Below are 57,671 nucleotides of genomic sequence, written 5' to 3' on the forward strand. Positions count from 1 at the left end.
TTTAAACACCGCATTCTAATCAGTTTTAAAGTGACACAAAAAAGCAACTTCACCATTTCTGATGAAGCTGCCTAAGTAACTATTTATTCGACTAAATTTTAGCCATCCACACAATTTGACGTAGAGCCAAAATTCTGTTTGGTTTTTTTTATTAAAATTTTTTCGAAAAACTTAACTTCCCATTAAAAAGTCTAAAATGTCCCAACCACCTGTTGTTTCACCTTTATACAACTCGGTAAAACCACAACGGGTACAACTCACGGTAATAAATTTTTTATTTTGAACATCAAAAATTTTCGCAAAGTTCCCACCAGTTGCTTGAAATTGATCGGATGTAAAACTTTGGTTACCACACTTATCACAAACATATTGAATTTTATCCATTTAACTCACTCCTCATCTCTTCTACTCCTTTAGTATACGAAATAAGTGAGACTTAAATCATCTGTCTAAAGACTGATTTTTTACATTTTTTTATTTTTACGCATGTCTAAGACTACGGCACTAATAATAATCAATCCTTGAATGATTTGTTGAATATAAGCATCAATCCCTAAGAGTGTGAAACCATTCGTTAAAGTCCCTAAAATCAAAGCACCAATCACAACACCCCAAACGGTGCCAATTCCGCCACCGTGACTAGTCCCACCAATTGTGGCTGCAGCAATTGCCGTTGTTTCGTACATCGTCCCAGCAGCAGGTTGAATCGAGCCACCTGTTCGGCCAATATAAATTAAAGAAGACAAACCAGCTAAAACCCCTGAAATCACATAAACTAAGACTAAGTTCCGCTTCACTTTAATTCCAGAAATTTCCGCAGCTTCAATATTACCACCAATGGCGTAAACACTTTTCCCAAAGGACGTGTTATTCATCAAGACCCACATCACAATAATGACACCTACATAAATCAAGACTGGCACTGGCAACACACCGAAAATCCGACTACCTAGAAAATTGATTTGGGGATTAATGTTACTCACTGGTTTCCCTTGAGCAACCATCAACGCCCCACCCCGGACAGCAATTTGCGAGCCTAAAGTAGCGATAAAAGGTGGCACTTGAAAATAAGCAATTAAACTACCATTAATTAGGCCGATTAGCCCACCAATAATTAATGCTAACAAAATAGTTACAATTAGAGGGGCCTGACCAACACTAGGAAAAACTTTATCAATTGCCTGACTCGTTTGACTAACTGTTCCAATCATAATTCCCGAAAAAGCTAGCGTTGAGCCGACAGATAAATCAATCCCTTTTGAGACTAAGACGATAAATAAACCTAAGGCTAAAATACCGTAAATTGACGTTTGAGTGAGTAAGTTTAAAATGTTATTTAAAGTTAAAAAGTTACGGTTCAAGAGACTTAGTAAACTAAACATGCCAATTAAGACGACAACTATCAAATAATTTTTCAAAAAACTTTTTGGCAGGGGATTATTAATTAAGTATTTTTTCATTACGCACATCTCTCTTTTCCGTAGTTGCCATAGGTGAATCTGTTAACGTGCCACTAGCATAAGCCATAATTGTTTCTTGGCTTAAATCAACATTGTCTAAAATCGCCGTAATCCGGCCTTCCCTCATCATCACCACCCGATCACTCATGCCGAGGATTTCAGGTAACTCTGAAGAGACCATTATAATACTTTTACCCCCTTCAGCCATCTTTGAAATATGGCGATGAATTTCCGACTTAGCTCCAACATCAATCCCCCGAGTTGGTTCATCTAAAATTAAAATTTCCGGGGTCGTCAACAGCCATTTAGCAATTAAAACCTTTTGTTGATTGCCGCCACTAAGATTGCGAATCGCCACCGCCGTCGAAGGGGTTTTAATCTTTAGTTGCTTAACATAGGCTGCTGCTTGGGTTTTGAGAACATGATTACTAATTAAACCAAGACTGTTGCTGAAATCTCCGATGGCGCTAGCGACAATGTTATAACTCACTGGTAACATTGGAAAAATCCCAGTCTTGCGTCGGTCTTCTGTTAAAAAAGCCAAGCCTTTAGCAACTGCTTCCGCACTACTTTTAATTTTAACTTCCCGACCATTCAGCTCAACTTGACCACTAGTTAGCTTACGAACACCAAAAAGAGCTTCCATGACTTCAGAACGACCTGAACCGACTAAGCCAGCAAAACCAAGAATCTCACCGGCTCTTAAGTCAAAGGAGATGTCATGAAAATCACGACCATTAGAAAAATCTTTGACAGCTAACTTAACTTCGCCAATTTCAGCAGCGACTTTCGGAAATAACTGCTTAATTTCCCGACCAACCATCAATTGAATTAGTTCCCTCTCCGTTGTTTCTGAGACTGGCTTTTGGGCGATAAACTTCCCATCACGGAGCACGGTTAACTGGTCGCAAATCGTTCGAATCTCACCAAGTTTGTGAGAGATATAAATCACACTCCGTTTATCAGCCTTCAACTGAGCAATCAGTTTAAATAATTGGCTAATTTCTTTTGATGTTAAGGAGGAGGTTGGTTCATCCATAATAATCAACTTCGTATCATAAGACAGAGCCTTCGCAATTTCAATCATTTGCATGTTGGCTAACGTTAAGTTTTTCATTAACTTCCGGGGGTCAATGGTTAAATCAATTCGTTGTAAAAGCTCTGTCGTCATCTGGGCCATCTGCTGGTGATCGATTAAACCGAGTTTGTTTTTAGGTTCTCGTCCGAGCCAAATATTTTCCATGACGCTTTTCTCCCTGACTGGACTTAACTCTTGATGAATCATGGCGATCCCTAGTTTCAACGCATCAGCAATCTGATAGTTGGCTAACTCCTTGCCAGCAAACCAAATCTTACCTGTCGTCGGTTTTTCCATGCCAATCAAACACTTCATTAAGGTTGATTTACCTGCGCCATTTTCACCGACTAAGGCATGAACCTCGCCTTCTTTAACTGTTAAATTCACCTGATCTAAGGCTTGCACCCCTGGAAAGGCTTTTGACAGTCCTTGAACTTTTAATAAAGTCGTTTCTTCCCTCATTCATCTATTCCTTTTCCCTTAAACTAGACCTTATCTTACTTAAATTCTGCCACATTATCACTAGTCACTAGTTTGAACGGTACATAAGTTACTGGTTCATCGGTGTTCTCATCATTCAGCAGGCGTCCGAGAATTTCCGCTGAGCCACCTCCTTGACCAACAGCATCTTGAAAAATAGTCCCAGCTAACTCGCCAGCTTCAATCGCTTCAATAGCATCAGGAATCGCATCAATCCCCATAATAATCAAATCACTACGGTTACTATTCTTAGCTGCTTGCACAGCTCCTAAAGCCATCTCATCATTATTAGCAATGATGCCTTTTAACTCATCGCCGTAAGTTGATAGCCAATTCTCAGCAATTCCTAAAGCTTGATCTCGTTGCCACTCTGCTGACTCTTTATTTAAGACTTCCATCTCTGGAAAATCTTTAGCTAACGTTTCTTCAACTCCTTCTGTTCGCTTAACCGCCCCTTCATTACCAAGGATTCCCATTAAAACCGCAATCTTACCTTCACCAGCTAGTTGCTCGCCTACAAATTCCATCTGCATGATTCCCGCCGTGATCTCTTCGGAGCCAACGTAATAAACCCCTTCAGGCATCTCTTCTTCTTGACCAGCAAAAGGGTTACGATTGACATAGACTAAGGGAATATTAGCCGTTTGGGCAGCTTCGGTGATCGGCGCCATAGCACTCGTATCCACAGGGACAACGATTAACCCTTTAACGCCATTTTGAATTAAAGTATTAACTTGGTCTTGTTGGGTAATTAAATCTTCTTTCGCATTTTCAACTCGTAAGGTGTAGTCATTGCTTTCAACTTCAGCCCTAGCAGCTTCTAGTATATATGTCTGAAAAGTGTCATTTAAATTATTAATCGCATAACCAATCTCAACTGCTTCGTCATCACTTGAATTGACCGTTTGCTGACAACCTGCAAAAATCAGCCCGGCTAGAACAACTACCATCAGTTTTAATGCGTATTTCATTTAATCGTTTCCTCCTATTTTTAACAATCCAGCGAACGAGGGGTTGCACACTTCAAAAGTAAGCCTTTACATTAATAATTAAAACATCTAAAACTTACTAGTAGCTCAAGTATCAAAACATTTGCTAATAAAAATGAGTAACTCGGTAAACTCTTGGTTATATTTTAGTTGGATTGAGAGCACTAGTCAAGTTATTTTAATCAGCTTTTTTTGCAAAAAGCTGCTTGATATTCACTTCACAATTTTTTCAAAGAAAGAAGTTGACAATCTTTTATCCTTGTTTACAATTAAAGAAAAAGGAGGTTTCCGATGTCTACTAAAAGTAAAGTCTTACAAATACTACTAGCTAACCAAGGAGAGCCCATCTCTGGCGAAAAAATGGCGACAACTTTAAATTTATCCCGGACAGCCATTTGGAAAGGGATCAATGAATTAAAAAAAGAAGGTCATAATATCCGTAGCACCACCAATCGGGGCTATGATTATTTACCTTCTGACGTTCTCTCTCGTGAAGAAATTGACTTGATGCTGGCTGGGGAAACACCACCACTGACAATTTTAATTGAAGAAGAACTAGCCTCAACGAATCAAACGTTAAAAAAAATGGCGATTGACGGTCAAGCAACTAATACACTTTTGTTAACTAATAAACAAACAGCCACCCGGGGCCGGTTTGGTCGCCCCTATTTTGTCGCTGATAACAATCAAGGCATCTATTTAAGTTTACTCTTACACACAAATCAGCCTTTTGCCGAAATTGCCCAATATACATTAATTACGGCTGTGGCAATGGCTCGAGCCATCGAAGAGTTTCAAGGAACCACTGTCGAAATTAAATGGGTCAATGACCTTTATATGAACGGCAAAAAGGTAGCTGGTATTTTATCTGAAGCAATTACTGACTTTGAGACCCAAACCATTAGTTCGGTAATTATCGGCGTTGGAGTTAACTTTGCGATTCCTCAAGCAGACTTCCCTAGGGAGCTCCAAGAACGGGCAACTTCCGTTTTTCCAACTGGCCTGACCGACTTAAGTCGTAACCAATTGATTGCTAGTTTTCTCCGGCATTTTTACCAACTCCTTGATGGTGCAGATAATCCTTACATTGATGACTACCGTCAACGTTCCTTTGTCTTAGGTAAAGAAGTCACCTTCACTTATAATCGCCAAGCTTATCAAGGCTTAGCAACTGATATTACGACAACCGGTGAATTAGTCGTAACCCTCCCTGATGGCAAGAAGATGACCTTATCTTCTGGGGAAATCAGTCTAACAAGTTACTAAAACAAAGAGAGACTAACTCGCAAGGTGCTGCGCGTTAGTCTCTCTTTTATTTTGTTAATAGTAAACTTAAAAGTAAGCCGATGATTTGTGCTGTGTTAAAAATCACTAAGTTTTTTAAAGATATTGCAAATGTGCGACTTTTAACTTGTTCTTGATTAAAAACACTTAAATTTTTATGAACTAAAGGCAGCGTCCCAAAGACAATTAACATACTCCAATGATAGACATTGAACAAGACTCCTATCAAACTAACTGCGTAACACCCATACATTAAACTATTAAATAGTTTTACGCCGTTTGCTTTACCAATATAAAAAGGTAATGTGTAACGATGATTGGCAATGTCTTCTTCTAAATCACATAAATTATTGGCTAACATAATATTCGCAATCGTAAAGACCATTGGTAAAGAGGCCCAGCCAATTGCTAGCAATAATTTCAAATCGCCATAGATCATGAACTGCCAATTTTGAATATCTAAAAATAGAAACTTTAAGTCGTAGGCATTGACGTAGATTGTCATCATAAAGATTCCTAACCCCATAGTCACGCCACTGAAGATTTCACCTAAAGGCATCCGCGATAAAGGCACTGGCCCAAAAGTATAAAAGACACCAATAAAGCAGCACAGACCGCCCATAATTAACATTAACCAACCAGTCTTATAGACTAATAAACCACCAATCACAGCTGATAGGCCTAACATGGTGAAAATCAATTGTGAGACTTGAGCCTCTGCTAAGCCCGCTTGACCAACGATATTTGTTTCATACTTATATGTGTCATTTTTAGCTTTTTTATAATCCATAAAATTATTAATCGCTGTCGTTGTCATATCAAACAGTAACATCCCGACAAAAAAGATCAAGGTGTTTCCTAAGTTAAAGGCCTTAAAATAGACCATTGAAAACAAGACACCGATTAAGAAGGGAAAGAGGCTGGCTAATTTAGTTTGGATTTCTACTAATTTTAAAAAGACACTAATTGTCATTTTTCCTGTCATTTTTATCACCTATTATTTTAATTTTGTTATGTCACCAATCTTATAGTGAGACTCTTCATTTAACTTAAAGACTTTCTCAACACCACTACTTAAATAAATTTGATCATCTAAAGTAACAAAAATGGCATCAACATCTTTCAAGGTATTAATATAGTCCATACCTTCTTTGACACCTTTAGCAAAAATTGCTGTCGATAAGCCATCACCATCGATCGACTCTTTAGAAATAATCGTGACACCAGCAATTTCATTATCAAAAGGATAACCAGTCTTTGGATTAAATAAATGATGGAAAACTTCCCCATCAACTTCTAAGTTCCGCTCATAAATCCCTGATGTTACTAAGGATTGATTACTCGCTGGCACTGAACCAACAATCGTATTACGGGCTTGGTTCGGGTCTTGGATCCCTACAGTCCAGTCGCTACTCGCTTTACGGGGACTGTGTCCTAAAACATAAACATTGCCACCTAAATCAACAATCGCTGTCGTCACGTTGTTTGCTTTAAATACTTTGACGACTTCATCGGTAATGTAACCTTTCGCAATCGCGCCTAAATCTAAAGACATGCCTTTCTCTTTCAAAAAGACTGTTTGAGCTGCATCGTCTAAGATAACATTTTCATGTTTGACTAACTTTAAGGCTTGATCAATTTCTGTTTGGGCTGGTTTACGAGCATCATCAAAGCCAATATGCCACAACTTCGTAATCGGTCCAATCGCCAAATCAAAGCCTTCCTCTTCTGCCACACTGTAATCATAAGCTTTCTTAATTAAAGGATACACATCATCAGAAACTTTCACTGGTTTGATACCAGCTTGTTGATTGATTTCTTCAACTTCCGCTCCAGCAGTTGTGTCTTCTTCATTCGTCGTAATTTTATTTGCTAGTTCTTTGACTCGTGCAAAGCCTTTATCTAAGACATCTTCTTTACCGTCGTCAAAAATCTGCATTTTAACATAAGTTCCCATTAAAAATTGCTGCTCACTGTATGCTTCTTTATTTATAATTGCTTCAGGTTCTTTCTTACTACAACCTGCTAAACTAATAGCGATAATTAAACTAATTCCTAGGATTACCTTGCTCTTATTTTTCATTTCACAAGCTCACTTTCTTAAGTCTTCTCTTATTTTACAACGTTTTATGTAATAATACAAAGGCGCTAAGGAGTGAAGACCATCATGAAATAATAAATAAAGGATACAAACCACTGATACATCAGCGTTCATATCCCTTGAAAATGATATACTTTATAAGTCTAATATGAGTTCACCTAATTTTTTAAGTCCATTGCTTTCGCTTCAAATATTCATAAATAGGTAAACCTAAAAACATGATGATTACACCAAATATTGCCATTTTAGCGCCACTTATTAAAGTACTCCCTACAACATATGTTGCCCCAACAATTCCTATAATTGGTACAACTGGATAGAACGGTACTTTGTAATCACTTTGTTCACTTAGTTCTTTACGTTTGGTCCTTAAAACAAAAATTCCTGACATACCGATGATTAAGAACATCCACGTTACGAACACTGATAAATCGGTTAGAGTGTTGTATGATCCGGAAAAAATATAGAAAATGGATAAAACAGTAATAAATATTAACGAATTTATCGGTGTATCGCCTTTATCTGCAACCTTACCGAAAAACTTAGGAAGAGGAATCATTTTTTCTTGAGCCATAGCATAAGGAAGTCGACCCGAACTCATTAAAAATCCTGATAGTGAGCCCACAATTGAAACTAAAATTCCCACTGAAATTATTTTCGACCCAATATTACCAAACAAAATGACTGCAGCATCAGACACGACTTTATCAGACTGAATAATTTCTTCAACTGACATTGCATTAAGAACACCAATATTAACACCTAAATATGCAACTGTAATAATCATAATTCCGAAAAATATTGCTTTCGGATAGTCTTTTTTAGGATTTTTTAATTCCCCAGATAAGTTTGATACTGCAATCCAGCCTTCGTATCCGAATAAGACACCTAATAAAGCCGCACTAAATCCGGTGCCAATGTTAACATCAGCTGATGGCATAAAAGGAGTAAATGAATGTTGATCTCCCATTAGCATACCAAAGATAGCAATAAATATGATTGGCATGAGCTTACCAATTGTAAAAACCGTATTAAATTTTGTGGCAAATTTTGTAGAAGCAATATTGATTGCCATAATCAATATCATATAACCAGCTGCTAAAAATTTCTGTTGCATACTTGTTAATGGAATAAACGTTGTTGTTTGTGTTGCCAAAATTACAGCCAGAGCTGCCGAGAGACCCGGATAATAAACAAGGATTTGCACCCACCCAAACAGAAACGCCATCCGATCGCCAAACAGCTCCTTAATATAAACATAAAGGCCACCTGTTTTAGGTATGGCTGAGCCAATTTCAGCTAATGTTAATGAACCAGCCAGAGTCAAAGCCCCCCCGATTACCCAAATTAATAAAGCAAATCCTGGTGCTTGAATTGCTGCTAACACAGCCGTTGGCTTATAAAATACGCCACTCCCAATAACGATACCCACAACTAGCAAAGTCGCTTCCACAACCCCAATAGTCTTTTTTAAAGAACCTTTTCTATCTTGTACGTGACTTTTTTCCATTACACCTCCCTCCTTCAATTAATTTTGATCTTAAGTTCCGCTAAATAATTGCTAACGTATTCTTCTTTTGAGCGAGTTTCTAAAGCTAGGTAGCTAATATCTTCTTGCGTAGCATAGGTTGCTCCTACATGTTCAACAGCCTTACGAATATAGCTTTTTCTCATTCGGTCAAGATCAGCATGTCTAACTTCAATATTACTAGGATGTTCAGGTAAAATAATTGTTTCTCCCGGGATTTCGTCGTTTGGATTACCAAATTTTACGGAAATACCATTCTCAATAGCAAAGCTTAGTTGTGGTTGCGGCGATTTTCCGGCACCAGTGTATTCCGTTTCTTGAACCACAATAATTTGATCCTCATCCATTGTTTGTGCTAAAGCGAACGCAGCAGTCAAAGATGTATTACCTGCTGGCCCTCGTTCTAAGCCTTCTAATTGAGCAAGTGCTTCTGTTATATAAAAGACCTCTCCTTGCTTAACTAATAAATAATCATCCATATAGCGTAACGGCCGTGCAGCACTTCTAGGAACATCTGAATGATCAGGGTCCGTTGCATAAGGCATACCAAAGCCTGTGTGCCCTGTTGTAAATGATTTCTTATTAAAACTACTATCAGATGCCATAGACAAACCTGATAAATCAACGCTCGCCCCAAAAATTTTAGTTGATGCTCCGACTGACAGTGCACCACGAGCTGTCCCTGTCAGATTACCACCACCGGCATTAGTTGCAATGATAACATCTGGTTCTTTGCCTTCTTTTGCTCTCATTTCTTCAATAATTTCGGTCCCCAATGTTTCAACTCCAGCAATACCGTAATTGGAATAAAGAGAGGCGTTAAAATAATTTGTTTCTTCTAAAATTTTTAAATAGACATAAAACAATTCAGGGCCAACTGTTAATTGTAAAACTTCTGCCCCGTAAGATTCACATTTTCGTTGTTTTTCTAAAATTTCTGGCTGCCCAATTTTTTTTGAGTCAAAGCACTCTTGAACAATAATACAAGGTAAATTCAACATAGCCGCTTGTGAAGCAACTGCTGCTCCGTAATTACCACTTGTAGCAGCCATAATGCCTTTGTAACCCATTTTTTTTGCCATATATGCTGAAATCGATGCACGACGATCTTTAAAACTGCCAGAAGGATTACATTGTTCATCCTTAACAAAAATTCGAGCACCTTTGCCAGCTGGTGCCGTTTTACGCGCAAGTGCTGTAATATTTTTCAACTCTAACAACGGGGTATTCCCTACACCAGTCCCAAGTTGAATTTCTTTGATTTCTTCAATTGATAAGTTAACATCCGCCATCAACCCTTCATAATCAAATGCGATATTACCAGATTCATACTTTGAATAATCCATTGCTAGTGCATCTTTCATAATTTCATTGTCTCTATCCATAACTGACCGATAATCATTTTTTTTCATCTTAGTCGTTTCCTCTCATAATTTTTCGTAAACTTAGTCCTACTTCTAACAGCTCTGGTAAATATGTATGACCAAACCCATAATTATATGTCGGATTAACTTCGACTAAAGTTCCCTTAACTAATCGGTTGGTCACTGTTTCAATTGTTACTGTCTCGCCGACTTGACCGACCTCTGTCAAAAAGCCCTTAAGCCAGCATTCTAATGGCACCTCTTTAGTATCTTGTGGTATTTTTCCAGTTCTTTCCTCTGGTTGAAGTTCAATCCAGTGAATTTGGACATAACTTCCGATTTCAATTTGCATAGTCATCTCTACATACTCCTTTCTATGTTACCTTTCTATTAAGCAAGATTAATGCCAACTTTTAAATAGCGATACAATGCCCTTTGTCAAAAAAATCTACAACAAAAAAGAAATATATTTCCTAATTGAGAAATATATTTCCTGGTCTTAATATTTAATTGCTAAGTCTTTGACTAAATTCAATAAGTGCCGCCTAGTTATTCCTAAATGAGTAGACACTTTGGTTAAATCGCCATTATACGTCTCTAAAAGCTTGATTATATACTTTTTTTCAACTTCTTGCCTTAAGGTCTTTAACGTATATTCAGTTGTTGAAACGCTCAATTCTGAATTAGTTTCTTGTAAACTAAAATCAAAGGAAGGTAAGTCCTTTTCTGATAATTTATCGCTCTCACTTAGCACAACTAAACGCTCGACAACATTCCGTAATTCACGAATATTTCCTGGGAAATCATACGTATTAAAAAATAATGTGACCTGATTATCCGCACCAGTAATTTGCTTATTATACTTGTGTTTAAAATGGTTAACAAAGTGGTCAACAAACATCGAGATGTCTTCCCGTCTGCGCCTTAATGGCGGTATCTCAATTGAAATAGCATTCAATCTATAGTACAAATCTTCTCGAAAATGTTTATTTTTAATTTCATTTGATAAATCTTTATTTGTTGCAGAAACTAGGCGATTATTTAATTTAATTGGGATTTTACTACCTACTCGTTCTATTACTTGTGTTTCAAGTACTCTCAATAATTTCACTTGCGTTTCTAAGTCAATTTCTCCAATTTCATCTAAAAAAAGAGTGCCATTATCAGCATACTCAAAACGGCCAATATAAGTATCGTCTGCCCCAGTAAATGCCCCTTTTTCATAACCGAATAATTCAGATTCTAACAAATTTTTAGACAATGATGAACAGTTTACGGAAACGTACCGTTTATTGGAACGCTGGCTGTGATCATGGATATACCTAGCAAATATTTCTTTACCGACACCCGATTCACCAGAAAGTAAAACAGTAATGTCAGTTTGTGATATTTTATCTAAAGTCTTAAATATTTCTTGAATAGTTCGATTATTCGAGCGCAATAATGGCCCCTCGGTTAATAACGATTGATCTTTTTTTATCGCCTTCAAGTCACTTAGTTTCTCTAGTTCTCTAATCAACTCATCTGGATCAGAACCTTTAGCAAAGTAGCTAAAGGCGCCTTCTTTAATCGCTTCGACTGCTGTAGCATAAGACCCATATCCGGTAATTAAAATAAATTCAATGGCTGGATAATGGCGATGAACCATTTTCAATAAATCCAATCCGCTTTTTTCACCCATTATCAAATCAGAAACAATTACATCAACTTGCCTTTGACTTAGCTTATCGATTGCTTGTTCGACCGAACTAGCACATATTGTTTGATACCCTTCCCGCTTTAATATCAAACTCAAAACTGTTTGGTATTCTTCTTCATCATCAACAATTAGGACTGATAGTTTTTTATTGATCATCGTTCTCTCCTTTAAAACTTGATAATAAATGTTGTTCCTTTATCTACAAATGAATTTACCGTGATATATCCTCCGAGACGTTGAACCTGCTCATAAACGATATACAACCCTAGTCCCGTTCCATTTTCACTTAATTTGGTTGTGAAGAAAGGATTGAAAACAGATGATAAAATATCAGGCGGTATCCCAATCCCCGTATCGATGATACTTAACTCAATTACTTCTTCGTGCCTTCTACAATTAATTGTTAAGTCTCCACCCCTAGGCATTGCATCAATAGCGTTGGAAATTAAGTTAATCAAGATATGTTTCATACTTTCTTTTTTTGACAAAATCATAAAGTCGCCTTTATTGATAATTTCACAATTGATTTTCTGGTTAACTAGTCGTTTTTCTTCCAGTTTTAATAACTCTTTGATTAATTCTGAGAGATTAAATTCGCGCTCATCGTCATTAGTAAGCTTAGAGAAATTTAATAGATTATCAATAATTTCTTTAGCTCGTTCAGTTGATTTCTCAATACCACTTAAATAGTCATAAGCTAATTGGTTTTCTTGTGGGATAATACTATCGTCTTTTAGTAAATAAGTATACGACCTAATTAGACCTAATGGATTTTTAACTTCATGAGCAATCCCTCCAGCTAATTCTCCAACAGCCGCCATTTTGTTAATCTGTAATAGTTGCTGTTCATTAAACTTTTGAAAAGTAATGTCTTTCATTGAAATAATGAGTTTTTTTTCTTGCGGCCAATTTTGGTGCATCGGGAAGCAAGATACGATAAATATTTGATCGTCAAATCTGATTTCAGACTCTTGCTTATTACCTGTCTCTAAAACATATTCAAACATTCCTTTAATTTGATGAAAAAAATTTAAGGAATCTACTTCACAAATTAATTTTCCGAGTAACTCTTTCTTTTCTAACTCAATAAATTCGGCAAAAAAATCATTAATTTTAATAATCTGATAGTTCTGATTAATAATTACTTTCATTTCTGGAATACTTTCAAAGATATGCTCCAAATCTTCGTTCGTTTCACTTAATTTCTTTGTTTTACTTTCAACTTCTTTGGCTAACAAACGGTAACCAATAATAAAAATTAGTGCAATCAACGCAATCAGCTCAGCTAAAATAAAAAATTTGAAACTAGTACTGTTTAAACCTGTTTTCAATTTCATTGGTGAAGCCATGCCCATCCATTTCGTCCGAATTTTATCTACTTCTTGTTTCTTTTGTAATTTTAAAATAGCTTTGTTTACAACCTTAAGCAATTGTTTATTTTTTTTTGCTGTTCCTAAGACAACATTATTCTCATACATTACCCAACTACTTTGAACTAAATTCGGTAGGTTGCCTTTTTCTTTCAAATAATAATTAATGACTGGCTCATCCCCAATTGCAACATCAGCCTCTCCAGAAGATACTTTAGTTAAGGCATCTAATATATCTTCACTAGAGACAATCTCAATTCTACTTTCAATATCTTTTAAATAATCTAACGCGTAATCCCCGCGAGGTATTGCTATTCTTAGACCAATTAAATCTTTTTTATTCGATATCTTTACAATATTTTGGGAGTGGGCAATGGATCCTCTTAATTTATAAATCGGAATTGAAAATACTAATTCATTTTCTCGACTTTCACTAATAAACATATCGGCTAAATCGGTTTCATTTTTTTTTAATTTTTCAATCGCCTCTTCCCACCGATACGGGACAAAGCGAATTTCTTTACTTAACTGAATCGATAACGAACTGAGGTAGTCAATGACAACCCCTTTATATTGTTGATCATTTTGATCCACATAACGTAATGGCGGAGAACTTTGATCCGCGGCATACAGAATTGTAGGCCTTTCTTTAATCCATTCACTTTCAGTATTTGTATAAGGCAATGAATAGATAATATAATCCTTTAAATTAATACCATACTCATCTTTCACAAGATAATTTGCGTAGATAGCAGTTATCACAATAATAAAGATAGTATAAAAAAATAATGTTTTTTTCATCCTATCTCCTTTCATTATCAGTTAGTTTGAACAAATAGTAACATAAAAAAATGGAAAATGAAAACATCCCAAGAGGCCGAGACATTAGTCCGTGCCCCCTTTTTAATTGATTAAAATAAAATCAGGTCGCCCCTCTGTTATGATTTAAGTCCCACACTAGAAGAAATGCTTTTAACGTTATAAAAAAACGCTTCCCTATAAATAAGGTATCATTTATATCTATTTATACAGAATAATTGACGTTAAAAATACACATATAAAGACATTAAAAATAATATCAGACGAGTTTAAAGCATTTCAAAAAATGCACATCAAAAGATTTCCGACTAACAGCTTGATAAAAATTAAACAAAGTAAAAAGAAGACGTTTCTGAAAAACACCAGAAACATCTTCTTATAATATTAACTTATCAGTCCTCTTTGACAAAGACTAAATAATAGTCTTTGTCAGTTTCAGAGTGTTTTTAATTATTTCATAACAATGTTGTCGACTTCAATTTTAGCAGTGTCGCCTTTTTCAGCAGCATTGATTAATTGTTCAGCATACATTTGGAAGGCATGAGTTGAATGAGTTGCACCGGTAACGACTTCAACTTCAGCTGGTTGGCCTTCAGCCTCAACTAATGCTTTGTTTAAAGCAGGGATAAATTCTGATGGGCCAGTACCTGATTTGTCTTTCATCATGTCATCATATTCTTTGTCTTCAGTTTTAGATTTGCCGTCTTCGTTCACGTTGTCATATTTAGATTCAGTGACTTTTTTGTCTTTAACTACGATTGTGAATGTTGTACGGTAACCATTAGAATAGTTTTTCTCTTCTAATGTATACTCACCATCTTTTAATTCTGCGCCATTATCGATTTCGATTTTATCTGTTTTACCAGCTTGTGCTGCTTGAATTAATTGTTGTGCGTAGTTTTTGAATGAATCTGTTGAATGAGTAGCACCTGTAACAACTTCAACGCCATCAGCAGTTTGAGCAGCAACTAGCGCTTCATTTAAAGCAGGGATAAAGTCAGCTGGACCTACACCGGCTTTTTCTTTCATCATTTCTTGATACTCTTTGTCATCAGCTTTAGACTTGCCGTCTTTATTGATGTTGTCGTATTTAGATTCAGCAATTTTACCATCTTTAACGGTAATTGAGAACACCGCACGGTAGTCGTTGTTTTCATTTTTTTCTTCTAATTCATATGTACCGTCTTGTAAATCTGCGCCGGCAACTTTTTCTGCAGGAGCTTCTTCTTCAGTAGCAGAAGATTTCTCTGTTGTTTGTTCTGTTGATGATTCTTTTGGTGTGTCTTCAGCTTTTTTATCTGGTGCACAAGCTGCTAATACTAATGTTGATAAGGCTAATACCGCAAAACCTGTTAAAAATTTTTGTGATTTCATTTTTATTCCACCTTTTCTTTATTTACTTCACCCTCAAAATTAAGTTGATTGTGAAATGTTTTACATAATTATCTTATCGCATTCTCAGGTTTAATGCAATAAGTTTTTGCGTTTTCGTTCATTTTTCACACATTTCTTCCTATTTGTTATTCAAATACTAAGCTTTTTATGATAATCTTAAATATAGTTAGACATCTATCCCATTTGGTTATATAATTAGATAGATTGTGTAATTATTTTCAAAGCAATTATTCATTATTACTACTGTATAAAGGAGAGATTAAGAACTATGGCTAAAACAAGAATTGTCGTCGTAGGAGCTGGGTATGCTGGCGTTTGTGGGACTAAATATATTTCAAAGAAACTTAAAAAGAACACAGATGTTGAAATTACCTTAATTGATCGTCATTCATATCAAACAATGATGACCGAATTACACGAAGTTGCTGGTGGGCGTGTTGAAGAAACTGCCATCCAATATGATTTACAACGTTTATTCTGTCGCAGAAAAAACGTCACTTTAGTTACTGATAATGTTACAAACATTGATAAAGAAAACAAAGTGGTGATTACTGAAAATGGCGAATACCCATTTGATTACGTTATGCTAGGAATGGGTGGCGAGCCCAATGACTTTGGTACTCCTGGTGTTAAAGAAAATGGCTTTACTTTATGGTCAATGGAAGATGCGATTAAATTACGTGAGCATATTCAATTAACTGTTAAAAAAGCTGCCTTAGAACCAGATGCTGAAATTCGCAAAGCAATGTTAACTTTCGTTGTCTGTGGTTCAGGGTTCACTGGTATTGAAATGGTCGGCGAATTAATTGACTGGAAAGCTCGTTTAGCAAAAGACAACAAAATCACTGCTGAAGAAATTTCATTATTAGTCGTTGAAGCTGCACCAACGATCTTAAACATGTTGGACCGTAATGACGCTGGTAAAGCTGAACGCTTTATGGTTAAACAAGGAATTCAAATTCTGAAAAATTCAGCGATTGTTGAAGTTGGCGCTGATGCAATCACTTTAAAAAATGGTGATACAATTCCAACTCATACCTTAATCTGGACTGCTGGTGTTCAAGCCAACAGCGATGCGAAAGCTTTTGAAATGGAAGCGGCTCGTGCTAACCGCCTAGTTGCTAACGAATACATGCAAGCGAAAGGTTATGAAGACAAAGGGGTTTACGTTGTCGGAGACTTAGTTTATTACGAAGAATTCGAAAACACACCAACACCACAAATCGTGCAAGCGGCTGAAGGTACTGGTCACTGTGCTGCGAAAAACATCGTGGCTGAAGTCAACAAAACTGAAATGCATAAATACAAAGGGAACTACCAAGGATTTATGGTTTCAATCGGCTCTAAATACGGTGTGGCTTGTCTCTTTGAAAAAATTCATCTAAGTGGTTTCATGGCCATTTTAATGAAACATATGATTAACTTAAAATACTTCCTGGACATTCGCTCAGGTTACTACGCTTTCCAATACATGATGCACGAGTTCTTCCATATTAAGGACGAACGTAACGTTGCTCGTGGTCACTCATCTCGTTACGGCAATATTTTATGGTCAGTACCATTACGTGTCTTCTACGGTTTAGTTTGGTTAGTTGAATCAATGAAAAAAGTGGTCGGAACTGGCGATTACTTAAAACCATCAACTTGGTTTGGTGAAGGCTCTTGGTTTAGTGATACAATTGTTTTCCCTTTCCCATGGTTACAAGACGCTGCGACAACCGGTGCTTCAGAAGCTGTTGATGGCTCTGCTGAAGTCGTTGAAACCGTTGCTCACTTCGGTTTAAGTTATGGTTATGGTGAAGAACCAATGATGGTCTTTGACCACATGCCAAAATGGTTTGCTTCAGTAATGGAATTTATGATGCCTACACCAGAAGTAGCCCTATTCTTCCAAAAATTCATGACAATTTTTGAAATTTTAATTGCTCTAGCTTTAATTGCTGGACTATTCACATGGTTAGCAAGTGCCTCAACTATCGCTTTAGTCGCTGCATTCTGTCTATCAGGTATGTTCTACTGGGTTAACATCTGGTTCATCCCCGTTGCCTTTGCACTAATGAACGGCTCTGGCCGTGCTGTTGGTTTAGACAAATGGGCGGTGCCATGGATCCACAGAACTTTAGGTAAATGGTGGTACGGTGATACGAAATCAAGATATGGGCAAAGCAAATAAGCTACCCTTACTAATAAAGTTCTAGGGGCTGCCCTAGAACTTTATTTTTAATTACGCTATACTTAGCTAATCAACAGGGAGGCTGAAATGAATAAAAATAAAACATATATTTATATTTCACTCTTAGTGGCCCAGGGAGTTGTCATCGGTTTATTAGAACGAATGATTCCTTTCCCCTTCGCCTTTGCTCCTGGAGCGAAATTAGGCTTAGCTAATTTAATTACAATTATTGCCATCTTCACTATGTCTAAGAGAGAAAGCTTCTTTCTTGTTTGTTTACGATTATTATTAACAACTTTCCTCGGTGGGACGGTTTCAACTTTGTTATACAGTGCTTCTGGCGCTTTTCTGAGCTATGCTGGCATGCTGTTAATCAAAGGCCTAGGTCCTAAACGAGTTAGTGTCATCGGGATTAGTGCTGCTGGTGGTTTTTTACATAACGTCGGTCAATTAGTGACTGCTAGTTGGATTTCTGGTTCTTGGAACGTCATGCTCTACTTACCAGTCTTATCTTTTATCGGCATCTTAGCTGGTATTGCCGTGGGGATTGCTGCTAATTACTTACTAGAGCACGTAAGTACCTTGAATCGTTTTCAAAAAGACTACCAAGCCTCATCTTAATTAACACAAATCAACAGTTATCAACCTAAGGAGTTTACCATGAAAATTCACAAATTATGGCAAGATTACCCTGATTTGGCAAAAGAGTTAGCCGCTACATTAAAAATGATGGAAGGCTCTATCAAATTATCAAACAAAGCCGTTGAACAAGCGATCTTAACGATGATTTATTCTGGCGGAAAGTTATTACGTCCAGCTTATTTACTCCTTTTTTCACAGTTCGGCAAAGAAACTGATCGGGAAAAAATGATTGCTTTAGCTGCTGCCATGGAAACCTTACATACAGCGACTTTAATTCACGATGATATTATTGACGAAGCAGACCTCAGACGAAATCATCCTACCGTTCAAAGTCAATTCGGGAAAGATGTGGCTGTCTATGCTGGCGACTATTTGTTCGTTAGTTGTTTTAAACTCTTAGCTAACCACGCTTCTTCTCTGAAGAGTATTCAACTCAATGCTAACAGTATGGAAAAAGTCTTAGCTGGGGAATTAGGGCAAATGGACAACCGTTACGATACAACTATGAGCATCAATGCTTACTTAGATAATATTTCTGGAAAAACTGCGGAATTGTTTGCCTTAAGCTGTTTTGTCGGTGCTTATGAAAGTGGTTGTTCGCAATTATTTGCTAATAAATGTAAGAAAATCGGTAACTATATTGGCATTACTTTTCAAATTATCGATGATATTTTAGATTACTCTGAAGCAACTGCCAGTATTGGCAAACCAGTCCTAGAAGACGTCAAGCAAGGGGTTTACAGCTTACCCTTACTCTACGCCTTAAAAAACAATCCCCAAGCCTTGTTGCCTCTGCTAAACAAGAGAGAAGGGATGACAACAGCTGATACTGCCGAAATTTATCAACTGGTTCAAGAAAATGGTGGGATTGAAGAAGCTCGCAAACTAGCTGCCTCATACACAGCTAAAGCGTTAAAAGAAATTACTAAGTTGCCTGATAATGAACAGGAGACTAAAAAAGTCATTTATGACGTGACTAGTTTATTGTTAAAACGGACTTATTAATCGAAAAAAAGACTGCTTTCCATGTTACTTTTTGGAAAGTTAGTCTTTTTTTGTTATTTATATTTCCTGTTATTTTAAAACATATTCTTCAATAATCCCTGCTACCCCATCTTCATCATTGGACAGACCAATCACATCAGCCACAGCTTTTAAAGCTGGCACGGCGTTGCCCATGGCCACACCAATTCCGGCAGTCACAACCATTGGCAAGTCGTTTTCATTGTCACCAATTGCCATCGTTTCTTCTTGTTTAATCCCTAAATGATCGGCTAGCTCTAGTAAGGCTTTGCCTTTATTAGCTTCAATGTTTAGAATTTCATAATAGAATTCAGCACTTTTAGCTGTTGTATACTTTTCTTTAAACCAGTCAGGAATTTTCGTAATCGCTTCATCTAAAAGGACTGGTTCGTCAATCATCATCATTTTAATAATTTCCATGTCTGGTGTCATTTGATCGATTGAACGATAATACAAAGGCATGCCTGTCAGTCCAACTTCATGAATCGTATAAGGACTAATTAGATGATTGGCCGTATAAATATTTTCTTGATCAATAGTATGAATTGGCACTCCGACTTGGCGAGCCATCGCTTCGATTTCAATAAAGTTCTCATAAGTTAAGCCGTGGGAAGCAATGATTGCTTTCGTATCGCTCGCTTGAACTAAGGAACCGTTATAAGTAATTACGTAGTCCCCAGCTTCTTCTAAGTTTAAAGCTTTAAGTGATTCGACAACACCTGGATAAGGGCGACCAGTTGCTAGAACGATCTTAATCCCTTGGGCTTTCGCTTCTGCGATTGTGGCCTTCGTTTTTGCGGTTAATTCTTTATTTGAATTAAGTAATGTGCCATCGATATCAATGGCGACTAGTTTAATAGACATTAGTGACAAGCTCCTTTAATTTAAGTAATTTAGTTGAATTGTGAATCATCAATCCCTGATAAATAAGTATCAATCGACGCCATCACTGAAGTCAGTGCCCCTTTTTCAAAAGGTGATTGTAACTTAGCTAACGCAACGATCTCTAAGAAACTCTTCGTGCCGCCAACCTGACAAATCGCTAAATAATCTGACCATGCTTGGGGATCTTTTTCTAAATGGTCTCTTTGCCAAAATTGGAAGGCGCAGACTTGGGCTAACGTATAATCAATATAGTAAAACGGCGATGAAAAGATATGGCCTTGGCGGTACCAGTAAGTTCTTTGAGCTAAGAAGTCATCTTCACTGTAATCTCGTTCCGGACAATACATCCCTTCTAATTCTCGCCAAACATTATTTCGTTCCGCTGGGGTCATGTCTGGTCGTTCATAAACCACATGTTGGAAATGATCGACTAGGACGCCATAAGGTAAAAATTGCACAGCTCCTGACAGATGTGAAAAATGATACTTACTTGCTTGTTCCTCAAAGAATAAATGCATCCACGGCCACGTAAAGAACTCCATACTCATAGAATGGATCTCACAGCTCTCGTAAGTTGGAAAGACACAATCTGGTTGCTTAATCCAACGTGATTGATAAACTTGGAAGGCATGGCCGGCTTCATGAGTTAAGACATCAATATCCGCTGACGTCCCATTAAAGTTGGCGAAAATAAACGGGGCTTGCTCTTTCGGCAAATAGTCACAGTAGCCACCACTTTGTTTACCTGGTTTGCTAAGTAAGTCTAATAACTCTGACTCTACCATATCTGTCATAAATTTGCCGGTTTCTGGTGATAGTTCTTGGTACATAGCTAAGCCTTTTTCGACAATTTCCTCAGGCGTCCCTTTTGGTATGGCATTGCCGCTTAAATATTCTAAAGGTAAATCATAATTTTTAAGGGTCTTTAAGCCTAAACGCTGACTTTGACGTTGGTATAATTTTTGAGTAATTGGTACTACATGTTTCAGAATTTCTTCCCGATACACTTCCACCATTTCACGGTTATAATCAAACCGGTTCATGAAACGATAGGCCATTTCAACATAGTCTTTGAAACCTAATGTTTGGGCAATCTTCGTTCTAACTTTGACTAATTGGTCAAAGACGTGATCAATCCTTCCAGCATTTTCAGCAAAGAACGCACTGCTGACGCTACTGGCTCCTTTACGAACTTCTCGTTCAGTGCTTTGACGGTAAGGGCCTAATTGGGCTAACGTTAACTCTTTGCCATCAAAGGCGACTTGGGCACTAGCGATTAATTGGTCGTATTCTGAGACTAATTTATTTTCAGTTTGTAATAGTTCAATGACTTCACTAGAGAACGTTGCTAACTTGTTTTCCGCTAGCATGAAAAACGTCGTCGGAAAGACAGTTTTTAATTGTTCAATATGAGGCGATGATAAAATCACTTGGTAATATTCGGTAATTAATTCTTCGTATAAGGGCCCAAATTCATTCCAATACTCATCTTCCTCTTTATAAAACGGATCCCGAGTATCGATCGTGTGGCGAATCATGGCTAATTCTTGCATCGAAGTTAGATCACTGTGTAATTGAAATAAAGCTTCCCCTCGTTCATTGACAGTCTCAGCTGTACCAGCCTCAAACTCACTTATTTTTTCGGCAAATTCTTTTTTAGTTGTTGCGTAATCTGGTCTAACATATGAATAGTCTGAAAATTTCATGAGATTCCTACTTTCGAAAAATATTTATTGAAACCATTATATCACGCTTTCAGAAGTTACTTAAAACTTTCTGATAATTTACCGAATTAACTATAAAAACAACTTCCTACTATATATAGGCAGACTTCATGGTTGTAATTCCCAGCAATCCTAGTTATAATGCTAGAAGGTCTATCTATGTATAGAAAATTAAATAAGAGGAATTGAGGAACACTATGATTACTGTATCAAATGTTAGTTTGCAACTACCAGATCGTAAATTATTCGAAGACGTTAACATCAAATTCATCCCCGGCAACTGTTATGGCTTAATCGGTGCTAATGGCGCTGGTAAATCAACTTTCTTAAAAGTTTTAGAAGGATCAATTGAAGCCTCAACCGGTTCTGTGACTTTAGGTCCAGACGAACGGATGGCAACCCTTAAACAAAACCACTTTGACTATGATGATATTACTGCTCTAGCAACTGTCATGATGGGTCACAAACGTCTCTATGAAGTCATGCAAGAAAAAGACGCCATTTACATGAAAGAAGATTTCTCTGATGCTGACGGCTTAAAAGCCGCTGAATTAGAAGGGGAATTTGCTGAATTGAATGGTTGGGAAGCTGAACCAGAAGCTGCGCAATTACTCCAAGGATTAAACATTCCTGATGAGTTACACGACTTAAAAATGGCTGAACTATCAGCTGGTGAAAAAGTTAAAGTATTATTAGCCCAAGCTCTTTTCGGTAAGCCTGATGTCTTACTTTTAGATGAGCCAACCAATGGTTTAGACACGAAGTCAATTGCTTGGTTAGAAGAGTTTTTAATTAACTTTGATAACACTGTTATTGTTGTTTCCCATGACCGTCACTTCTTAAATAAAGTTTGTACTCACATGGCTGATTTAGACTTTGGTAAAATCACGTTATTCGTTGGAAACTACGATTTCTGGTTAGAGTCTAGTCAATTAGCTTCAAAATTACAAGCGGATCAAAACACGAAAAAAGAAGAAAAAGTCAAAGAATTACAAGACTTTATCGCTCGTTTCAGTGCGAATGCTTCAAAATCTAAACAAGCAACGTCTCGTAAAAAAATGTTAGAAAAAATCACTATTGACGACATTCAACCTTCTTCACGTCGCTATCCTTTCGTAGGCTTTAGCCCAGAACGTGAAATCGGTAATGATTTATTACAAGTTGAAAATATTTCAAAAACCATTGATGGTAAAAAAGTCTTAGATAATATTTCATTCACTTTAAATAAAGACGACAAAGTTGCTTTCATTGGTAACAATGATATCGTAACAACGGTTTTATTCAAAATTATTATGGGTGAAATGGAAGCTGATTCCGGTGAAGTCAAATGGGGCGTAACAACGTCACAAGCTTACTTACCAAAAGATAACTCTGCCGAGTTTGAAGGAAATCAACAACCAATCGTTGACTGGTTACGTCAATACGCAGGCAAAGAAGAAGACGACAATACGTTCTTACGTAGTTTCCTAGGTCGGATGTTGTTCTCAGGTGAAGACGTTATGAAACCTGTCAATGTCTTATCTGGTGGTGAAAAAGTTCGTTGTATGTTATCTAAAATGATGCTCTCAAAAGCTAACGTTTTAGTTTTAGACGACCCAACAAATCACTTAGACTTAGAGTCAATCACAGCACTTAATGATGGTCTAATCGGCTTTAAAGGCTCTCTGTTGTTCGCTTCACATGACCACCAGTTTATTCAAACAATTGCTAACCGCATCATTGCAATTTCTGATAAAGGTGTCGTTGACCGTGCGGAAACAACTTACGATGAGTTCTTAGACAACAAAGAAGTTCAAGATAAAATGAAAGAACTTTTTAAAACTAAATAATGACTCTTAATTTACCTCCGTTGAAGGGAACACCTGTACCAACGGAGGTAACTTTCATTAAATAACTGTAAAGGACTGATACATATGAATAAAGAAGATATTATTATTGATAATTTATACGAAGGTTCATCTGAATTATTACAATTTCCATTTTGCGGTGTCGCAACTGCTTTACATGAAAATTCAGCTGTTCTTCAATTATCAACCTTTAACCCTTTAGATAAAGAAAAAATTGAAGATTTAAAAGGTTACGTTATTGTCCGTTACCGCGATTTAAGCTTACCAAAATAAGTGAATCAAAAAAAGTAGCACTCCTTGATGTTAAATCATCAAAGGGTGCTACTTTTTATTTATCTGATTGTTCCAAATGAAAAGACGGCCATGGCACCATAACCAGTATGACTAGCGATCGTTGGACCCATTGGTAATAAGACAATCTCTTTGACGCCTGGTTGATCCGTTAACAGACTTTTAACTTCTTCACCAGCCTCTAAATCACCGGCATAAGCAATGACCACGGTTTGATCAACTTGTTCCCCTATTGTTTTCAGTGTTTCTTGGACTAATTTATCTAAAGACTTGTGGCGACCACGAACTTTGCCGACATTAATTAAATGACCACTTGGATCAACGACAATAATTGGTTTAATCTTGATTAAACTACCAACTGTGGCTGAAGCTTTTGAAATCCGGCCACCTCGTTCTAAGTGATTTAAGTCATTAACTGTCACCCATGAATGGAGACGAGGCCCATACTCATTTAACCAAGTAACAGCCTCTGTCAGTGATTGACCTGCGTCTCGTAACTTGATTAACTCCATAACTAATAAGCCTAGGCCCAGTGATGCTGCTTTAGAATCAATGATTGTGATTGGAAGATTGTTATGTTCTTCTTTTAACATTTCCAATGCCATGACAGCATTGTTGTACGAACCACTTAAACCTGATGAAAAACATAAATATAATAATGGTTGTTGACTATCGATATAATTGCTAAAAATTTCTAAATACGTACCGGTATTAATTTGTGACGTTGTCGGCATTTTTCCTGCCTGTAATTCTGACATAAACCATTGATAGTCGAAGTCTTCGCCTAAGTCATCGACATACTCTTTGCCATCTAAATTGATAATCATACTAACAAATTGGACATGATTATCTTTTAAATATTGATATGGCAAATCACAACATGAATCTGTCATTAAATCAAAACTTTTTCCAGCCAAACCTATTTCCTCCTTTTTAAAAGTTATGTAAGTATAACATAATTCCTGATTTTCTTTAACATATGTGAACTCACTCATATAAAAAAGACTTACTAAAGAAAGTTTTAGTAAGTCTTTTTACTTGATTAAATTTGTGCCCAAACACTTTCTAAAACGTTTGTTTGGTTACGGTCAGGACCAACTGAAAAGGTCGACACGCGAACTCCTACAAGCTCTGACACTCGGTGTACGTAGTTACGTGCATTTTCTGGTAGTTCTGCTAATGTTTTACAACTAGTGATATCTTCTTCCCAACCTGGTAATTCTTCAAAAATTGGTTTACAACGAGCTAATTCTTTTAAGCTAGCTGGGTAGTGATAGATTTTTTCACCATCTAATTCATAGGCTGTACAAATTTTCACGGTTTTCAAGCCACTTAAGACATCAATTGAGTTTAATGATAAGTTCGTAATCCCAGAAACTCGTTTAGAATGGCGCATTACAACAGTATCAAACCAACCAACCCGACGTGGTCTTCCTGTGACTGTCCCAAATTCACGGCCGATTTCACGAATACGGTCGCCAGTTTCGTCAAATAATTCAGTTGGGAATGGGCCATCACCGACACGAGATGTATAAGCTTTACAAACTCCAACAACTTTATCAATTTTAGAAGGTCCCACCCCACTGCCTATGGTCACGCCTCCGGCTACGGGGTTAGATGATGTGACATATGGGTAAGTCCCTTGATCGATGTCTAACATGACCCCCTGAGCCCCTTCAAAGAGGACACGTTTGCCAGCATCTAAAGCATCATTCAAAATAACTGAAGTATCTGTGACATATTTTTTAATTTGTTGCCCATATTCGTAGTATTCTTCAAAAATGTCATCAAAATTCAACGCTTCTGCATCATACATTTTAGTGAACACGCGGTTTTTTTCTTCTAAGTTAATACGTAATCGTTCTTCAAAAATCTCTTTATCTAATAGATCCGCCATGCGAATACCAATTCGAGCTGCCTTGTCCATATACGCTGGACCAATGCCTTTATTTGTTGTACCAATTTTATTTTCGCCTTTAGACTCTTCTTGTAAAGTATCTAATAAAATATGGTAAGGTAAAATAACGTGCGTTCTGTCAGAAATTCTTAAGTTATCAGTCGTTACTCCTTTGTCATGTAAGTATTTAATTTCTCTAACAATTGACTTCGGATTAACAACGACACCATTACCAATCACACTGATTTTATCTTTGTAAAAGATCCCTGATGGAATTAATTGTAATTTATACGTAACGCCATCAAATTTAATCGTATGGCCTGCGTTATCTCCACCTTGGTAACGGGCAATGACTTCTGCATTTTCACTTAAAAAATCTGTAATCTTACCTTTTCCTTCGTCTCCCCATTGGGTACCTACTACAACAACTGATGACATATGAACACCTCATTCTTTTATTTTAGCTCCTACATTATTTTAACAAGATTCAGCTTAAAAATCAAGGAATTGCGAACGTTAAGAATCAATAACAATCATTATATTCAAAAACACTAACAATATTGCCGAACATCACTTGAAAGTACATAAAAACACGAACATTAAAAGTCTGTTCGTGTCGATAATGATGAAAATTTATTGTATTCCTTAATAAAGAGTAATTCCACGGTTCCCCGAGCACCACTCCGGTTTTTTTCAATAATAACTTCAATGATATTATTGTCTTCTTGCTCTTCACTTGGTTCTGCCCCTTCTTCATCGCGATAATAATCATCACGGTATAAAAAGGCAACAATATCAGCATCTTGCTCGATCGACCCAGACTCACGAATATCACTAAGGACTGGACGTTTGTCTTGTCGTTGTTCCACACCACGAGAAAGTTGAGATAAAGCAATCACTGGGACTTTTAATTCCTTGGCTAATTTTTTCAATTGACGTGAAATTTCAGAAACTTCTTGTTGACGGTTCTCACGACCAGTTCCTTCAATTAGTTGTAAGTAATCAATTAAAATCAATCCTAGATTGCCTTTTTCCTGAGCGAGCTTACGACACTTTGCGCGAATTTCAGAGATTTTAATCCCTGGAGTATCATCAATATAAATATGGGCTTTAGATAAACTTCCCATAGCCATAATTAAGTTTTGCCACTCTTCTTCATTCAACTGACCAGTTCTTAAATGACTGGCATCGATTGTCCCTTCAGCACATAACATCCGGTTGACTAAAGAAGAGGCTCCCATTTCCAAACTAAAGATTGCTACAGCTTTATCTGTTTTAGTTCCGACATTTTGAGCGATGTTTAAGGCAAAAGCTGTCTTCCCTACGGCAGGACGAGCAGCTAAGATAATTAGCTCTTCCGGTTGTAAACCAGCAGTCATTTTATCTAAAGCATGATAGCCTGTTGGCAAACCAGTGATCTCTTCTTCTTGTTGGGACAAACGGTCGATTTCAGCAAAGGTCGTATTCAAGACTTCCGAGATTGATAAGAAGCCACTGCGGTTACGTTTTTCTGAAACTTCTAGAATTTTCCGTTCGGCTTCATCTAGAATCGTTTCAACTGCGTCTCCTTGTTCAAAACCTTGACTAACAATATCTGTGGCGGTTTGAATCAAGTTTCGTAATAAGGACTTTTGCTCAACGATTTTTGCGTAGTGAACAATATTCGCTGCTGTTGGGACTGTTAAGGCTAACTCTGATAAATAAGTCAGTCCACCGATATCTTCTACTAAGTTAGCATTTTCTAATTGATCTTTGACTGTGATAACATCAATTGCTTCATTACGATCGTTTAAGGAAATCATTGTTTCAAAAATAAGCTGATGACTGCGACGATAAAAATCTTTAGTCTCAACGTATTCCATTGCTTCGATAATGGACTCCGCATCTAAAAAGATAGAGCCTAATACAGCTTGTTCAGCTTCGATGTTTTGTGGTGGTACTCTATCTTGCATTACTTCACTCATTCACTGTCTCTCCTATTTCAACATTAGACTCACTTAAATACGTAAAACAAAAAGGAAGTTACCTTCCTTTTGTTTACTCTGCTACAACATGAACTCTTAAAGTTGCAACGACTTCTTGGTGTAATTTTAACGGGACACTCGTATAGCCTAAACTTCTAATTGGCTCTGGTAAATCTAATTTACGTTTATCAATTTTCAAGTCGTGTTGTTTTTTCAAAGCGTCTGCTACTTGTTTTGACGGAATTGAACCGAATAACCGGCCATCTTCTCCTGCTTTCGCTTTAACAATCACTTCGAAACCTTCTGTTTCTAATTTAGTTTTTAAGACTTCTGCTTCCGCCTTAATTTCTGCGTCTAACCGGTCTTTAGCTTTCTTTTGGGCTTTTAATTCACTGACGCTACTAGTTGTTGCTTCTTTAGCATAGCCATTCTTAATTAGGAAGTTTTGAGCGTAACCTGATGCTACTTCTTTAACGTCCCCTTTTTTTCCTTGGCCTTTTAAATATTTAGTAAAAATTACTTTCATAGTTAAAATCTCCTCTTCAATATATTCTCTCTTACTGATACATTCAGAGTGTCAATTCTGATTACTCTTCTATTCTACCACAATTAACCCCTGGCATAAATAAGAAACCTCTATCTCTCAGAAGTTATTATAGTAGTTAGTAACGATTCAAAATGTTTCACGTGAAACATTTAAAAACTAGCTAATTAGTTCGCTTAATCTTTAATAACAGACTATTTTTTTCTTACAAAGGGATTTTAACACATGGAAATTGATTGGTTAACTGTCTGATTCCTTTTTTAATTGACCGATTTCCCTTTATTAACGACTGTCTGAAAATCATCTTGAAACTTCTGGAACTTGAAGATAATTTGATTGTCTCAGCTGCTCTTCTTTTAAGAATAAACTTTAGTTCCAAAAAGTAGCATCATCCTCTGTCTGGACTTTATGATTCTTGATCGCTATTTAATCCATTACCCCTTAAACTAATTCTCATTACTTTCTACAAAGAGGATACTTATGCTTAACCTTTATTTCATTATAAAGACTGACCCGATTATCTTATCTTTTTTTACTTCTTTGACTTTATGTCTAAATCAATTCACTAGGGAAGTCATTAATGTTTGATACCTCTGAATACCAGCATCTGCGTTTCATACTTTTAATCCATTAAAAACAGAAGACTTCTCTGATCCGTGGTTAGCTAAAAGTAATTTGAACAACTGCCATCAAATCTTACCTTAACCCTTCGACCTGGGATCCCTTTTTAAGATTAGCTAACTTTTAACTGCATGCCATTATTTGACTATAGAAAAAGACAATGCTAAGTGATTAGCATTGTCTTGATTAATTACTATTGTTCTTCGCCTACGAATGGAAGTAATCCCATAATACGCGCGCGTTTGATTGCTACTGTTAAAGTACGTTGGTGTTTAGCACAAGTACCAGTTACACGACGTGGTAAAATTTTACCTCTTTCAGAGATAAATCTGCTTTTAAGCAGTTCAACGTCTTTATAGTCAACGTGGTCTACATGGTTAGCGCAGAAATAACAAACCTTACGTCTTCTTTTTCCGCCTCTTCTTTGTTGAGCCATCATTTTCCCTCCTGTTCGATTTTAGAATGGTAAATCATCATCAGATATGTCAATTTGGGAAGCCGAACCAAAAGGATCAGCGTCTCTTCCAAAACTTGGCATATCATTCTTCGGGGTTGATGAAGATTGGTTAAATGATTGATTGCTTTGTTGACTTGGTTGATAAGCACCTTGACTAGGTTGGTTATCATCACCAAAGCTCGGCTCTTGTTTTCTTTGTTCGTTGGCATTTTTAGATTCTAACATTTGGAAGTTATCACATACGACTTCGGTTACATAAACTCTTTGTCCTTGTTGGTTTTCATAGTTACGAGTTTGAATTCGTCCTACAACACCTATCAGGGAACCTTTACGAGTGTAGTTGGCTAAAGTTTCTGCTGGTTTTCTCCAAATTACACAGTTAATAAAATCTGCTTCTCTATCGCCACTTTGGTTTGTAAAGCTTCTGTTTACAGCCAAAGTGAAAGTAGCAACGGCAGATCCACTAGATGTGTAACGTAAGTCCGGATCTTTTGTCAAACGACCGACAAGTACAACATTGTTAATCAAATCTCCATCCCCTTTCTCATTAATGTTTCACGTGAAACATTTTAAACTTCTTCTTTGATGATCATATGACGAATAATATCGTCACTGATTTTAGCTAAACGATCGAATTCATTGATGCCGTCAGCATTTTCTGAAGAAACTTTAACGATGTGGTAGATACCTTCACGGTAATCTTTAATTTCGTACGCTAAGCGACGTTTTTCCCACATTTTTGATTCTAAAACTTCAGCACCGTTGTCTTTTAAAATTGCATCAAAACGATCAACTAATACAGTTTTAGCTTCTTCATCAATGTTCGGACGAATGATATACATAACTTCGTATTTCGTTACTTGACTCATTGATATTTCACCTCCTTATGGACTTTGGCTCTACCGAAATAGAGCAAGGAAAGTTAATCTACTAATAGATTACTCACATCTTAATAGTATACTACTCTGACTGATAAATTGCAAGTTATTTCAGTATCCCTTTGAAGATTAGCCAAAAGAAAAGACTAGAGTAAATCACTCTAGTCTTTAATCGTTTATTCTTCTGAAGCTTCCGTTGGTGTGTCAGTTGCTGGTAAGTCCGTTGTTGGTATTTCTGTTCCTTCAACGTCCTCAACATCTTCTGGCTCAACTTTAGCCATTGTCGAAACATTGGCATCTTCTTCTAAACGAATTAATCTGACACCTTGGGTCGCCCGACCTGTTTGGGAAACAGTATCAACGCCAAAGCGGATAATAACACCTTTATTTGTAATTAATAAGATGTCTTCTTCACCTGTGACAGTCGTTAAGCCTGCTAAAGGTCCATTTTTCTCAGTAATATTAGCAGTTTTAATTCCTTTACCGCCACGGCCTTTAACTGGATACTCAGACCAATTTGTCCGTTTACCATAGCCATTTTCAGTAATAATTAAAACTTCTTTGCCTTCATCGAGAATGTCCATGCCAACAACATAGTCATCATCTCTCAGACGGACACCACGAACCCCTGTAGCTGTTCTACCCATATCTCTAACATCATTCTCGTCAAAGGTCACAGAATAGCCTAAATGAGTCCCTATGATGATATTCTTCGTACCATCAGTGACTGAGACATTAATTAACTCATCGTCTTCACGTAAACCAATCGCAATTAAGCCATTGCTGCGAATATTTGCGAATGCCATTACAGAAGTTCGTTTGACAATTCCTTTTCTCGTTGTAAAGAATAAGTATTCCCCTTCTTCAGCTTTACCATCGATGCTAATAATTGCTTCGATTTTTTCTGAAGAATCGATACCTAACAAGTTAATGATTGGAATTCCTTTAGCTGTTCGGCCGTATTCTGGAATTTCATAACCTTTTGCTTGGTAAACTTTCCCATTATTCGTAAAGAATAGTAGGTTATCGTGGGTTGAACATGACACAAGATTTTCAACAAAATCATCGTCGTGCATTCCCATGCCTTGAACCCCACGGCCACCACGTTTTTGCGTTCTAAATTCAGAATTAGCTAAACGTTTAATATAACCGTTATGAGTTAAAGTAATCACGATTTCTTCTTCTTCGATTAAGTCTTCGTCTTCTAAACTTAAAACTTCACCAACTAATAATTCAGTTCTCCGTGGGTCATCGTATTTCGCCTTAACTTCTTGGAGTTCTGTTTTAATAATTTCTAGAATTCGTTCATGATTAGCCAGAATATCAGTTAAATCAGCGATTAAGGCTAATAGTTCTTGGTATTCTTTCTCAATCTTGTCACGTTCTAAGCCAGTTAAACGGCGTAAACGCATGTCTAAAATCGCTTGAGCTTGCCGATCTGACAAATCAAAAGTCTCGATTAAAGCAGCTTTAGCCACATCATCTGAAGCCGATGAGCGAATCACTTTGATGATTTCATCAATATGATCTAACGCAATCCGTAACCCTTCTAAAATATGGGCACGGGCTTCCGCTTTTTTCTTATCAAATTCTGTTCGACGACGAATGACTTCTTCTTGGTGCGTAATGTAGTGACTTAAAATTGATTTTAAACCAAGAATTTTCGGTTCGCCATCAACAATCGCTAACATATTGAAACCAAATGAGCTTTGGAGAGCGGTCATTTTATATAAATTATTCAAAATAACTGAGGCACTAACGTCACGACGGACTTCAATCACAATTCGCATGCCTTCACGAGAAGACTCATCACGGAGATCAGTCATCCCTTCAATTCGTTTTTCACGACTTAAATCAGCAATTTTTTCAATTAGTTTGGCTTTATTAACCATATAAGGTAACTCCGTCACAATAATTCGTTCTTTGCCGTTTTTCATCTCTTCGATGTCAACTTTTGAACGAACCATGATTGACCCACGGCCAGATTCGTAAGCTTTACGAATTCCTGATTTACCCATCACTAAACCGCCAGTTGGGAAATCGGGACCAGGTAAGACTTCCATTAATTCCATCGTTGTGGCATCTGGATTATCCATTAACAGGGTCGTCGCATCAATTACTTCACCTAAATTATGAGGTGGAATATTCGTTGCCATTCCCACGGCAATCCCTGTAGTTCCATTAACTAATAAGTTGGGAAAACGAGCTGGTAAAACCAGTGGTTCCCGCTCCGTTTCATCGTAGTTGTTACCGAAATCAACGGTATCTTTATTAATATCACGTAACATCTCTAAAGCAATTTTACTCATTCGCGCTTCGGTGTAACGCATGGCAGCGGCACCGTCACCATCGACGGAACCAAAGTTACCATGACCATCAACTAACATTTGGCGGAAGCTAAAAGGCTGAGCCATCCGGACCATTGATTCATAAATCGCACTGTCACCATGAGGGTGATACTTACCCATCACGTCTCCGACGATCCGGGCTGATTTTTTATGAGCTTTATCTGGTGTGACACCAAGATCATTCATACCGTACAAAATTCTCCGGTGAACAGGTTTTAACCCATCACGAACGTCAGGTAAGGCACGAGAAACAATAACACTCATTGCGTAATCTAAAAATGAGTCTTCCATTTCATTCGTTAAATTGACGTCCTTCACATTTTTTCTTACTTCATCTGTCATGAAAGTTCTCCTTCTGCTTATCTACTAACTTTATTTGCGATAATTTGCTGAAGCAAGCTTAATTTCAGCTACTGCTACTTACAGCTTAATGATTAAACATCTAAATTTTTCACATAACGAGCGTTTTTCTCGATAAAGTCACGACGTGGTTCAACTTTGTCACCCATTAGTGTTTCAAAAACTTGGTCGGCCTTAATAGCATCGTCGACTGTCACACGCAACATAACGCGAGCCTCAGGGTCCATCGTTGTTTCCCATAGTTGATGGTCATCCATCTCTCCCAAACCTTTGTAACGTTGAATACTTGGCTTAGGAGTAGCAGGTAGTTCTTTAATCTTCTCTGCTAGATCAGTTTCAGCTTCTTTGCCAGGCTGAATGTAGGTAATATTTTTTCCTTGTTTGATCCCATATAAAGGTGGTTGGGCAATGTAAACATAGCCTGCTTCGACGATTGGGCGCATAAAACGGTAGAACAAAGTTAATAATAAGGTTCTAATATGAGCACCATCAACGTCGGCATCGGTCATAATAACTAATTTATGATAACGAGCTTTCGACACATCAAATTCGTCACCAAAACCAGTTCCCATGGCTGTAAATAGTGAACGAATTTCTTCGTTCGCTAAAATTTTATCCATAGTTGCTTTTTCAACGTTCAAAATCTTACCACGAATCGGTAAAATCGCTTGGAATTCCCGATCGCGACCTTGTTTCGCTGAACCACCGGCTGAATCTCCCTCAACGATAAAGAGTTCTGATTTTTTCGGGTCACGACTTGAACAGTCAGATAGTTTACCTGGTAAGTTACTAATTTCTAAGGCGCCTTTACGACGAGTCACTTCCCGAGCACGTTTGGCAGCCATCCGCGCTTTCGAAGCTAATACCCCTTTTTCAACGACTTTTTTAGCAACTGTTGGGTTTTCTAATAAAAATTTATTGAAAGCTTCTGAGAATAGACGGTCAGTAACTGTTCGAACTTCTGAGTTACCTAACTTCGTTTTCGTTTGACCTTCAAATTGTGGTTCTGGGTGTTTGATTGAAACAACGGCAGTAATGCCTTCCCGAACATCTTCCCCACTTAAGTTCTCTTCGTTTTCTTTAATGATTTTTTGCTTACGGCCGTAGTCATTGATAACTCGAGTTAAAGCAGTTCGGAAACCAAATTCATGGGTTCCACCTTCATATGTATGAATATTATTAGCAAAACTGAGTAAATTCGTATGATAACCATCAGTATATTGAATCGCAACTTCAACCATAATGTCTTGTTGCTCCCCTTCAGTATAAATCGGTTCATCGAATAAGACAGTTTTATTGGCATTTAAGTGTTCAACATAACTTTTTATGCCGCCTTCATAGTAATAATCACGTTTTTCAGCTGATTCAGCTCGTTTGTCTTCAATTGTTAATTTTAAGCCACGGTTTAAGAAGGCTAACTCTCTTAAACGAGTCGCTAATTTTTCAAATTCAAAATAAACTGTTTCAGTAAATATTTCTGGATCAGGAATGAAATGAACGGTTGTTCCACTACGATCAGTTTCACCAATGACTTTTAAATCACCGACAACTTTCCCTTGATGGAACTCTTGGTAATGGATTTCACCACCTGTATAAACTTTAACATCTAGTTGCACTGATAAAGCATTAACAACTGATGAACCTACACCGTGAAGTCCCCCTGATACTTTATAACCGCCACCGCCAAATTTACCACCAGCATGGAGAACCGTAAAGACTGTCTCTACAGCTGGACGACCCGTTTTAGCTTGAATCCCAACTGGAATTCCTCGACCGTTATCGACAACTGTAATACTGCCGTCAGCTTCTATTTCTAGATTGATTTCCGTACAGAAACCAGCTAGTGCCTCATCAATTGAGTTATCAACGATTTCCCAGACTAAATGGTGTAATCCTTGGCCACTCGTTGAACCAATATACATTCCAGGACGCTTTCTGACAGCTTCTAAGCCTTCTAAGACTTGAATCTGACTAGCATCATATTCTTTTGCTTTATCGTCTAATAAACGTTTTTCTTCATCTGTCATCCCTGTTCACTCTCCCTTATGGTCGATGTCCCTAATCTCTACGCATTGAAAAATGCTAGAATTACGGCTCTCCTCTTAGTTAGTCGATGTCCTTAATCTCTACGCATTGGAAAATGCTAGAATTACGGCTCTCCTCTTATAGTCGATGTCCCTAATCTCTACGCATTGGAAATGCTAGAATTACGGCTCTCCCTTTTCACTTCGTAAGTTGATGTCCTTAATTTCTACCCATTAGAAATGCTAGAATTACGGCTCTTTTTTTTCAGTTTGAGGGTCAGCGTTGCTAACATTAAAGATATTAGCATCTTCCCTTTGGCGCTCAACTTGGCCATTAGTCACAATAAAGACATCAGGTTGACTCATCAAACGATTTGATAAGTGTTTCAATGTTGTTGTTGTGACGAAGGTTTGGACTTTTCCTTCAATCGTTTTTAATAAATGAATCTGGCGTTCGTCATCCAGTTCACTCATCACGTCATCTAATAAAAGAATTGGGTATTCACCGATTTCTTCTTTAATTAACTCAATTTCCGCTAGCTTTAAACTTAAAGCTGCCGTTCGTTGTTGGCCTTGTGAACCATATGTTTGGACATTTTGATCGTCAATATAGAAGAATAAGTCATCTCGGTGAGGGCCAATTGCTGTATTTTGTTTAAAAATTTCTTGTTTTTGTTTCTGTTTTAACTCCGTCATAAAGGTTTTTAGAATCGTTTCACGATCATCCTTACTTGTTATCGTCATACTTGGTTGATAATCAATTCGTAAGGTTTCTCGTTGGTCAGTAATCCCCCGATGAATGTCTTGGGACCATTTTTCTAATTTACCGATAAAACGGTAACGTAAATATAAAACATGACTGCCTGCTTCGGCTAATTGTTCCGATAGAATATCAAGATACGTTTCATCAAGAGTTTTTTTTTCATTCAGTTGTTTTAAATATTTATTTCGTTGTTTTAAGACTTTTTGATAAGTTGTTAAGTGATATAAGTACAAAGGATCGATTTGCCCTAGTTCCATATCAATAAAACGTCGTCTAATTTGCGGTGCTCCTTTGATCAAATACAAATCTTCTGGCGCAAATAATACCACGTTTAATTCACCAATATAGTCACTTAATTTCTTTTGTTCAATATGATTAAGCTTCGTTTTTTTCCCTTTAGTCGAAATCGCCATCTCAAGTTGTAACTGATGGTTTTTTTTCTCAATGTTGCCAACGATCCGAGCATAATCAGCTCCCCAACCAATGAATTCCTTCTCATTGTTCGTTCGGTGACTACGAGTCATGGCTAAAACATAAATACTTTCTAATAAATTCGTTTTCCCTTGGGCATTTTCCCCTAAAAAAATAGTTAAAGCCTTGGGAAATTCAAGGCTTAAGGATTCATAATTGCGATAATGATCTAATTGAATATTAGTCAATCTCATGAGAATCTTCTCCAATGCTTGGTTCATCCATTTTCTCCATAAAAAAAGTACCTGTATCAGGTATCTCAATCATCATGCCTGGATATAATTTGCGACCTCTGCGATTTTCAACTTCGCCGTCGACAAAAATCGTATGTTCTTGTAAGTACCATTTTGCCATGCCACCACTTGAGATGACACTGATTTCTTTTAAGAACTGACCAAGTCGAATAAATTCAGCCTTTAATATAAATTTTTCTTTCATTTTTTCACCTTCTTATGATGCAATTTCTACTTACTATTATACCGTTTTTTTACCTAAAAAACAAATATTCCTTAATATTTTCTCTTTTCAGCTATTTCTAGCCTTTTTAGATAGTTTTATCCTTTTTCAACAATTTAAGCTTAAACCCGCAATTTTTTAAGTTTTAGTGTCTTTGCTAACTTTTCCTTAGAAACAAAAGAAAAACCATTTAATCAAAAAGACTAAATGGTTTTTAAAGCTTTTTTAGTTAGTTCTCACTGGCGTAATTAATTGGATAAATGAAATATCTGAATCAACAGGTTCTAGTGTGAAAGGTCTGATTGGTGAAATAAATTTAACGACAACATCAATGCCACCAAAGGCTTTTAAAGCATCTTTCATATAATCTGGATTGAATGAAATTTCTAAAGGTTCACCAGTTACTTTTTGGTAAGTTAATTCTTCTTGGACATTACCAATTTCAGGTGAATTTCCGTAAATCGTTACTTCATCAGCTGTAATGGCTAATTTAACAATGTTATTACGGCCTTCATGAGACAGTAATGAGGCTCTTTCAATCGCTGATAATAAAGCTGGGACACTAAATTCGATTTCGGTATTAAAACTACTTGGAATTAAACGATTCGTATCTGGGTATTTCCCTTCTAGTAAACGAGAATAGAAATACATCGTTTTCGTTTTGAAAAGGACTTGGTTTTCCATAATACTAATTTCAACTAATTCTTCTTCATCTTTAAAAGAACGAGATAATTCAAGTAAACTTTTTCCAGGGATCACGATATCAAAATCTTCGACGGCGTTTTCCACAGGGATAACTCGTTGACTTAAACGGTGGCTATCTGTTGCAACAGCTAATAACTCACTATTACTTTGAATAAAGTGAACTCCCGTTAAGATCGGACGACTTTCGTGCATAGAAACAGCAAAACCTGTTTCACTAATGATTTTATTTAAGACTCTGACTGGTATTTTTAATTGATTGTTTTCATCAATGATCGGAAGATGCGGATAGTTGTCTGGATCTAGTCCATTAACGACGAATTCTGCTGCTCCTGAAGTAATTGCGACTTGATTATTTTCAAGTACTTCTAATGTAAAGAGATCTTCTGGTAATTTACGAATAATTTCTCCGAAGAAACGAGATTGTAAAACAATCGCGCCAGTTTTTTCAATTAGCATCTGGGCTTTTTTATCATCTTTTGCTAAAAAGGTTTCAATTGAAATATCAGCGTTACTTCCGGTTAAAGAAAGTCCTTCATCCGTTAGGACGATTTTTACTCCAGTTAAAATTGGAATAGTTGTTTTGGATGAAATCGCTCGTTGGGCAGTTGATAATTCATTCATGAATGTGGTTCTATTTATTGTTAATTTCATTTTATGTATAAGTCCTTTCTGGGTTTATATTATTATTATATAAAATAATAGTAGTAGTAGGTCCTGTTAGTTCTGTGGAAAAGAGTGATGAGCATTACAACGACTAAAGTTATCCACCTGTTAATAACCTGTTGATAACTTTCTCGTTTTTGAATAGTTATCAACAGTGGATAACTTTAGGAAATCAAACGATTTTTAATTTCACTGACTTCTTTTTGCATTGTTGGGTCAGTTTCTAAAAGTTGCTGAATTTTTTCGTGGGAGTGAATCACAGTTGTATGATCTTTACCACCAAACTCAGCCCCAATTTTTGGTAAGGAGTTATCAGTTAATTCACGAGATAAGAACATTGCGATTTGGCGAGGTAAAACGATCGTTTTGACTCGTTTTTTGCCTTTCATATCTTTTAGTTGAATATGATAGTAATCGCAGACTTCTTCTTGAATTGTTAAAATGGATAATTGGTTTTTTTGACCAGCTGGTCGCAGTGATTTTAATGAATCCGCTGCTAAACTAGTTGTAATGTCTTGGCCGTTCATCGTGGCATAGGCTTGTACTCGAACAAGGGCCCCTTCCAGCTCACGAATGTTTGAATCAATTTGGCCAGCGATGTAGCTCAAGGTGTCATCAGGAATTTCTAACCGTTCCGCATCGGCTTTTTTCCGTAAAATGGCAATCCGAGTTTCTAAGTCTGGCGGGGTAATATCAACTGATAAGCCCCATGCAAAGCGAGAAACTAGACGTTCTTGTAATTTCGGAATTTCATTTGGTAAACGATCACTAGTTAAAACAATTTGTCTTCCATCATTATAGAGGGAATTAAATGTATGGAAGAATTCTTCCTGAGTTCCTTCTTTGTCAGCAAAAAACTGAATATCATCAACTAATAGTAAGTCAACGTTGCGATATTCTTGTCTAAAGCTTTCTGATGTTCGATTTTGAATGGAATTGATAAAATCGTTGGCAAATGTTTCACTACTGACGTATTTCACCTTCGCTGTTGGATTATTTAACAGCATTTGGTGACCAATAGCATGCATTAGATGGGTTTTTCCAAGTCCAACGCCACCATAAAAAAACAAGGGATTGTATGTCGAACCAGGGTCTTCAGCTACAACTAAGGCGGCAGCATGGGCCATTTGGTTACCTTTACCAATGACAAAAGTGTCAAAAGTATATTTAGGATTTAACAACGCTTTGCGACTGTTTTCTCGCGTTAAATCAGAAATGGCAGCGGCAGTGACTGGTGCTTCAACTTGGCCTTCTTCAGGTTGTTCGTTTTGGATAATAAAAACAGGTGTGATTTCTTCCCCTGTTAACTTAAAACCAGTTTCAACAATTTTTGTGGAAAGATTTTTTTCCCAATATTCTTTATGGAGGGTGGAAGGAACTTCAATTGTTAATTGATTATCAATCAAACTAATCGGAGTTGCTTGTTCGATCCAAGCATTAAAACTAGGGATAGTTAAGATTTTACGGTAACTATCTTCTAATTCTTTCCAAATATACTCAATATTTGGCATGTAATAATTCCTCCTCTGTTCTTCATAGTCTTTTCTATTTTAGCATTAAAAAAAAAAGTTTTCCACTGGTTTTAAATAACTGTGGAAAAAATATCCACAAAAGGGATAAGAGTTATCCACAAGGCAAACAATAGTCGGGGATTACTTTGGTGAAAATCAGTTATTCGTTTTCCAGGTGTGGATAACTTTTGTTGTAGTAGCAAGCTTAAAAGGACTTACGAACATGTGTTTTTAGCTTTGTGGATAACTTTGTAACAAGGCGTTAACTTGTGGATAAACTGTGGGTAAAAGAATTAATAACTTTTTATTTTTTTTATCTATCCCAAAAGTATACCGAGTATAATAAAAATTGTGGATAACTTTTTAGGAAAAAAACTCAAAAAAAGCCAGGATCTATTCGGTGAACAGTTGACAGAAGAGTCAGGATTTCGTATAATACTATAGTCTGTCTAAGTATAAAGAAGATACAAATTTATTAGGAGGTGCTACAACATGAAAAGAACATACCAACCAAGTAAACGTAAGCATAATAAAGTTCATGGTTTCCGTAAACGCATGAGTACGAAAAACGGTCGTCGCGTTTTAATGACTAGACGTCGTAAAGGAAGAAAAGTTTTATGCTCATAATCCGCTGACTCTGTTTCAGTGGTTTTTTTTTAGAGTCATATTAAGAAAGTCTGACTTTCGTGATATAACTAATTAGTGTTCCGCTTAGTGATAAAGGACACTTTTCTGATAGGCAAGTCATTAATATTGGGGGAAAAATCTCCTTTTGTGATGATTGCCTATTTTTTTTTGAAATAAAACCTCCTAGTTCGAAAAAGCTAGAGGAAAAGGCTCGGATTTATGATATTATAAAGAAGTGTATAAAATTAGCCTAAAAGGATTCAAGCGAAAGGGGATTCGTATGAAAAAATCCTATCGTATCAAAAAAGAGTCTGAGTTTTTCGAAATTATGCAAAAAAAGCAATCCTTTGCCAATAAAAACTTTGTCGTTTACGTTGCAGCTCAAGAAAGTCCTCATTTCCGTGTTGGTTTGTCAGTCGGTAAAAAAATTGGTAACGCGGTTATGCGTAATCGGGTCAAACGTCAAATTCGCGAAAGTTTATTTGTTTTAAAAGATGAGATTGGCTCAGAATATGCGATCATCGTCATTGCACGCCCTAACATTGTTAATTTAACAACTGGGGAAGTTCAAAAAAACTTAGCACATGTCTTTAAGTTAGCAAATATTTTATAGTTAGATAGAGGGGTAAACAAAGTGAAGAATAAAAAGAAAATATTATTAGCTTTATCAATGCTTGTCTTAGTCTTAGTTTTAACAGGTTGTGGAACTGGTGAGGTAACGGCTCAAAGTACTGGTATTTGGGAACGTTACATCGTTTATAACTTTGGTCGAGCCATTCAAGCCTTATCATTTGGGAATGTCGGAATTGGGATTATCTTATTTACGATTGTTATTAGAATCATTTTATTACCATTAATGCATTATCAAAATAAAAGCATGCGCAAAACCCAAGAATTACAACCGAAATTAAATGCTTTAAAAGCACAATATGCCTCAAAAGATCCAGAGACACAAAGAAAATTACAAGAAGAACAACAAAAACTTTATGATCAAAATGGTGTCAATCCCTTTGCCGGTTGTTTACCGCTGTTGATTCAAATGCCGATTATGATGGGCTTATGGCAGTCAATTTCCCGGACAGGTTTAAGTGAAGGCCGTTTCTTATGGTTAGAACTTGGTGTGCCCGATCCAATCTTAGTCTTACCAATCTTAGCAGCCATCTTTACTTTCTTAAGTACGAAATTATCAAGTATGAGTCAAGTTGAAGGCAATCCTAGTATGAAGATAATGAATTACGCGATGCCGATTATGATTTTAGTAATGGGTGTTAACTTAGCCAGTGGCTTATCTCTTTACTGGGTAGTTTCTAATGCGTTCCAAGTTGGTCAAACGTTGTTAATCAATAATCCATTTAAAATTAAAAAAGAACGTGAAGAAGAAGTTCAACGTCAACGTGATTTAGAAAAAGCCTTACAAAAAGCTCAAAGCCCTAAAAAGAAACGTAAAAAATAGTCGATATGTCCGTTAATTAATTAAGGAGGTAATGTTTATGCCAAATTATGAAGGTTTAACAGTTGATGAAGCGATTCAAGTAGGATTGAAAGAATTACAGCTTTCCCGGAAAGATGTTGAAGTCAAAGTTCTAGCAGAAGGTAAAAAAGGCTTTTTCGGAATTGGGAAAAAAGCTGCTGTGGTTAGTGTAGTAGCGATTAATTCACCAGCGAAAGGACCAGTCGAGACTGCCCAGTCAGTCACAAGGACAGAAAAAGTTGATAAAACTGTCTCAAGCCAAAAGCCCCAAGTCCCGTCATCAGAACGATTGCCAGATAGCGAAGCGATAACAGCTTTAGCTGCTTATTTAACGAAAATTACTAAAGAGTTAAATGCGCCAGCAGAAGTTAAAGTCGAAAGGAACGGTCAAAGTGTCGTTTTCCATTTGGAAAGTGAGAAAGCCGGTATGCTAATTGGTAAACACGGTAAAGTCTTAAATGCCTTACAGTATTTAGCCCAAGTCTTTATTCACCGGATGGCTGAAAATAAATTAGTAGTTGTTGTTAATGTTGGTGATTATCGAGAACGTCGTGAAGCTACCTTAACGCGCTTAGCTAACAATACAGCTGACAAAGTTTTAAGAACTGGCCAAGCGGTTTACTTAGAGCCAATGCCCGCCTTTGAACGAAAACAAATTCATGCAATCTTAACGGATAATCAAAATGTTAAAACTCATTCTGAAGGTGATGAACCTTACCGTTACTTAGTAGTTAATCTTAATAAATAACATAGTTAAAGCTCAGTAAGAGTGACAGCTTCTGCTTCCTTAGTTTATGTATTAAAGCCTTTCTTTTAAGGTTTAAAGGGAGCTAAGTGAAACAAGTGAGCTAACTCTAAAAATGAAGTAGAAGCCCTTAGAGCTTCAAAATAAAGCTAAAAGAGTCAAGTCTCCAGTAAAAGGGACTATCATCAAAAGACTTATTAATTTAAGCTACTGGGAGATTATTAAAGGGGCCGTGACATTTTTATTAGTCAACGGCTTCTTTTTTTTGAACATTATTTGATAAACAGGTTCTAAGCATTAACCCCCTCTGTTTCTTAAGTTGGGGACTAGCTAGTAAATGTCTGTTAACGACAAAAAAACACCGCCGTTGTTTCTTCATTTTACATGAATTCAATGGCGGTGTTTTTCTTATTATCGTGACCTAAGAGCTTAGCTACTAAGTGTCGTTATGTTATACAAAAGGGATTCAGTAAAAACTGAAAAATTTGCACTTAAAACTTATAATTCAGAAGCTAAAACTCTAATTATTTTTTGTGAGGCAGTGCCATCACCGTATGGATTGATAGACTGAGCCATTTGTTGATAGTGAGCCTCGTCAGTAATTAAGCGGTGAACGGCATGGTAGATATCTTTTGTCGCTGTTCCAACAAGGGCTAAAGTGCCAGCGGCGACCCCTTCTGAGCGTTCAGAAGTTTCTCTTAAGACTAAGACCGGTTTGCCAACAGCCGGGGCTTCTTCTTGTATCCCACCTGAATCTGTTAAGACCATAAAAGAGTGTTGGATATAATGATGAAAAGCCAAGACGTCTAAAGGTTCAATTAAATGAATGTTTGACTGATCACTTAAAATATCTAAAGCTAGTCGTCTAATTTCAGGGTTGAGATGCATAGGATAGACGAAGTCATAAGTTGGAAAGTCGATGGCTAGTTGTCTAACGGCTGAAAAGATGTCAGTCATAGCGGTCCCTAAATTTTCCCGGCGATGGGTTGTTAATAAGATGAAATTTTTATTTCGACGCTTAGATAAGTAAGGGTCGCTATAAGTCAAACTTGTATTTAAAAGTAAAGTATCAATTGCGGTATTTCCGGTGACATAGACGTTGTCAGTAATGCCTTCGTAAGCTAAGTTGCTTACATTATGAGCGGTTGGGGCAAAGTGATAATGAGCTAATTTGCTAATTAATTGCCGATTCATTTCTTCTGGAAAAGGATTGTAGGGATGATATGTTCGTAAGCCCGCTTCAATGTGGCCGATTTTTATTTGCTCATAAAAACAAGCTAAAGCTGTTGCTAGAGCAGTCGTAGTATCGCCGTGAACTAAAACAATGTCAGGTTGATACGTTTGCAGAGCGAGTTGCATCCCTGTTAAAATCCTGCTCGTCAATTCATTTAACGATTGGCCGGTTTTCATAACATTTAAATCAAGGTGAGGCACGATATCATACTGATCAAGAATTTGGTATAGCATTTCTTGGTGTTGGCCGCTAACAATAATTTTTAACTCAAAAAGGTGAGTGTTTGCCAGTAGTTCTTTAATAACAGGAACTACCTTGATCGCTTCAGGACGAGTGCCAAAAGCGATCATAATTTTTTTTTTCATCAGTGACTATTCCTTTCTAATACATAAAATTGCTAATTGAATTTATAAAGAGATGAGAAGGTAACATAAGACGAAAAGCATAACAATTCCGGCGTAAAGTAAATTAAAATTCAAAATGTTTCGTTTATAAAGCACATGTTTTTTTAGGCTTTTTTTTGTCATACTAATTAACCTCCTGTTCAAATGACGCGTTGTGTTCAGTTTTTTTCCAGTTGTTTTGAGGCAGAAACCATGTGCTAAAACCAACAATTTGGGCAAATAAATAAGTTAATGAGTTCCAGATAAAAGCAATAATCAGTCGGAAAAAGAAACCGATTTTAGCGATTAACGAAGTCTTTTTTTCAAAATATAAGGCTGCTTCATCGGTTAAGTAAACTAAAGGAATAATAATAAAGTTTAAAAGTTCAATCGTCGTCCAATACAAAGCGATTGAAAATAAGTGGGGTAAGAAATTGATCAAGCGCCAATCAATTAACCCTAGAAGTAAAATTGCTAAAAAAGCCACTGGTCGTAACATTGAATAAGAATAAAATAATGTCTCAATTCGGTTTTGAAGTTGGGGGAAATTGGCGGCTTTTGAAATGGAAACGAGTTGTTTAGCAGTTGTCGTAATTGCTACAAACCAGTGACCTTGGGCCCAGCGAGTGCGTTGGTTGTGGCTAGCAATTAAGTTGTTAGGTTTTTCATCATAAACTTTAGCAAAATGATTCCAGCCACTAACTTTACCTTGTAAAGATAATTCAACTTGTAGTTCGAAATCTTCGGTATAACTGCGAGGGTTCCAACCATGGACTAAGATGTAGTCAGTTGCTAAGATGAAGCCCGTTCCGCCGATTGCGGCGTTCCAACCTAAAAGGTGTTTGGCGTATTGAACGGCTCGGTTAGTAATAAAGTATACAGCCGCGTAGCCAGAAGCAGTCATTGAACTAGCGACGTTTTTAACACCGAGGTAACCTTGAATTGCCGTGTAATGAGGATGGGCGATTAACTGCGAGTTCATCTCTTTTAAATAGTCAGGGTGGACGATGTTATCGGCATCAATAAAAGCAACATAATCATAATTTTTCCAAATACCTGTTTGAATAAATTTAGCAATAGCGTGGGGTTTTCCTCGTCGTTCACCTTTTTTTGAAGTGTTGACGAACAAGTTAACATGCTCAAAGCTATTGACGATCTCAACCGTACGGTCCGTACAATTATCAGCGATCACCACGACATCATAAAGCTCTGAGTCGTAATTTTGATAAAGCATGCTAGCTAAGGTGTCACTAATTACCGATTCTTCATTATGTGCAGGAATGAGAAATAAAAATTTGTGTTTATCGGCAGCAAGGCTATAGTTTCTAACAGGTTTCTTTAAACCGATTAGACTAAGGCTTGTATAAAAAATTAAATTAGCAAAAAGTAAGATAAGTAAGATGGAAACAAGTATTAATAAAAAGTTATAAATAATAGATGGTGTAGTAAACATAGAGTTGCTCCTTTTTTTGTAGTGACGATAGAAAAAATCGAAGAATAGCAATAAGTTATCTACTCTTCGATAAGGTGATTTATTTAGTATTAAGTGTTCCTTCAATTAAGACGGAACCATCAGTGTCAGTAACTTTAATTCGGTAAGTATACATAGATTCATCAGAGAAAGCTCGTGGAATCGTAGCTTGGAAGACATTTTCTAAAGGAATGTCCATTGCTATTTCCCAGTTAGTTTCAACAGATTCTAAAATTTCTTTTGTAAAGACGACTGCTCCAGAATTGTCAGTTACAATTAAGTTTTTATCGTGACCAGTGCTAGGCAGTCGCACGTCAGCAGGAATGAACCCATCAAAAACTAAACCATAAGCTGCTTCATCACTCCAGTATTTGTTAACTATTTTTAATTTAGCAGAAGAGTTATTTTTAGTAACGGTAAAACCAGGTTGGTTATTTAAAATAACAGGCTTAATAAAATTGTAGTTGATAACTGTTTGCTCTAGTTGTTCATACTTAGTATGAGTAGCACCTGAACGCATTGAGTTAGTTGGATTCAGTGGCGTAGTCGCCGCTAGTTGATCATCAATGTAAACATCCATAACTAAAGTAAAGTCCCCAACTGTCAACTGACCTAACATCGTGTTAGATAAGATAAATTGGTAGCCAGAGTAACGATCTGGATTATACCAGTTTGTATTAAAGGCATCGACGCTACTTTGAGTTTCTTCTTTGTCGTTAATAATGCGGACAACTTTACGAATCGCTTCAGGATTGTCTAAAGTCCAAGAGTCGTTATCAATTTCTCCTTCATAAACAAGACCAAAAGATTGCCAGTAACCTTGAACAAAACGACTTTGAGTAGGTGTTTCTTTGGCTATGACGATTGTTTCAACGGTCTTACTTCGTTTATCATCGTGGTCAGCTTCGTGACCAATAATCGTAGCAGAAACAATATCTTCAGCCGCTAAGTCAAAAGAGGTTAAATCGATTGCTATAGTTTCAGCAGAATTGATAGTCTGCGTAGTAAGTGGTTTCCCGTTCAGCATTAATTCGACTTCATAAGTTCGTTCTTTTGTCAGATCTTGTTCTGGTGACGTGACAGAAGCAGACGTATCTCCAAGGGTAATCTCAGCAATCGTTGGTGTGTTGACTTCCCACTCAGCATGGGTATCTTTAGCAATCACTGTAACGCTATCTTGCTCACTAACTTTGTCTTCGCGGGCAGGTTGATGACCGACAATTTCCGCAGTGACGACTTGATCTTCAAGAAGCGCCGTCTCTAAAGTAACAGAAACAGTTTCCGCAGGTAAATCAGCTTGTGTGTGAACGATGACGCCGTCAACTGCAAGATTAAAGTCGTAGTTTCGACCAAATGACAGATTCTGCTCAGGGATTTCAATATCAATTGTTGTAGTATCAGCTTCAATTTTTTCCTGAATCGTAGGTTGGTTAACTTTCCACTGAGCGTAACCAGTATTATCTTTAACCGTTTCGGTTACGACAGAACTCTTTTTGTCTTTTTCGTCTTTTTCATGACCAATGACATGAACGGCGACTTTATCTTTTTCTTTCAAGCTAATTAAGTCTTCTTCTTTTTTACTTAAGGCGATCATAAAATCACCACCAAGGGAACTAATATTACGGCGCCCGATTTCTTTGTTGTTAAGGGTGGCAACGATCTCGTAAGTTCGGCCGTTAAATTTATTTTGCAAGGGAACATTACCAGAAATAGCATAATCACCAATATTTGGAGTAGTTAAACTAGGTTTAGTAACAGTCCAATGATCCCAGTTTTCTTGACCGTCTTGGTTCTCTTGGACAACGACTTTAACAATTTTACTTTTCTTATCAAAAAAGCCTTTTTCATGACCGAAGATTTGAGCAGTCACAGTATCACCTTTCACAAGAGAAGTATCCATCAGTGATTCAGCAAACTCACCACTAGTACCATTAATTTCTTTATTAGAAAGTTCATAGCCATTAACTGTGATTAGTAAATTATAAGTCCGGTTGTTTTGTTTATTTTGGCGTGGCATCGTGCCAAAGATAGCCGTCTCACCATCAAATAGTTGCTGTAAGGTTGGTGCTTCAACTTCCCATTTTAAGTAAGGTAAGGAATCACCAATCGTATAGTAAACTAACTCGGAATAACGAATATTCATGATGCCATTCCCGTTTTCTTCGCGTTCATTGGCAACAACTCTAAAGGAAATTTCGTCACCACTATTTGCTAGTGAGCCGATATTTGTCGACCATTTGCCATTTTTATCAAGGGGAATCCTATTTTTAACTAAAGTCCCATTAATATACAGCTCGCCAGTAAAAATTGAATCATGTTGGTTACTATTATCTTGTTTAGCAACACCTGAAAATTCTTTATCGTCATCAGTTTTTATATTAGATGGCTTAACTTTATTTTCAATCCAGGAGTCTTCGTAGTCAATGGTTAAAGCTGTCTCGGCCGCTCCCCATGAAGGGTTGAACCAAGTATCAGTCGATTGGGTAGTGACTGAAAATTTGTAGAAAGGTTTGCGTTCAACTAAGCGTTTAGTATGAGTGTGCCAAGTAGCCAAATCAATAAACATATCAACATTGACGTACTGTGTCCCAGAAAAAAGGTAAGCAGGGCTCTGATACATCAAAGATTTGCTATCTTTGTCATAAAACATGCGTTCACCTTTAGTTGGAGAAAAAAGCTTTTCAATTTTGACGGTTTTATTAATAGGCAACATTGTGTCAAAACGTTCAATTGTTCCAGTGACATATTTTTCCCAGCCAGGAGTTGAGAAAAATTCACCAGCAATTTCTTCGTCTAATTTGAAACCAGTTTGGAATTTAACATCCATCCCTACTGCAAACAAGGAATTCGATTGCGTTGTTAAACGTATTTTTCCAGCAGTTTCTTGGGTTGATTTCTTAAACTTATTTGTCCAACCAGTTCCTACACTAGCTAGAGGATCACCTTCAGCTAGTTGATTTGACAAATCTTGAGGGAACAAATCTGGCTTTGCTAGCTGTTGATTAGTTGTCAAAGGTGTTACCTCAGTAGCGTACGCTTTTTCAGTTGTAAGCAGATTAACATTAGTTGCAAAGAAGCCCACAGCTGATGTAACTAGTAGTAATTTTGTCGTGTTTTTCATAAACGACCTCCTATATCTTTATTATTTTCAAAGCAATAATACGAACGTTCAATTTGAACAGAATGAAGTATATCATTGTTACTATCATAAATAAACCCCCTTTTAATAAATGTTTTTTTATGTGTTTAATTGTTATTTTATAATAGAGTTAAGTGTTTTATATACCCTCTTAATTAAGGTTTTAAATGTATTAACAGGGAATAAAAAAATTTTGTGTGTGATTTTTAAACTGTTTAACACCGTACGAAAATAAATGTTTCTTTTATTTTTGTATATTGAACTATTTTGTTTATTTGAAACAAAACGTTCGTTTTGTAATTATCTTGGTTAAAGTCCAACTTATTAACAAGAAAGGAATTTTTTAACAAAAAAGTTGTAGAAAGTGCAAAGATAACAAGCTGGAGAAAGAAGCTCTACTTGCTAATCTACGAAATATCCTGTATTATATCAGTGATAATTAAAATTAGAGTGACGCAGTCAAAGTGCTAAATCTACCCGCTAATTCCAGGGGTGGAGTAGGCACTTTTTTATATGGAAAAAATTAGGAAGGGTTGAGGAGAAATGAACATAACGATGGAGTTTGATACGATAGCCGCAATTTCAACACCAGCTGGTGAAGGGGCTATAAGCATTGTTCGCATGAGTGGCGATCAAGCCTTAGAAATAGCTGAAAAAGTCTTTAAGTCAAAAGAAAAATTGACAAAAGTCAGTTCTCATACAATACACTATGGTCATATTACAGACCCTCAAGCACAGCATGTCATTGATGAAGTCATGGTTTCAGTCATGAAAGCGCCAAAAACTTTTACCCGTGAAAACATTGTTGAGATTAACTGTCATGGCGGTATTGTCGTTACGAACCAAGTTTTGCAGTTATTGTTGCGACAAGGTGCTCGTTTAGCCGAACCAGGGGAATTTACAAAGCGGGCATTTTTAAATGGCCGAGTTGATTTATCCCAGGCGGAAGCGGTAATGGATATCATCCGTGCTAAAACAGACAAAGCGATGCATGTTGCGATTAATCAATTAGATGGCAATTTATCCAACTTAATTCGCGGCCTACGGCATGAAATTCTCCAAACCTTAGCTCAAGTTGAAGTGAACATTGATTACCCAGAGTACGATGATGTGGAAGAGTTAACAACAAAACTGTTACTTGAAAAAGCTGGTGAAGTCAAAGGACAAATCCACCAGTTATTGAGAACTGCTAAACAAGGTAAAATTTTACGAGAAGGCTTGTCAACGGCAATCATTGGTCGTCCAAATGTCGGAAAATCAAGTTTGTTAAATCATTTATTACAAGAAGATAAAGCGATTGTGACTGACGTAGCTGGTACGACTCGTGACGTGATAGAAGAATACGTAAATGTTAGAGGGGTTCCATTAAAATTAGTTGATACGGCAGGCATTCGAGAAACGGAAGATATCGTTGAGAAAATTGGTGTCGAGCGTAGCCGAAAAGCCTTAGCTGAAGCGGATTTGATCTTACTTGTTTTAAATCAAAGTGAAAAATTAACGACTTCCGATCGAGATTTAATCACCGTAACCCAAGACATGAAACGAATTATTTTATTAAATAAAAGCGATTTGACCAATCAGTTAGATTTAGCAGAATTAAACCAACTAGTCGGTCAAGAAGCGTTACTACCGATTTCAGTGTTAGCCAGTGAAGGTATGGACCAACTTGAAGAAGGCATTGCTGAGTTGTTCTTCGACGGTGGTACTGGTGAACGGGATGCAACTTACGTTTCAAATAATCGTCACATTGCTTTATTAGAGCAAGGAGAACAAGCTTTAGTGGAAGTGGTGCAAGGAATCGAAGCTGGCATGCCAGTTGATTTAGTTCAGATCGATATGACCCGTTGTTGGGATTTATTAGGAAAAGTGATTGGTGAGAGTGTCCAAGATGAGTTAATTACACAACTCTTTAGCCAATTTTGTTTAGGAAAGTAAGAAAGGGAGTCACTAGATGGAAAAATATGAAGCAGAAACTTATGATGTCATTGTTGTTGGCGCAGGCCATGCAGGTTCTGAAGCCGCTTTAGCTGCCGCTCGTATGGGTAGTAAGACCTTATTATTAACAATAAATTTAGACATGGTTGCCTTTATGCCATGTAACCCTTCTTTAGGTGGACCAGCTAAAGGGGTCGTTGTCCGAGAAATTGATGCCTTAGGTGGGGAAATGGGCCGAAACATTGATAAAACTTATATTCAAATGCGGATGTTAAACACAGGTAAAGGGCCAGCTGTTCGAGCTTTAAGAGCCCAAGCTGATAAAAATAAATACGCTGAAGCGATGAAACAAACAATTGAGCAAACAGAAAACTTAACGTTACGTCAAGGTTTAGTCGACGAAATATTAGTTGAAAATAATATTTGCCAAGGGGTTGTGACATCAACTGGAGCAATCTACCGTAGTCAGGCAGTCATTATTACTGCGGGAACAGCCTTAAAAGGTGAAATTATTATTGGTGAATTGAAGTATTCCTCAGGACCGAATAATTCTCAACCTTCTTTAAAGCTCAGCGATAGCTTAAAATCTTTAGGCTTTGAAATTGATCGTTTTAAAACTGGGACACCGCCACGAGTGAAGAGTAGTACAATTGATTACTCTGTGACCGAAGAGCAACCGGGAGATTTAGCCCCTAATCATTTTAGTTTTGCTACACCAGATAGTGCTTATAACCAAGAGCAGTATTCTTGTTGGTTAACTTACTCGAATGAGGAGACCCACGAAGTGATTCGGGAAAATCTCCACCGGGCACCAATGTTTACGGGGATTGTTGAAGGGGTAGGGGCTCGTTACTGTCCTTCGATTGAAGATAAGGTTGTGCGTTTTAGTGATAAACCTCGTCATCAAATTTTCTTAGAACCAGAAGGGGCAAACACGGAAGAAGTTTATGTCCAAGGTTTATCGACTTCTTTACCAGAAGACGTCCAACATAAAATGATTCATTCGGTCGTAGGTTTAGAGAAAGCCGAAATGATGCGTAGTGGTTATGCCATTGAGTACGATGTAGTTGTACCTCACCAATTACGGCCGACTTTAGAAACAAAATTAGTTGAAAATTTATATACTGCTGGCCAGACGAATGGTACAAGTGGTTATGAAGAAGCTGGTGGCCAAGGGTTAATGGCAGGAATTAATGCAGCTTTAAAAATTCAAGGGAAAGAACCTTTAATTTTAGATCGTAGTGATGGCTACATTGGTGTCATGATTGATGATTTAGTGACGAAGGGAACGAATGAGCCTTATCGTTTATTAACGTCACGAGCAGAGTATCGTTTAATTTTACGTCATGACAATGCTGACTTACGTTTGACTGAAAAAGGCCATCAAATTGGCTTAGTTAAGGAAGAGCAATACGCCAATTATTTAGCTAAGAGTCAAGCGGTCACAGATGAATTAAAACGGTTATATAAGATCCGTCTAAAACCAACCGCAGAAATTCAAGCCTTTTTAGAAAAGAAAGAAACAGCCACATTAAAAGATGGCATTTTAGCGGCTGATTTTATGAAACGGCCAGAAATATCATATACAGAGATGGCCGCCTTTATTCCAGAGCCAGAAGTTCCTTTATCGCGGAAAGTGATTGAACAAGTTGAGATTCAACTGAAATACGAAGGCTATATTAAAAAAGCCTTAGATAAAGTTGAAAAGTTAAAACGGATGGAAGCTAAAAAGATTCCAGACAATATTGATTATGAAGCAATCAACGGTTTAGCAACAGAAGCTCGGCAAAAACTAATTAAAATCGAGCCGGAAACCATTGCTCAAGCAAGCCGGATTAGCGGGGTTAATCCAGCAGATATTAGTATTTTAATGGTCTACTTAGAACAAGGTCGTGTTAGAAAGAAAAAGTAACCGTCAATCCACAAAAAAGGTGCTGACTTTTAACAAGAAAAAAATCGATTTCAAACGAATTCTGAAAAGAATGTCGCTTGAAGTCGATTTTTTTATTTATTGAACAAAAGTTTTTGAATAATTGAGCTAGGCTGTCTGCTTAAATTATTTTTAGAATGAGAGGTTTTAACCATTTTTTGGGAACAAAGGGATCAATTTATTAATTTTTGAGATTTTTCTTCAATCAAAGAAATTAATGAATTACGAACTTTTAGCCAGTCTCTAAATATTGGTAGAGGATTGATACATAGTAGGTGGGGATGATTTGATTTGATTTTATCAGTATTAATCAATACAAGGTCATAATCATCTAATTCCTCGAGATGTTCGGGAATTGTTTGGGCTTGGCTAATGGTAATTTTAGTGTTATTAGTTACTCGTAAATCAAGTAACTGTTCAAGTAGTTGGGCATGTTGATGTTCGAAAGTACATGAAATTAAAATTGAAATAAAAGGCAACTTTTTATGAATACTCGTTATAAAATTTTCCCAGTTAGTTGTTAATAAATAAATAGCTTCATTGAGTGCCGCTTCAGACCATTCAAAATGGTCATGAAATTGAAAGTCCAGTAAAGTTTGTTTCATCAATGAGACGATTTGAGGGTACTCTTCAGATAAGGTTAATACATAATTCTTCCGTTTATCGAACAAGACGTGATTATTTCCGATAAAGAACAAGTGGTAGTTATAGAGAATTAAAACGAGTTCTTTTTTGTTTGGAATAGGCGTGGCTATTTTAGTAGATAAAGAGTGTATTAAGCTCTTTATGCGATCCAAACGTTGCTGAATGTCTTTTGATAAATCAGCAGCTAAATCTAATTCAGTGATGGAAAAGAAAAAAGTGTCTTTGAGAAAGGGATAAAAAATTTGCTCAATAATGACGGCATTCCATGAGCGCTTGAATTCTTTTTTAAATAAGAGAGAGAACGTCTTATCTGATAGAAAAAGGTCAATCCATGGGTGATTTTTAACATCATCATTTGGAAAAGATAGTAGCATTCCAAACTTTACCCGTGTACAAATAGTTAAAAACATGAAAGTTAATAATTCAATTTCAGAAAATTTTAACTTAAGGCCTAAAGGTTCGAGTTGCGTTAAAAGTAAATTCTGGAAGCCGCTAGTAATCTCTGGGCTAAGGGGAGAATTGACTAGGCTGTATTTTTCTTGAAAAAAATGGGTGAAAAAGCTGCGGATTTGTAATTCGTCCCCAACGATACTGTGTGGAGCAGAAGAAATATGAATATGCCATGAACGCAGAGTTTTGTTACAACGAGTAATCGTTCGAGCAAGTGTTGATTGACTAATAAAAAGGGTCTCAGCTAACATGGAGGCATTCATTTTAGGGTTAAAAAAGAGTGTTTCTAGTAGCGTGAATTCGAGGCTAGTCGTTAAAATTGTTTGATAAATGTACTCAATAGTCAATTCAGCTGGAATATCTAACATGATCCCTGTTTTCGAGCGGTGCATAATTTTAAAAGGGGCAAAGTGAATATTTATTTGTTCAACATCTTTTCGAATAATTGATTCAGAACAGTTTAAAGTAGTTGAAACTTCCTTTAAAGGAAACCATTTTTTGTTATAGTACAGCATTTCTAAAAGAGCTAAGTGACGTTGAGTTGTTATATTAAGCAAAACTTTCATGAATAATTCCTTTCTTTTAGCAAGTGTTAAGTGACATTTGAGCGTTTTTTTTTAGTACGTTATTATTGATAATAACATGATGACGTCAAAAAAAACAAGTCTAGAAAAAAATCTGACAAGTTGATTTATAATCAATCATGCTATTATAACCAAATGATGAATCACTAATATAAAAAGTGGTTCAATTAATAAACATCTTTATTGTCTGTTTTTGATGTTGAAGAATAGATATTGAAGAAATTTTGTGAAAGTTATTATAGTGTGTGTCTTTAGTTAATAAAAGATATGGAGCTTTAGTGTCAGGGGAATAACTGCTTTGGTAAAAAGGTTGAGAAAAAACTGATTGCGATTTCACAAAGATAGTCTTTGATGGGAAAAGTCTAATAGTGTAAAAATAGTCAGATTTAAAGGCGGATTATCTGTTCAATAAAATATAAAAAAGGGGAAAAAAATGACAGTATATTGTTACGCTAGAGTGGATTATCCAACTAATATGTTAGAACAGTTCACAACATTTAGCAAAATTAAGTACAAAGAATTAATTATCGAAAGACGAGACATTCGTGATTTTACCGAATTTCAACGAATGTGTGAGAAATTAGAAAAAGGAGATACTTTAGTTGTTATTAAACTTTCGGTTCTGTGGTCGTCACCAAATATTCGCGAGTGGCTTAACATGTTCGAAGAACTAGATATTCGAATCATCAGTTTGATGGAAGAAATCGATACAGCGGCGGAGCCTTCTTTTTACAGTCAGGCTAATTTATTTTTACAAGTCACTCATGATGTCCGTTCATTGCAAGTCAAAGTAGCGATTGGGAGAGCTAGAGATTTAGGTCATGAGTTAGGTAGACCACGTTTAGACAGCGAGCTAATTGAGCAAATTATTGCACTGCGAAAAAATCAATACTCTTTTCGCCAAATATCAGAAGAATTGAATGTCTCTTTAGGGTCGATTCATAAGTATTTAAAATCAGGACCGGTCAAAGTTCAAAGTAGCGAATAACATAAGTTGAGTCTCTGAGGTCTAGTAGTTTGATAGGGCTGAGGAGGCAGAAACTAATGAGGGGAGGTGTTGTATGATTCGTAAAGGGCAAACGTTTTTCAAATGGCTAGTTGTGATTCTGATAATAGGAACCTTTGCTAATCAAGTAGCAATGGCTACTGATGATGGAGGAGAGTACGGCGGCAATGCTGGTGTCGGTTTTGAAGGAGTTTACGTCTTCCAGAGTAGTTCAGAGGAGGAAATAGAGCAGCCGCCAGTTGAGCAAAAACCAAACTTACCACAAACAGGAGCCAAACAGGAAGGGCTGATGAGTATGTTGATGGCATTAGGTTTATTGCTAGTTGGCTTAACAATCCACAAATTTAAAGATAAGCAAAGGCTCAGTAAGTCGACATGTATTTAGAGTAGTTATTAAGTTTATTAGTAAGAATTAATAGTGACTCTATTCAGGGCTTTGGCACATGATAGGCACTTTTAGTTATATAGATAGTATAAAAAGGAGAGAGTTATTTATGAAAAAAAAGGCAATTATTAATAGTCTATTGTTGAGCAGCTTAATTATAGGATCTACACAAGTATTGGCTGCCCCAGGAGATGTTGAAACAAAAGAGCGTAAAACAGAAGGTGTCATTACATTTGAACCTAACGATGAGCCGATTGGACCGACAGATCCCATTAATCCAGGAGAGCCAGGTCAGCCGATTGATCCTGAAGATCCAGAAAAACCAGTTGAGCCAGGAACACCTGGACCTTTGAGTTTAGATTTTGCCTCATCATTTAACTTTGGTAAACAAAAAATTACATCAGAGAATAAAGTTTATATGGCTAAACCTCAAGCTTTTAAAGTTGAAGATGGTTCAATTGAAGAACGTCCCTTATATGCTCAAGTAACTGATGGCCGCGGAGAATTAAAAGGTTGGTCATTATCATTGAAACAAAATGGTCAATTTAAAGGGAAAATTAATAAAAAAGAATTAAATGGTGCTGAAATTAAGTTTGTTAATGGACAGACATCAACAGAGATGGAATCTGGTTCACCTTCAACTGTTTCAAAAAATGTTGAATTAGTAGCGACTGGTTCCGCAGCATCCTTGTTAATGGAGGCGAAAGCTGGAGAAGCAGCTGGAACACATATTTACCATTTAGGGGACTTAAAAACAATGTCTGAAAGTGTCCAATTACACGTCCCAGGTAAAGCGACTAAACTAAAAGATACATATGAAACAACATTAACATGGCAGTTAAGTACGCTACCAGCTAACGGTGAAGGTCCTTCTGAACCGGGAATTGAAGAATAAAAAATACGTATTAAAAGTCTAAATCACTATATATAACAGAGGAGAAATTAACTTATGAAAAAAGAATTAACAATCACATTAGCAACATTATTATTAAGCACATCAATTTTAGGTAGCGTTGTCGCTGTCGCAGCTGAAGGCGGACCTGGTGCAGTAGAAGGCAAGCCCGCAGTCCGTAACACAATTGGTCAAATTATCTTTAAATCTGATGACGGAACAGGAACGACTCCACCGGTACATCCAGTAGACCCAATTGATCCAGAAAACCCAATCGATCCAGTAGATCCGATTGATCCAGAAAAACCAGTCGAGCCAGGAACAAGTGGTCCTTTGAGTTTAGATTTTGCTTCATCATTTAATTTTGGTGAACAACTAATCGTGCCAACTGATATGACTTACTACGCTGCCCCTCAATTAGCTAAAGATCCAGCTAACCCAGGTAAATTTATCGAGCGTCCGCTATATGCTCAAGTAACAGATAGCCGTGGAACAGAAGCTGGTTGGAACTTGTCAGTTAAGCAAGAAAAGCAATTTCAAGCAGCAACTGATAATCGTGAATTAAATGGTGCCAAAATTGTCTTTACTAATGGTCAAGTTAATACCGTTTCAGAATCTAAAAACCCATCAACAGTTACAGCTAATCTTGAATTAGTTCCAGGAGCAACTCAAGTCTTAGTTGAAGCGGCAGTTAAAGAGGGTGTTGGAACAACGGTTTATCTTTTAGGTGATGAAAAATCAATGAAAGAAAGTGTTATGTTAAATATTCCAGGTAAAACAACAAAAATTAAAGATACATATAAAACATCATTAACATGGATTTTAAGCGTTCTACCTGGTAATGGTGAAGAGCCAGACCCAGAACAGTAATCAAAATCAGAGTTTTTTAGAAATGGAGAAATAGCAAATGATGAAATTTAAAAAACAGTTAGGGCTTAGCGCTCTAAGTTTATTACTTGT

48 protein-coding genes (1 of these 48 running past the window's edge) are annotated in these 57,671 nt (G+C 36.9%); 17 read left to right on the forward strand and 31 right to left on the reverse strand.

Annotation, left to right across the window (positions count from 1 at the left end; translation table 11 throughout):
* Positions 1-171 precede the first annotated feature (171 nt).
* From CBF35_RS11610 to CBF35_RS11625, 4 genes are all read right to left on the reverse strand, one after another.
* The gene (locus CBF35_RS11610; protein WP_126781362.1) at positions 172-384 is read right to left on the reverse strand and encodes a zinc ribbon domain-containing protein; all 213 of its coding nucleotides are present in this window, start codon (positions 382-384) and stop codon (positions 172-174) included.
* 80 nt (positions 385-464) lie between these two features.
* Entirely contained in the window at positions 465-1,460 is a 996-nt protein-coding gene (locus CBF35_RS11615) for an ABC transporter permease (protein ID WP_244922596.1), read from the reverse strand.
* The gene (locus CBF35_RS11620) at positions 1,441-3,000 is read right to left on the reverse strand and encodes a sugar ABC transporter ATP-binding protein (protein WP_126781366.1); all 1,560 of its coding nucleotides are present in this window, start codon (positions 2,998-3,000) and stop codon (positions 1,441-1,443) included. The genes CBF35_RS11615 and CBF35_RS11620 overlap by 20 nt, the downstream gene beginning before the upstream one ends.
* A gap of 35 nt (positions 3,001-3,035) precedes the next feature.
* Entirely contained in the window at positions 3,036-3,989 is a 954-nt protein-coding gene (locus CBF35_RS11625; protein ID WP_126781368.1) for a substrate-binding domain-containing protein, read from the reverse strand.
* A gap of 309 nt (positions 3,990-4,298) precedes the next feature.
* On the opposite strand from CBF35_RS11625, the gene CBF35_RS11630 reads away from it, so the two are divergent.
* Positions 4,299-5,273 carry a biotin--[acetyl-CoA-carboxylase] ligase gene (locus CBF35_RS11630; RefSeq protein WP_126781370.1) on the forward strand — a complete coding sequence of 325 codons (975 nt, stop codon included), beginning with the start codon at positions 4,299-4,301 and terminating at the stop codon, positions 5,271-5,273.
* Positions 5,274-5,319: 46 nt separating this feature from the next.
* Here the strand turns inward: CBF35_RS11630 and menA are convergent, their stop codons facing one another.
* The 8 genes from menA to pplA form a co-directional block, all read right to left on the reverse strand.
* Positions 5,320-6,264 (reverse strand): 1,4-dihydroxy-2-naphthoate polyprenyltransferase, encoded by a 945-nt coding sequence (gene menA / locus CBF35_RS11635; protein ID WP_126781477.1) that lies wholly within the window; start codon positions 6,262-6,264, stop codon positions 5,320-5,322.
* A gap of 24 nt (positions 6,265-6,288) precedes the next feature.
* A complete protein-coding gene (locus CBF35_RS11640; RefSeq protein WP_126781372.1) occupies positions 6,289-7,374 on the reverse strand; it encodes an FAD:protein FMN transferase in 1,086 nt (361 codons plus the stop codon).
* Positions 7,375-7,558: 184 nt separating this feature from the next.
* The gene (locus CBF35_RS11645) at positions 7,559-8,902 is read right to left on the reverse strand and encodes an APC family permease (RefSeq protein ID WP_126781374.1); all 1,344 of its coding nucleotides are present in this window, start codon (positions 8,900-8,902) and stop codon (positions 7,559-7,561) included.
* Positions 8,903-8,916: 14 nt separating this feature from the next.
* Positions 8,917-10,332 (reverse strand): 2-amino-4-oxopentanoate thiolase subunit OrtB, encoded by a 1,416-nt coding sequence (ortB, locus tag CBF35_RS11650; RefSeq protein ID WP_211345313.1) that lies wholly within the window; start codon positions 10,330-10,332, stop codon positions 8,917-8,919.
* Position 10,333: 1 nt separating this feature from the next.
* Complete coding sequence (gene ortA / locus CBF35_RS11655; protein ID WP_244922597.1) at positions 10,334-10,642, reverse strand: 2-amino-4-oxopentanoate thiolase subunit OrtA; 309 nt, start codon at positions 10,640-10,642, stop codon at positions 10,334-10,336.
* A gap of 141 nt (positions 10,643-10,783) precedes the next feature.
* Positions 10,784-12,139 (reverse strand): sigma-54-dependent transcriptional regulator, encoded by a 1,356-nt coding sequence (locus CBF35_RS11660; RefSeq protein WP_126781376.1) that lies wholly within the window; start codon positions 12,137-12,139, stop codon positions 10,784-10,786.
* An 11-nt stretch (positions 12,140-12,150) separates the two neighbouring features.
* Positions 12,151-14,154, reverse strand: a complete 2,004-nt coding sequence (locus CBF35_RS11665; protein WP_170174793.1) for an ATP-binding protein — start codon at positions 14,152-14,154, stop codon at positions 12,151-12,153.
* A 468-nt stretch (positions 14,155-14,622) separates the two neighbouring features.
* Positions 14,623-15,546 carry an extracellular electron transfer flavoprotein PplA gene (gene pplA, locus CBF35_RS11670; RefSeq protein ID WP_126781380.1) on the reverse strand — a complete coding sequence of 308 codons (924 nt, stop codon included), beginning with the start codon at positions 15,544-15,546 and terminating at the stop codon, positions 14,623-14,625.
* A gap of 289 nt (positions 15,547-15,835) precedes the next feature.
* On the opposite strand from pplA, the gene CBF35_RS11675 reads away from it, so the two are divergent.
* The 3 genes from CBF35_RS11675 to CBF35_RS11685 all read left to right on the forward strand — a co-directional run bounded on the left by CBF35_RS11675 (position 15,836) and on the right by CBF35_RS11685 (position 19,387).
* Positions 15,836-17,740, forward strand: a complete 1,905-nt coding sequence (locus CBF35_RS11675) for an NAD(P)/FAD-dependent oxidoreductase (protein ID WP_126781382.1) — start codon at positions 15,836-15,838, stop codon at positions 17,738-17,740.
* Positions 17,741-17,827: 87 nt separating this feature from the next.
* Positions 17,828-18,361 (forward strand): Gx transporter family protein, encoded by a 534-nt coding sequence (locus CBF35_RS11680; protein ID WP_126781384.1) that lies wholly within the window; start codon positions 17,828-17,830, stop codon positions 18,359-18,361.
* A 39-nt stretch (positions 18,362-18,400) separates the two neighbouring features.
* Positions 18,401-19,387 carry a polyprenyl synthetase family protein gene (locus tag CBF35_RS11685; RefSeq protein WP_126781386.1) on the forward strand — a complete coding sequence of 329 codons (987 nt, stop codon included), beginning with the start codon at positions 18,401-18,403 and terminating at the stop codon, positions 19,385-19,387.
* 69 nt (positions 19,388-19,456) lie between these two features.
* Here the strand turns inward: CBF35_RS11685 and yidA are convergent, their stop codons facing one another.
* A complete protein-coding gene (gene yidA / locus CBF35_RS11690; RefSeq protein ID WP_126781388.1) occupies positions 19,457-20,269 on the reverse strand; it encodes a sugar-phosphatase in 813 nt (270 codons plus the stop codon).
* A 29-nt stretch (positions 20,270-20,298) separates the two neighbouring features.
* Positions 20,299-21,996, reverse strand: a complete 1,698-nt coding sequence (locus tag CBF35_RS11695; RefSeq protein WP_126781390.1) for a M3 family oligoendopeptidase — start codon at positions 21,994-21,996, stop codon at positions 20,299-20,301.
* A gap of 215 nt (positions 21,997-22,211) precedes the next feature.
* Here CBF35_RS11695 and CBF35_RS11700 point away from each other — a divergent pair, with 215 nt between their 5' ends.
* Both CBF35_RS11700 and CBF35_RS11705 read left to right on the forward strand, forming a co-directional pair.
* Positions 22,212-23,843, forward strand: coding sequence for an ABC-F family ATP-binding cassette domain-containing protein (locus CBF35_RS11700; RefSeq protein ID WP_126781392.1), 1,632 nt, complete (start codon positions 22,212-22,214; stop codon positions 23,841-23,843).
* Between the two features lie 84 nt (positions 23,844-23,927).
* On the forward strand, positions 23,928-24,134 hold the full coding sequence (locus tag CBF35_RS11705) for a hypothetical protein (RefSeq protein WP_126781394.1): 207 nt from the start codon (positions 23,928-23,930) through the stop codon (positions 24,132-24,134).
* Positions 24,135-24,193: 59 nt separating this feature from the next.
* On the opposite strand, the gene CBF35_RS11710 is transcribed toward CBF35_RS11705, so the two are convergent.
* The 13 genes from CBF35_RS11710 to dnaA form a co-directional block, all read right to left on the reverse strand.
* Positions 24,194-25,045 (reverse strand): DegV family protein, encoded by an 852-nt coding sequence (locus CBF35_RS11710; protein WP_244922598.1) that lies wholly within the window; start codon positions 25,043-25,045, stop codon positions 24,194-24,196.
* 149 nt (positions 25,046-25,194) lie between these two features.
* Positions 25,195-26,487, reverse strand: a complete 1,293-nt coding sequence (locus tag CBF35_RS11715) for an adenylosuccinate synthase (RefSeq protein ID WP_126781398.1) — start codon at positions 26,485-26,487, stop codon at positions 25,195-25,197.
* A 161-nt stretch (positions 26,488-26,648) separates the two neighbouring features.
* A complete protein-coding gene (gene dnaB, locus CBF35_RS11720; RefSeq protein ID WP_126781400.1) occupies positions 26,649-28,013 on the reverse strand; it encodes a replicative DNA helicase in 1,365 nt (454 codons plus the stop codon).
* A gap of 73 nt (positions 28,014-28,086) precedes the next feature.
* Positions 28,087-28,539 carry a 50S ribosomal protein L9 gene (gene rplI / locus CBF35_RS11725; protein WP_126781402.1) on the reverse strand — a complete coding sequence of 151 codons (453 nt, stop codon included), beginning with the start codon at positions 28,537-28,539 and terminating at the stop codon, positions 28,087-28,089.
* Positions 28,540-29,371: 832 nt separating this feature from the next.
* On the reverse strand, positions 29,372-29,614 hold the full coding sequence (gene rpsR, locus CBF35_RS11730; protein ID WP_126781404.1) for a 30S ribosomal protein S18: 243 nt from the start codon (positions 29,612-29,614) through the stop codon (positions 29,372-29,374).
* A 21-nt stretch (positions 29,615-29,635) separates the two neighbouring features.
* A complete protein-coding gene (ssb, locus tag CBF35_RS11735) occupies positions 29,636-30,163 on the reverse strand; it encodes a single-stranded DNA-binding protein (RefSeq protein ID WP_126781406.1) in 528 nt (175 codons plus the stop codon).
* Positions 30,164-30,204: 41 nt separating this feature from the next.
* On the reverse strand, positions 30,205-30,504 hold the full coding sequence (gene rpsF / locus CBF35_RS11740) for a 30S ribosomal protein S6 (RefSeq protein ID WP_126781408.1): 300 nt from the start codon (positions 30,502-30,504) through the stop codon (positions 30,205-30,207).
* Positions 30,505-30,689: 185 nt separating this feature from the next.
* Positions 30,690-33,203, reverse strand: coding sequence for a DNA gyrase subunit A (gyrA, locus tag CBF35_RS11745; RefSeq protein WP_126781410.1), 2,514 nt, complete (start codon positions 33,201-33,203; stop codon positions 30,690-30,692).
* A gap of 92 nt (positions 33,204-33,295) precedes the next feature.
* Positions 33,296-35,248 carry a DNA topoisomerase (ATP-hydrolyzing) subunit B gene (gyrB, locus tag CBF35_RS11750; protein WP_126781412.1) on the reverse strand — a complete coding sequence of 651 codons (1,953 nt, stop codon included), beginning with the start codon at positions 35,246-35,248 and terminating at the stop codon, positions 33,296-33,298.
* 246 nt (positions 35,249-35,494) lie between these two features.
* The gene (gene recF, locus CBF35_RS11755) at positions 35,495-36,673 is read right to left on the reverse strand and encodes a DNA replication/repair protein RecF (protein WP_126781414.1); all 1,179 of its coding nucleotides are present in this window, start codon (positions 36,671-36,673) and stop codon (positions 35,495-35,497) included.
* Entirely contained in the window at positions 36,660-36,917 is a 258-nt protein-coding gene (gene yaaA / locus CBF35_RS11760; protein WP_126781416.1) for a S4 domain-containing protein YaaA, read from the reverse strand. The genes recF and yaaA overlap by 14 nt, the downstream gene beginning before the upstream one ends.
* Before the next feature lie 243 nt (positions 36,918-37,160).
* Positions 37,161-38,291, reverse strand: coding sequence for a DNA polymerase III subunit beta (gene dnaN, locus CBF35_RS11765; protein ID WP_126781418.1), 1,131 nt, complete (start codon positions 38,289-38,291; stop codon positions 37,161-37,163).
* Between the two features lie 176 nt (positions 38,292-38,467).
* Positions 38,468-39,814 carry a chromosomal replication initiator protein DnaA gene (dnaA, locus tag CBF35_RS11770; protein ID WP_126781421.1) on the reverse strand — a complete coding sequence of 449 codons (1,347 nt, stop codon included), beginning with the start codon at positions 39,812-39,814 and terminating at the stop codon, positions 38,468-38,470.
* 492 nt (positions 39,815-40,306) lie between these two features.
* Between dnaA and rpmH the strand changes: the two genes are divergently transcribed.
* The 4 genes from rpmH to jag all read left to right on the forward strand — a co-directional run bounded on the left by rpmH (position 40,307) and on the right by jag (position 42,660).
* Positions 40,307-40,441 (forward strand): 50S ribosomal protein L34, encoded by a 135-nt coding sequence (rpmH, locus tag CBF35_RS11775; RefSeq protein WP_126781423.1) that lies wholly within the window; start codon positions 40,307-40,309, stop codon positions 40,439-40,441.
* Positions 40,442-40,721: 280 nt separating this feature from the next.
* Positions 40,722-41,054, forward strand: coding sequence for a ribonuclease P protein component (gene rnpA / locus CBF35_RS11780; protein ID WP_126781425.1), 333 nt, complete (start codon positions 40,722-40,724; stop codon positions 41,052-41,054).
* Positions 41,055-41,111: 57 nt separating this feature from the next.
* The gene (locus CBF35_RS11785; protein ID WP_228026094.1) at positions 41,112-41,894 is read left to right on the forward strand and encodes a YidC/Oxa1 family membrane protein insertase; all 783 of its coding nucleotides are present in this window, start codon (positions 41,112-41,114) and stop codon (positions 41,892-41,894) included.
* Between the two features lie 37 nt (positions 41,895-41,931).
* Positions 41,932-42,660, forward strand: coding sequence for an RNA-binding cell elongation regulator Jag/EloR (gene jag / locus CBF35_RS11790; protein WP_126781430.1), 729 nt, complete (start codon positions 41,932-41,934; stop codon positions 42,658-42,660).
* Positions 42,661-43,155: 495 nt separating this feature from the next.
* Here jag and wecB read toward each other — a convergent pair whose 3' ends face one another.
* From wecB to CBF35_RS11805, 3 genes are all read right to left on the reverse strand, one after another.
* Positions 43,156-44,259 carry a non-hydrolyzing UDP-N-acetylglucosamine 2-epimerase gene (gene wecB, locus CBF35_RS11795; protein ID WP_280530463.1) on the reverse strand — a complete coding sequence of 368 codons (1,104 nt, stop codon included), beginning with the start codon at positions 44,257-44,259 and terminating at the stop codon, positions 43,156-43,158.
* Positions 44,260-44,419: 160 nt separating this feature from the next.
* On the reverse strand, positions 44,420-45,727 hold the full coding sequence (locus tag CBF35_RS11800) for a glycosyltransferase family 2 protein (RefSeq protein ID WP_126781435.1): 1,308 nt from the start codon (positions 45,725-45,727) through the stop codon (positions 44,420-44,422).
* A gap of 79 nt (positions 45,728-45,806) precedes the next feature.
* Complete coding sequence (locus CBF35_RS11805) at positions 45,807-48,866, reverse strand: hypothetical protein (RefSeq protein ID WP_126781438.1); 3,060 nt, start codon at positions 48,864-48,866, stop codon at positions 45,807-45,809.
* A 561-nt stretch (positions 48,867-49,427) separates the two neighbouring features.
* On the opposite strand from CBF35_RS11805, the gene mnmE reads away from it, so the two are divergent.
* Both mnmE and mnmG read left to right on the forward strand, forming a co-directional pair.
* A complete protein-coding gene (gene mnmE, locus CBF35_RS11810) occupies positions 49,428-50,819 on the forward strand; it encodes a tRNA uridine-5-carboxymethylaminomethyl(34) synthesis GTPase MnmE (protein ID WP_280530462.1) in 1,392 nt (463 codons plus the stop codon).
* Between the two features lie 16 nt (positions 50,820-50,835).
* Positions 50,836-52,731 carry a tRNA uridine-5-carboxymethylaminomethyl(34) synthesis enzyme MnmG gene (gene mnmG, locus CBF35_RS11815; protein ID WP_126781440.1) on the forward strand — a complete coding sequence of 632 codons (1,896 nt, stop codon included), beginning with the start codon at positions 50,836-50,838 and terminating at the stop codon, positions 52,729-52,731.
* A 191-nt stretch (positions 52,732-52,922) separates the two neighbouring features.
* Here the strand turns inward: mnmG and CBF35_RS11820 are convergent, their stop codons facing one another.
* Positions 52,923-54,410 (reverse strand): AcpB/EbpR/MafR family transcriptional regulator, encoded by a 1,488-nt coding sequence (locus CBF35_RS11820; protein ID WP_126781442.1) that lies wholly within the window; start codon positions 54,408-54,410, stop codon positions 52,923-52,925.
* A gap of 451 nt (positions 54,411-54,861) precedes the next feature.
* On the opposite strand from CBF35_RS11820, the gene CBF35_RS11825 reads away from it, so the two are divergent.
* The 5 genes from CBF35_RS11825 to CBF35_RS11845 all read left to right on the forward strand — a co-directional run.
* A complete protein-coding gene (locus CBF35_RS11825) occupies positions 54,862-55,416 on the forward strand; it encodes a serine integrase family protein (protein ID WP_126781444.1) in 555 nt (184 codons plus the stop codon).
* A gap of 73 nt (positions 55,417-55,489) precedes the next feature.
* Positions 55,490-55,819, forward strand: coding sequence for an LPXTG cell wall anchor domain-containing protein (locus CBF35_RS11830; protein WP_126781446.1), 330 nt, complete (start codon positions 55,490-55,492; stop codon positions 55,817-55,819).
* A gap of 109 nt (positions 55,820-55,928) precedes the next feature.
* Positions 55,929-56,714, forward strand: a complete 786-nt coding sequence (locus CBF35_RS11835) for a WxL domain-containing protein (RefSeq protein WP_126781448.1) — start codon at positions 55,929-55,931, stop codon at positions 56,712-56,714.
* Positions 56,715-56,768: 54 nt separating this feature from the next.
* Positions 56,769-57,581, forward strand: a complete 813-nt coding sequence (locus CBF35_RS11840) for a WxL domain-containing protein (RefSeq protein WP_126781450.1) — start codon at positions 56,769-56,771, stop codon at positions 57,579-57,581.
* Positions 57,582-57,618: 37 nt separating this feature from the next.
* On the forward strand, positions 57,619-57,671 hold the beginning of the coding sequence (locus tag CBF35_RS11845; RefSeq protein ID WP_126781452.1) for a WxL domain-containing protein. Its footprint extends 718 nt past the window's final position; only the first 53 of its 771 coding nucleotides appear in the window; it begins with the start codon at positions 57,619-57,621; its stop codon lies off the right edge, out of view.

The organism is Vagococcus salmoninarum, assembly GCF_003987495.1.
GTDB lineage: Bacteria > Bacillota > Bacilli > Lactobacillales > Vagococcaceae > Vagococcus_D > Vagococcus_D salmoninarum.

Bases quoted from the DNA above. Each gene is read 5' to 3' on its own strand.
- CBF35_RS11610 (WP_126781362.1), bottom strand. From the start codon at position 384: ATGGATAAAATTCAATATGTTTGTGATAAGTGTGGTAACCAAAGTTTT.
- CBF35_RS11615 (WP_244922596.1), bottom strand. From the start codon at position 1,460: ATGAAAAAATACTTAATTAATAATCCCCTGCCAAAAAGTTTTTTGAAA.
- CBF35_RS11620 (WP_126781366.1), bottom strand. From the start codon at position 3,000: ATGAGGGAAGAAACGACTTTATTAAAAGTTCAAGGACTGTCAAAAGCC.
- CBF35_RS11625 (WP_126781368.1), bottom strand. From the start codon at position 3,989: ATGAAATACGCATTAAAACTGATGGTAGTTGTTCTAGCCGGGCTGATT.
- CBF35_RS11630 (WP_126781370.1), top strand. From the start codon at position 4,299: ATGTCTACTAAAAGTAAAGTCTTACAAATACTACTAGCTAACCAAGGA.
- menA (WP_126781477.1), bottom strand. From the start codon at position 6,264: ATGACAATTAGTGTCTTTTTAAAATTAGTAGAAATCCAAACTAAATTA.
- CBF35_RS11640 (WP_126781372.1), bottom strand. From the start codon at position 7,374: ATGAAAAATAAGAGCAAGGTAATCCTAGGAATTAGTTTAATTATCGCT.
- CBF35_RS11645 (WP_126781374.1), bottom strand. From the start codon at position 8,902: ATGGAAAAAAGTCACGTACAAGATAGAAAAGGTTCTTTAAAAAAGACT.
- ortB (WP_211345313.1), bottom strand. From the start codon at position 10,332: ATGAAAAAAAATGATTATCGGTCAGTTATGGATAGAGACAATGAAATT.
- ortA (WP_244922597.1), bottom strand. From the start codon at position 10,642: ATGACTATGCAAATTGAAATCGGAAGTTATGTCCAAATTCACTGGATT.
- CBF35_RS11660 (WP_126781376.1), bottom strand. From the start codon at position 12,139: ATGATCAATAAAAAACTATCAGTCCTAATTGTTGATGATGAAGAAGAA.
- CBF35_RS11665 (WP_170174793.1), bottom strand. From the start codon at position 14,154: ATGAAAAAAACATTATTTTTTTATACTATCTTTATTATTGTGATAACT.
- pplA (WP_126781380.1), bottom strand. From the start codon at position 15,546: ATGAAATCACAAAAATTTTTAACAGGTTTTGCGGTATTAGCCTTATCA.
- CBF35_RS11675 (WP_126781382.1), top strand. From the start codon at position 15,836: ATGGCTAAAACAAGAATTGTCGTCGTAGGAGCTGGGTATGCTGGCGTT.
- CBF35_RS11680 (WP_126781384.1), top strand. From the start codon at position 17,828: ATGAATAAAAATAAAACATATATTTATATTTCACTCTTAGTGGCCCAG.
- CBF35_RS11685 (WP_126781386.1), top strand. From the start codon at position 18,401: ATGAAAATTCACAAATTATGGCAAGATTACCCTGATTTGGCAAAAGAG.
- yidA (WP_126781388.1), bottom strand. From the start codon at position 20,269: ATGTCTATTAAACTAGTCGCCATTGATATCGATGGCACATTACTTAAT.
- CBF35_RS11695 (WP_126781390.1), bottom strand. From the start codon at position 21,996: ATGAAATTTTCAGACTATTCATATGTTAGACCAGATTACGCAACAACT.
- CBF35_RS11700 (WP_126781392.1), top strand. From the start codon at position 22,212: ATGATTACTGTATCAAATGTTAGTTTGCAACTACCAGATCGTAAATTA.
- CBF35_RS11705 (WP_126781394.1), top strand. From the start codon at position 23,928: ATGAATAAAGAAGATATTATTATTGATAATTTATACGAAGGTTCATCT.
- CBF35_RS11710 (WP_244922598.1), bottom strand. From the start codon at position 25,045: ATGACAGATTCATGTTGTGATTTGCCATATCAATATTTAAAAGATAAT.
- CBF35_RS11715 (WP_126781398.1), bottom strand. From the start codon at position 26,487: ATGTCATCAGTTGTTGTAGTAGGTACCCAATGGGGAGACGAAGGAAAA.
- dnaB (WP_126781400.1), bottom strand. From the start codon at position 28,013: ATGAGTGAAGTAATGCAAGATAGAGTACCACCACAAAACATCGAAGCT.
- rplI (WP_126781402.1), bottom strand. From the start codon at position 28,539: ATGAAAGTAATTTTTACTAAATATTTAAAAGGCCAAGGAAAAAAAGGG.
- rpsR (WP_126781404.1), bottom strand. From the start codon at position 29,614: ATGGCTCAACAAAGAAGAGGCGGAAAAAGAAGACGTAAGGTTTGTTAT.
- rpsF (WP_126781408.1), bottom strand. From the start codon at position 30,504: ATGAGTCAAGTAACGAAATACGAAGTTATGTATATCATTCGTCCGAAC.
- gyrA (WP_126781410.1), bottom strand. From the start codon at position 33,203: ATGACAGATGAAGTAAGAAAAAATGTGAAGGACGTCAATTTAACGAAT.
- gyrB (WP_126781412.1), bottom strand. From the start codon at position 35,248: ATGACAGATGAAGAAAAACGTTTATTAGACGATAAAGCAAAAGAATAT.
- recF (WP_126781414.1), bottom strand. From the start codon at position 36,673: ATGAGATTGACTAATATTCAATTAGATCATTATCGCAATTATGAATCC.
- yaaA (WP_126781416.1), bottom strand. From the start codon at position 36,917: ATGAAAGAAAAATTTATATTAAAGGCTGAATTTATTCGACTTGGTCAG.
- dnaN (WP_126781418.1), bottom strand. From the start codon at position 38,291: ATGAAATTAACAATAAATAGAACCACATTCATGAATGAATTATCAACT.
- dnaA (WP_126781421.1), bottom strand. From the start codon at position 39,814: ATGCCAAATATTGAGTATATTTGGAAAGAATTAGAAGATAGTTACCGT.
- rpmH (WP_126781423.1), top strand. From the start codon at position 40,307: ATGAAAAGAACATACCAACCAAGTAAACGTAAGCATAATAAAGTTCAT.
- rnpA (WP_126781425.1), top strand. From the start codon at position 40,722: ATGAAAAAATCCTATCGTATCAAAAAAGAGTCTGAGTTTTTCGAAATT.
- CBF35_RS11785 (WP_228026094.1), top strand. From the start codon at position 41,112: ATGCTTGTCTTAGTCTTAGTTTTAACAGGTTGTGGAACTGGTGAGGTA.
- jag (WP_126781430.1), top strand. From the start codon at position 41,932: ATGCCAAATTATGAAGGTTTAACAGTTGATGAAGCGATTCAAGTAGGA.
- CBF35_RS11800 (WP_126781435.1), bottom strand. From the start codon at position 45,727: ATGTTTACTACACCATCTATTATTTATAACTTTTTATTAATACTTGTT.
- CBF35_RS11805 (WP_126781438.1), bottom strand. From the start codon at position 48,866: ATGAAAAACACGACAAAATTACTACTAGTTACATCAGCTGTGGGCTTC.
- mnmE (WP_280530462.1), top strand. From the start codon at position 49,428: ATGAACATAACGATGGAGTTTGATACGATAGCCGCAATTTCAACACCA.
- mnmG (WP_126781440.1), top strand. From the start codon at position 50,836: ATGGAAAAATATGAAGCAGAAACTTATGATGTCATTGTTGTTGGCGCA.
- CBF35_RS11820 (WP_126781442.1), bottom strand. From the start codon at position 54,410: ATGAAAGTTTTGCTTAATATAACAACTCAACGTCACTTAGCTCTTTTA.
- CBF35_RS11825 (WP_126781444.1), top strand. From the start codon at position 54,862: ATGACAGTATATTGTTACGCTAGAGTGGATTATCCAACTAATATGTTA.
- CBF35_RS11830 (WP_126781446.1), top strand. From the start codon at position 55,490: ATGATTCGTAAAGGGCAAACGTTTTTCAAATGGCTAGTTGTGATTCTG.
- CBF35_RS11835 (WP_126781448.1), top strand. From the start codon at position 55,929: ATGAAAAAAAAGGCAATTATTAATAGTCTATTGTTGAGCAGCTTAATT.
- CBF35_RS11840 (WP_126781450.1), top strand. From the start codon at position 56,769: ATGAAAAAAGAATTAACAATCACATTAGCAACATTATTATTAAGCACA.